This is a genomic window from Thiothrix lacustris DSM 21227, from assembly GCF_000621325.1.
GTDB lineage: Bacteria > Pseudomonadota > Gammaproteobacteria > Thiotrichales > Thiotrichaceae > Thiothrix > Thiothrix lacustris.
Window position 1 is genome coordinate 1 of record NZ_JHYQ01000012.1, and the last position, 56,855, is coordinate 56,855.

General features: G+C 50.4%; 61 protein-coding genes and 1 riboswitch (1 of these 62 running past the window's edge). Of the genes, 29 read left to right on the top strand and 32 right to left on the bottom strand.

Translation table 11 applies throughout. The annotated features are described in order from the left end of the window. From Q394_RS0105915 to rpmH, 12 genes are all read right to left on the bottom strand, one after another. The coding region (locus tag Q394_RS0105915) for a MerR family DNA-binding transcriptional regulator (protein WP_038140689.1) at nt 1–286 on the bottom strand (286 nt) is incomplete at its 3' end. 32 nt (nt 287–318) lie between these two features. Further along, nucleotides 319–1,146 (bottom strand): replication protein, encoded by an 828-nt coding sequence (locus Q394_RS0105920; RefSeq protein ID WP_028488463.1) that lies wholly within the window; start codon nt 1,144–1,146, stop codon nt 319–321. 459 nt (nt 1,147–1,605) lie between these two features. Beyond that, nucleotides 1,606–4,731: a type I restriction endonuclease subunit R gene (locus tag Q394_RS0105930; protein WP_038140691.1), complete on the bottom strand. Its 3,126-nt coding sequence runs from the start codon at nt 4,729–4,731 to the stop codon at nt 1,606–1,608. Beyond that, nucleotides 4,731–5,180, bottom strand: coding sequence for a type II toxin-antitoxin system death-on-curing family toxin (locus Q394_RS0105935; RefSeq protein ID WP_028488465.1), 450 nt, complete (start codon nt 5,178–5,180; stop codon nt 4,731–4,733). Before Q394_RS0105935 ends, Q394_RS0105930 begins: the two co-directional genes overlap by 1 nt. Nucleotide 5,181: 1 nt before the next feature. Then, nucleotides 5,182–6,195, bottom strand: coding sequence for a hypothetical protein (locus Q394_RS0105940; protein WP_028488466.1), 1,014 nt, complete (start codon nt 6,193–6,195; stop codon nt 5,182–5,184). A gap of 3 nt (nt 6,196–6,198) precedes the next feature. After that, complete coding sequence (locus Q394_RS0105945) at nt 6,199–7,542, bottom strand: restriction endonuclease subunit S (RefSeq protein WP_028488467.1); 1,344 nt, start codon at nt 7,540–7,542, stop codon at nt 6,199–6,201. Continuing rightward, nucleotides 7,542–9,758: a type I restriction-modification system subunit M gene (locus Q394_RS0105950; RefSeq protein ID WP_028488468.1), complete on the bottom strand. Its 2,217-nt coding sequence runs from the start codon at nt 9,756–9,758 to the stop codon at nt 7,542–7,544. Before Q394_RS0105950 ends, Q394_RS0105945 begins: the two co-directional genes overlap by 1 nt. A gap of 77 nt (nt 9,759–9,835) precedes the next feature. Then, nucleotides 9,836–10,372 (bottom strand): ProQ/FINO family protein, encoded by a 537-nt coding sequence (locus tag Q394_RS0105955; protein WP_028488469.1) that lies wholly within the window; start codon nt 10,370–10,372, stop codon nt 9,836–9,838. Between the two features lie 24 nt (nt 10,373–10,396). Next, nucleotides 10,397–11,737, bottom strand: coding sequence for a tRNA uridine-5-carboxymethylaminomethyl(34) synthesis GTPase MnmE (mnmE, locus tag Q394_RS0105960; protein ID WP_028488470.1), 1,341 nt, complete (start codon nt 11,735–11,737; stop codon nt 10,397–10,399). Nucleotides 11,738–11,750: 13 nt separating this feature from the next. Beyond that, nucleotides 11,751–13,415, bottom strand: coding sequence for a membrane protein insertase YidC (gene yidC / locus Q394_RS0105965; protein ID WP_028488471.1), 1,665 nt, complete (start codon nt 13,413–13,415; stop codon nt 11,751–11,753). A gap of 26 nt (nt 13,416–13,441) precedes the next feature. Next, nucleotides 13,442–13,846 (bottom strand): ribonuclease P protein component, encoded by a 405-nt coding sequence (rnpA, locus tag Q394_RS0105970; protein WP_228291405.1) that lies wholly within the window; start codon nt 13,844–13,846, stop codon nt 13,442–13,444. Nucleotides 13,847–13,853: 7 nt separating this feature from the next. Further along, entirely contained in the window at nt 13,854–13,988 is a 135-nt protein-coding gene (rpmH, locus tag Q394_RS0105975) for a 50S ribosomal protein L34 (protein WP_028488473.1), read from the bottom strand. Nucleotides 13,989–14,223: 235 nt separating this feature from the next. Between rpmH and dnaA the strand changes: the two genes are divergently transcribed. From dnaA to Q394_RS0106025, 10 genes are all read left to right on the top strand, one after another. Then, complete coding sequence (dnaA, locus tag Q394_RS0105980; RefSeq protein WP_028488474.1) at nt 14,224–15,645, top strand: chromosomal replication initiator protein DnaA; 1,422 nt, start codon at nt 14,224–14,226, stop codon at nt 15,643–15,645. A gap of 259 nt (nt 15,646–15,904) precedes the next feature. Then, nucleotides 15,905–17,014, top strand: coding sequence for a DNA polymerase III subunit beta (dnaN, locus tag Q394_RS0105985; protein WP_028488475.1), 1,110 nt, complete (start codon nt 15,905–15,907; stop codon nt 17,012–17,014). Nucleotides 17,015–17,032: 18 nt separating this feature from the next. Then, entirely contained in the window at nt 17,033–18,127 is a 1,095-nt protein-coding gene (gene recF / locus Q394_RS0105990) for a DNA replication/repair protein RecF (RefSeq protein WP_028488476.1), read from the top strand. A 30-nt stretch (nt 18,128–18,157) separates the two neighbouring features. Beyond that, nucleotides 18,158–20,590 (top strand): DNA topoisomerase (ATP-hydrolyzing) subunit B, encoded by a 2,433-nt coding sequence (gene gyrB / locus Q394_RS0105995; RefSeq protein WP_028488477.1) that lies wholly within the window; start codon nt 18,158–18,160, stop codon nt 20,588–20,590. Beyond that, nucleotides 20,587–22,638, top strand: a complete 2,052-nt coding sequence (locus Q394_RS0106000) for a M3 family metallopeptidase (protein WP_038140694.1) — start codon at nt 20,587–20,589, stop codon at nt 22,636–22,638. The genes gyrB and Q394_RS0106000 overlap by 4 nt, the downstream gene beginning before the upstream one ends. Further along, on the top strand, nt 22,635–23,402 hold the full coding sequence (xth, locus tag Q394_RS0106005) for an exodeoxyribonuclease III (protein ID WP_028488479.1): 768 nt from the start codon (nt 22,635–22,637) through the stop codon (nt 23,400–23,402). The genes Q394_RS0106000 and xth overlap by 4 nt, the downstream gene beginning before the upstream one ends. Further along, nucleotides 23,399–23,908, top strand: a complete 510-nt coding sequence (locus Q394_RS19300) for a hypothetical protein (RefSeq protein WP_051542907.1) — start codon at nt 23,399–23,401, stop codon at nt 23,906–23,908. The genes xth and Q394_RS19300 overlap by 4 nt, the downstream gene beginning before the upstream one ends. A 118-nt stretch (nt 23,909–24,026) precedes the next feature. Beyond that, nucleotides 24,027–24,875: a hypothetical protein gene (locus Q394_RS0106015; protein WP_028488480.1), complete on the top strand. Its 849-nt coding sequence runs from the start codon at nt 24,027–24,029 to the stop codon at nt 24,873–24,875. A gap of 4 nt (nt 24,876–24,879) precedes the next feature. After that, nucleotides 24,880–25,818, top strand: a complete 939-nt coding sequence (rssA, locus tag Q394_RS0106020) for a patatin-like phospholipase RssA (RefSeq protein ID WP_028488481.1) — start codon at nt 24,880–24,882, stop codon at nt 25,816–25,818. 164 nt (nt 25,819–25,982) lie between these two features. Further along, nucleotides 25,983–26,321 carry a VanZ family protein gene (locus Q394_RS0106025; protein ID WP_038140717.1) on the top strand — a complete coding sequence of 113 codons (339 nt, stop codon included), beginning with the start codon at nt 25,983–25,985 and terminating at the stop codon, nt 26,319–26,321. On the opposite strand, the gene Q394_RS21335 is transcribed toward Q394_RS0106025, so the two are convergent. The 8 genes from Q394_RS21335 to Q394_RS0106065 form a co-directional block, all read right to left on the bottom strand. Further along, a complete protein-coding gene (locus tag Q394_RS21335) occupies nt 26,318–27,085 on the bottom strand; it encodes a DUF3299 domain-containing protein (RefSeq protein WP_051542913.1) in 768 nt (255 codons plus the stop codon). The two genes, Q394_RS0106025 and Q394_RS21335, sit on opposite strands and share 4 nt — an antisense overlap. Nucleotide 27,086: 1 nt before the next feature. Then, entirely contained in the window at nt 27,087–28,346 is a 1,260-nt protein-coding gene (locus Q394_RS0106035) for an ABC transporter permease (RefSeq protein ID WP_028488483.1), read from the bottom strand. Beyond that, on the bottom strand, nt 28,343–28,627 hold the full coding sequence (locus tag Q394_RS0106040) for a VF530 family protein (RefSeq protein ID WP_028488484.1): 285 nt from the start codon (nt 28,625–28,627) through the stop codon (nt 28,343–28,345). The genes Q394_RS0106035 and Q394_RS0106040 overlap by 4 nt, the downstream gene beginning before the upstream one ends. A 24-nt stretch (nt 28,628–28,651) precedes the next feature. Next, a complete protein-coding gene (locus Q394_RS19310; protein ID WP_051542916.1) occupies nt 28,652–29,362 on the bottom strand; it encodes an ABC transporter ATP-binding protein in 711 nt (236 codons plus the stop codon). Next, entirely contained in the window at nt 29,355–30,386 is a 1,032-nt protein-coding gene (locus Q394_RS0106050) for a PDDEXK nuclease domain-containing protein (protein ID WP_028488485.1), read from the bottom strand. Before Q394_RS0106050 ends, Q394_RS19310 begins: the two co-directional genes overlap by 8 nt. A 16-nt stretch (nt 30,387–30,402) precedes the next feature. Beyond that, the gene (locus tag Q394_RS19315) at nt 30,403–30,963 is read right to left on the bottom strand and encodes a ZrgA family zinc uptake protein (RefSeq protein ID WP_051542917.1); all 561 of its coding nucleotides are present in this window, start codon (nt 30,961–30,963) and stop codon (nt 30,403–30,405) included. 17 nt (nt 30,964–30,980) lie between these two features. Continuing rightward, entirely contained in the window at nt 30,981–32,045 is a 1,065-nt protein-coding gene (locus tag Q394_RS0106060) for a CobW family GTP-binding protein (protein ID WP_028488486.1), read from the bottom strand. Nucleotides 32,046–32,134: 89 nt separating this feature from the next. Next, the gene (locus Q394_RS0106065; RefSeq protein WP_028488487.1) at nt 32,135–32,563 is read right to left on the bottom strand and encodes a Fur family transcriptional regulator; all 429 of its coding nucleotides are present in this window, start codon (nt 32,561–32,563) and stop codon (nt 32,135–32,137) included. 196 nt (nt 32,564–32,759) lie between these two features. Between Q394_RS0106065 and Q394_RS22310 the strand changes: the two genes are divergently transcribed. The 5 genes from Q394_RS22310 (at nt 32,760) to Q394_RS0106095 (ending at nt 37,470) form a co-directional block, all read left to right on the top strand. After that, the gene (locus tag Q394_RS22310) at nt 32,760–32,936 is read left to right on the top strand and encodes a hypothetical protein (RefSeq protein WP_156946750.1); all 177 of its coding nucleotides are present in this window, start codon (nt 32,760–32,762) and stop codon (nt 32,934–32,936) included. A 287-nt stretch (nt 32,937–33,223) separates the two neighbouring features. Continuing rightward, nucleotides 33,224–34,153: a hydroxymethylbilane synthase gene (gene hemC / locus Q394_RS0106080; protein WP_028488488.1), complete on the top strand. Its 930-nt coding sequence runs from the start codon at nt 33,224–33,226 to the stop codon at nt 34,151–34,153. Beyond that, the gene (locus Q394_RS0106085; RefSeq protein ID WP_028488489.1) at nt 34,146–34,922 is read left to right on the top strand and encodes a uroporphyrinogen-III synthase; all 777 of its coding nucleotides are present in this window, start codon (nt 34,146–34,148) and stop codon (nt 34,920–34,922) included. Before hemC ends, Q394_RS0106085 begins: the two co-directional genes overlap by 8 nt. Beyond that, entirely contained in the window at nt 34,922–36,196 is a 1,275-nt protein-coding gene (locus Q394_RS0106090; RefSeq protein ID WP_028488490.1) for a uroporphyrinogen-III C-methyltransferase, read from the top strand. The genes Q394_RS0106085 and Q394_RS0106090 overlap by 1 nt, the downstream gene beginning before the upstream one ends. Next, nucleotides 36,193–37,470 carry a heme biosynthesis HemY N-terminal domain-containing protein gene (locus tag Q394_RS0106095; protein WP_028488491.1) on the top strand — a complete coding sequence of 426 codons (1,278 nt, stop codon included), beginning with the start codon at nt 36,193–36,195 and terminating at the stop codon, nt 37,468–37,470. The genes Q394_RS0106090 and Q394_RS0106095 overlap by 4 nt, the downstream gene beginning before the upstream one ends. Here Q394_RS0106095 and Q394_RS0106100 read toward each other — a convergent pair. The 10 genes from Q394_RS0106100 to Q394_RS0106145 form a co-directional block, all read right to left on the bottom strand. After that, nucleotides 37,455–38,687, bottom strand: a complete 1,233-nt coding sequence (locus tag Q394_RS0106100; protein WP_028488492.1) for a malic enzyme-like NAD(P)-binding protein — start codon at nt 38,685–38,687, stop codon at nt 37,455–37,457. The two genes, Q394_RS0106095 and Q394_RS0106100, sit on opposite strands and share 16 nt — an antisense overlap. 63 nt (nt 38,688–38,750) lie before the next feature. Continuing rightward, a complete protein-coding gene (locus Q394_RS19320; protein ID WP_084260367.1) occupies nt 38,751–39,734 on the bottom strand; it encodes a M48 family metalloprotease in 984 nt (327 codons plus the stop codon). A gap of 83 nt (nt 39,735–39,817) precedes the next feature. Next, nucleotides 39,818–40,069, bottom strand: a complete 252-nt coding sequence (locus Q394_RS0106110) for a type B 50S ribosomal protein L31 (protein ID WP_028488493.1) — start codon at nt 40,067–40,069, stop codon at nt 39,818–39,820. 51 nt (nt 40,070–40,120) lie between these two features. After that, nucleotides 40,121–40,813, bottom strand: coding sequence for an SIMPL domain-containing protein (locus tag Q394_RS0106115; RefSeq protein ID WP_028488494.1), 693 nt, complete (start codon nt 40,811–40,813; stop codon nt 40,121–40,123). A 26-nt stretch (nt 40,814–40,839) separates the two neighbouring features. Further along, nucleotides 40,840–41,355: a 3-hydroxyacyl-[acyl-carrier-protein] dehydratase FabA gene (fabA, locus tag Q394_RS0106120; protein ID WP_028488495.1), complete on the bottom strand. Its 516-nt coding sequence runs from the start codon at nt 41,353–41,355 to the stop codon at nt 40,840–40,842. A gap of 50 nt (nt 41,356–41,405) precedes the next feature. Continuing rightward, on the bottom strand, nt 41,406–42,260 hold the full coding sequence (ubiA, locus tag Q394_RS0106125; protein ID WP_038140695.1) for a 4-hydroxybenzoate octaprenyltransferase: 855 nt from the start codon (nt 42,258–42,260) through the stop codon (nt 41,406–41,408). A gap of 11 nt (nt 42,261–42,271) precedes the next feature. Continuing rightward, nucleotides 42,272–42,589, bottom strand: coding sequence for a (2Fe-2S) ferredoxin domain-containing protein (locus tag Q394_RS0106130; RefSeq protein ID WP_028488497.1), 318 nt, complete (start codon nt 42,587–42,589; stop codon nt 42,272–42,274). A gap of 119 nt (nt 42,590–42,708) precedes the next feature. Then, nucleotides 42,709–42,915, bottom strand: coding sequence for a hypothetical protein (locus tag Q394_RS0106135; RefSeq protein ID WP_028488498.1), 207 nt, complete (start codon nt 42,913–42,915; stop codon nt 42,709–42,711). A gap of 213 nt (nt 42,916–43,128) precedes the next feature. After that, nucleotides 43,129–43,491 (bottom strand): bactofilin family protein, encoded by a 363-nt coding sequence (locus Q394_RS0106140; protein ID WP_028488499.1) that lies wholly within the window; start codon nt 43,489–43,491, stop codon nt 43,129–43,131. 73 nt (nt 43,492–43,564) lie between these two features. After that, nucleotides 43,565–44,047, bottom strand: a complete 483-nt coding sequence (locus Q394_RS0106145; RefSeq protein ID WP_156946751.1) for a hypothetical protein — start codon at nt 44,045–44,047, stop codon at nt 43,565–43,567. A 109-nt stretch (nt 44,048–44,156) separates the two neighbouring features. On the opposite strand from Q394_RS0106145, the gene Q394_RS0106150 reads away from it, so the two are divergent. The 10 genes from Q394_RS0106150 to Q394_RS0106195 all read left to right on the top strand — a co-directional run bounded on the left by Q394_RS0106150 (nt 44,157) and on the right by Q394_RS0106195 (nt 51,889). Beyond that, nucleotides 44,157–44,873, top strand: a complete 717-nt coding sequence (locus Q394_RS0106150) for a hypothetical protein (protein WP_028488501.1) — start codon at nt 44,157–44,159, stop codon at nt 44,871–44,873. A gap of 27 nt (nt 44,874–44,900) precedes the next feature. After that, complete coding sequence (locus tag Q394_RS0106155; RefSeq protein WP_028488502.1) at nt 44,901–46,283, top strand: hypothetical protein; 1,383 nt, start codon at nt 44,901–44,903, stop codon at nt 46,281–46,283. Nucleotides 46,284–46,287: 4 nt separating this feature from the next. Continuing rightward, the gene (locus Q394_RS0106160; RefSeq protein WP_028488503.1) at nt 46,288–46,830 is read left to right on the top strand and encodes a GTP-binding protein; all 543 of its coding nucleotides are present in this window, start codon (nt 46,288–46,290) and stop codon (nt 46,828–46,830) included. Next, on the top strand, nt 46,830–47,477 hold the full coding sequence (locus Q394_RS0106165; RefSeq protein ID WP_038140698.1) for a hypothetical protein: 648 nt from the start codon (nt 46,830–46,832) through the stop codon (nt 47,475–47,477). Before Q394_RS0106160 ends, Q394_RS0106165 begins: the two co-directional genes overlap by 1 nt. Before the next feature lie 37 nt (nt 47,478–47,514). Then, on the top strand, nt 47,515–47,877 hold the full coding sequence (locus Q394_RS0106170) for a roadblock/LC7 domain-containing protein (RefSeq protein WP_028488505.1): 363 nt from the start codon (nt 47,515–47,517) through the stop codon (nt 47,875–47,877). A 121-nt stretch (nt 47,878–47,998) separates the two neighbouring features. After that, the gene (locus Q394_RS0106175; RefSeq protein WP_038140700.1) at nt 47,999–48,484 is read left to right on the top strand and encodes a PAS domain-containing protein; all 486 of its coding nucleotides are present in this window, start codon (nt 47,999–48,001) and stop codon (nt 48,482–48,484) included. Between the two features lie 4 nt (nt 48,485–48,488). Then, a complete protein-coding gene (locus Q394_RS0106180; RefSeq protein WP_028488507.1) occupies nt 48,489–49,235 on the top strand; it encodes a phosphate/phosphite/phosphonate ABC transporter substrate-binding protein in 747 nt (248 codons plus the stop codon). 2 nt (nt 49,236–49,237) lie between these two features. Beyond that, nucleotides 49,238–50,272 carry a FimV/HubP family polar landmark protein gene (locus Q394_RS0106185; RefSeq protein WP_028488508.1) on the top strand — a complete coding sequence of 345 codons (1,035 nt, stop codon included), beginning with the start codon at nt 49,238–49,240 and terminating at the stop codon, nt 50,270–50,272. 162 nt (nt 50,273–50,434) lie between these two features. Further along, entirely contained in the window at nt 50,435–51,184 is a 750-nt protein-coding gene (locus Q394_RS0106190) for an OmpA family protein (RefSeq protein WP_028488509.1), read from the top strand. A gap of 3 nt (nt 51,185–51,187) precedes the next feature. Further along, entirely contained in the window at nt 51,188–51,889 is a 702-nt protein-coding gene (locus tag Q394_RS0106195) for a hypothetical protein (RefSeq protein WP_028488510.1), read from the top strand. Between the two features lie 5 nt (nt 51,890–51,894). Here the strand turns inward: Q394_RS0106195 and Q394_RS0106200 are convergent, their stop codons facing one another. Both Q394_RS0106200 and Q394_RS0106205 read right to left on the bottom strand, forming a co-directional pair. After that, nucleotides 51,895–52,389 (bottom strand): hypothetical protein, encoded by a 495-nt coding sequence (locus Q394_RS0106200; RefSeq protein WP_028488511.1) that lies wholly within the window; start codon nt 52,387–52,389, stop codon nt 51,895–51,897. Beyond that, complete coding sequence (locus tag Q394_RS0106205; protein WP_038140702.1) at nt 52,386–53,171, bottom strand: TatD family hydrolase; 786 nt, start codon at nt 53,169–53,171, stop codon at nt 52,386–52,388. Before Q394_RS0106205 ends, Q394_RS0106200 begins: the two co-directional genes overlap by 4 nt. 175 nt (nt 53,172–53,346) lie before the next feature. On the opposite strand from Q394_RS0106205, the gene Q394_RS0106210 reads away from it, so the two are divergent. The 4 genes from Q394_RS0106210 to Q394_RS0106225 all read left to right on the top strand — a co-directional run. Beyond that, nucleotides 53,347–54,174: a metallophosphoesterase gene (locus Q394_RS0106210; protein ID WP_028488513.1), complete on the top strand. Its 828-nt coding sequence runs from the start codon at nt 53,347–53,349 to the stop codon at nt 54,172–54,174. Nucleotides 54,175–54,194: 20 nt separating this feature from the next. After that, nucleotides 54,195–54,338, top strand: a riboswitch (cobalamin riboswitch). A gap of 58 nt (nt 54,339–54,396) precedes the next feature. Beyond that, a complete protein-coding gene (gene btuB / locus Q394_RS0106215) occupies nt 54,397–56,238 on the top strand; it encodes a TonB-dependent vitamin B12 receptor (RefSeq protein WP_051542924.1) in 1,842 nt (613 codons plus the stop codon). 25 nt (nt 56,239–56,263) lie between these two features. Next, nucleotides 56,264–56,824 (top strand): hypothetical protein, encoded by a 561-nt coding sequence (locus Q394_RS0106220; protein WP_028488515.1) that lies wholly within the window; start codon nt 56,264–56,266, stop codon nt 56,822–56,824. A 1-nt stretch (nt 56,825) separates the two neighbouring features. After that, nucleotides 56,826–56,855 carry the beginning of a cobyric acid synthase gene (locus Q394_RS0106225; RefSeq protein WP_028488516.1) on the top strand. The gene runs 1,437 nt beyond the window's last position, so the window shows 30 of its 1,467 coding nt (coding positions 1–30); the start codon lies at nt 56,826–56,828; the stop codon falls past the right edge of the window.

Here is a 56,855-nt window from a genome sequence, read left to right on the forward strand (position 1 = left end):
GCTCGAACGTCCAGCCCTGTTGGGCACAATAGAGTTCCAGCACTTGCTTTTGGCGTTCCAAATCGTCTTTTTGGTCGTGGCTGGATACGCGGGCGTAGGCAAGCGTCTTACGGCTATCTTCTGTGGCACGGAATAGCTCCGGCTTGAGTTTCAACATATCGTAACGGCGGTGGTTACCGGAGGTGTGTTCTGGGATTAACCGACCTTCCGCTTCCCAGCGGCGCAGGGTGGGAACTGACACACCAAGGAGTTTTGAGGCTTCACTGATCGGGACTAATCTATTCATATTGATTAGTATAGAGTAGATTTAATTAGATTTTAATCGAACTGTTCAAACCCCTCCTGCCGGAGCGTGTTGTATTCCGCTATCCATGCCGCTCGCTTGGCGGCGGTCATCACATCCATCGGTATACCGGCATGGGCAAACAGCGCATCGAGGCCGCGTATATCCTCCAGCAAGACGCGTAAACGGGCGTTGCGGTCGGTATCGGTACGGTGTTGGGCAGCTTGTTGGTGTGCCTGTAATGCGCTGCAATCCAGCGTACCGTTACGGGCGGCTTGTGCGAGTTGGTGCAAATAGCCCAAGGGGGATTTTACTTTGCCTGCCGCCATTGCCGTGGCAAGCAACAGCAGGCAATCCCGCGCATGGTTCGGGGTCAAACCATCGAGAATGCGGGCGGCGGATTTGCGCTCTGGCTCGTCGAAACTGGCGGGATAGGGCAAGGGCATTTCAGGCGGTGGCGTAGTAGTGGGAGTAAGGTTGGGAGGAGTAAGGTATATAGATGTATGTTCCCATTTTTCGGAAGTTTCGCCCGAAAAACGGAAAGCCTCCCCATTTTTGGGAAGGGCAGGCACAAAAAAACCATCGGGGTACGCTGCCAGAAAATCCGCCGGGATGCGGTATTCAAACTCAAACGCGGGGTGAGGTTGCGCCGCAAACAAACCTTTGTCGGTTACGCCAGCAATCGCCGGGGCAAGCCGATCTTTACGGATGGCGGTTAGGGTTGCCAAGCGCTTCAGGGTCAAGGGGTCGGCGGTTTTGCCGTAGCATAGCGTTTGGCGGAACAGGGCAAGGAAGACGCGCAATTCGTTTTGCGTCAAATCCGCTGCCAATGCTGCATCAATCAAATCACGGGCAAGGCTCATGCTTTACCCCCCAATACGCCATGTTGGGGTTGACGGGCGGCGGTTGGCACACGCGGGAAAGCTGGCAGATAGCCATGGGCAGGACGCAATGCGCCCATAGGGTTAGCGGTCATCGGCATGACTCCGTAAGTAAGTTTTCAATGATTGGGCAAAGTTGCCGGGTATTCATTTCGTCCTTACGGAAACGACGCGCTTATTTCCACCTATGGCGGTGTTGTAGTCCACGCATACCCGGCAAAACCGATGGTGCGTAGTCTACAGGCATAAAAAAACCGCCTGCGTCGCTGTGGCGGTGTTGCCGCCGTAAGTTGGGAAATGAGTCCCAGAATTTTGCTGTTGCTGCCCGTTGGTCGGGCTGCCTTTTTAGAATAGGACAGAATTCGCCGGGCTGCAATCACGGATTCGGTGAACGTTGGTTCTTGATGGGGAAGAACAAGGAAAAAAAGCCCCGCACCATTACTATGTTGCATCAGTCGGATCATCCCCATCACCTTCAGGCTTATCCAGTTGATGATAAATCCGTTCTGCCATCCAGTCGAAGGCAGTTGAGTTGAACTCTTCGTCAGCCATCATACGGGCAAACAGGGCTTCATTGTCATCCATGCGCTCGACAATTAGCCCATTCAAGGCATCCTTCAGCAGGCTTTTGAAGTCCTCGAAACTGTTGACCTTAGCGGCTTGTTGCAGGGTAGTATCTTCCACTGCCTGCTGTTGAATCTGGTTGAAGAAAAGCTCATCCGCTTGGGTAAAATCACCACCGAAACGCTCATTCAGCAAGTCAATCAGGCGCGATAGGGCAACCCGTTCATCTTTCCCCCCGCCCGTTCCCACATCGGTAGGTGCTTTCAATGGGTCAGCCTCTTTGCCATCATTCAGTTGGATACGCTGTGCTTCCTGCTTCTCAGCGCGATAAAATTCAAGGTCAACCAAATCATCAACACGCTCGGTATCAGCAAAGGGGCGGCGTGGCAATTTGGTTAGCAGAAAGCGGGCATAGACGTACAACATTTCCAGCTCTTGATCTTGAAACGGGATCACTTGTGACAGAAAAGCGTAGGTATTGCGGAAATTGACCAACTGGCTTTTGAATTGATTTTGTTGGGCTTCCTCCAACGCACCAAAACGCACGACAGCTTTGTCTAGCAAGCTATTCATTTTCGCGTGGTCTTTCGGGTTGATTTTATCTTTGAGCGGGTCAAAGCAGCGGTAAAAACTCAAGGTATCGTCCACGGTGAATAAACAGTATTCCATCACCTGATGCTGCAAGTCATAGAGCTTTTGCGCATCCAGCAAATCTTCTGCTTGGGTGACTTCGTAAAAGGGTTTGAATGCCTTGTAGATGTCGTCGGTTTTATTCCTGAAATCCAACACAAAGGTATCGGTTTTGCCCGCACAAGTCCGGTTTAAGCGTGACAGGGTTTGGACTGCCTGAATCCCTGATAGGCGCTTATCCACGTACATGGTGTGCAGATACGGCTGGTCAAAGCCCGTCTGGTATTTTTCTGCCACCAGCAATACTTGATATTCATTGCTGTCGAATTGTTCCGGTAATTCCTGTTCCTTGATGCCCTTGTTCATTTGCACTTCGGTAAAGCTGCTGCCGGGAATATCCTTATCATTGACCGTACCCGAAAAGGCAACCAAGGTACGCACATCGGTATAGCCTTTTTCCTGGATGTAAGCATCAAACGCGCGTTTGTAGCGTACCGCGTGTAAGCGTGATTCCGTCACCACCATCGCCTTGGCACGTCCTGCGATTTTAGCCCGGACGTGTTGGCGGAAATGTTCAATCATGATTTCGGTTTTTTGCTGAATGACCGTTGGGTGCAAGGATGCAAAACGCATCAATGCCTTGGTGGTCGGGGTGCGCACCACTTCCGGGTCATCTTCGCTTTTCAGTTTGAGCTGGTAAAACGTGTCGTAAGTGGTGTAATTCGCCAACACATCAAGGATGAATTTCTCGTCAATCGCCTGTTTCATGGTGTATTCGTGAAACGGTGCTTTACCACTTACCCCCGGCTCATCAAAGATATGCTTGGTTTTGTATTTGGGGGTGGCAGTAAAGCCGAAAAAGCTGATGTTTTCCTGCTTACCGCGCTTCATCATGGTACGCACGGCGGATTCCAGCGGGTCAATATCGCCTTCCACATCGCCGTATTCATCGTAATGCGCTTCTAGGTACTGCTGGGCGGCTTCCTGAATACCCTCCTGATTGAGGATACCTTTCAAATCCATCGCGTTTTCGCCAGTCTGGGAACTATGCGCCTCATCCACGATCACGGCAAAACGTTTGTCCTTGGTACTCCACTGCAACGGCTGATAAGCCCCTTTATCACCATCGACTTGTTTAGCCTTTTCTTTGTTGAGCTTGTCGATGGTTTCGACTACAAACGGGAATTTCTGCAAAGTGCTGATAATAATGGGGGTGTGGCTGGTCAGCGCATCCACCAATTGGCGGGTATCTTCGTCGATGCGCTTGATGACCCCTTCCTTGTGTTCAAACTGGTAGATGGTTTTCTGTAACTGCTGATCCAATACCCGCCGGTCTGTGACCACAATGGTGGTATCGAAGATCTTTTCATCGGCGGCATTGTGCAAACTTGCCAGATGATGCGCCAACCATGCGATGGAATTGGATTTCCCCGAACCGGCAGAATGCTGGATCAGGTAATTACGCCCCGCACCCACCGCACGGGTATGCGCAACCAGTTTACGCACCACATCCAGTTGGTGATAACGCGGGAAGATCAGCATTTCTTTCTGAATGCGGGTAATCCCTGTCGGGCTATACAGCTTTTTCTCTTCCACTTGCAGGTGCATGAATTTGCCGAGAATCGACAACAGGCTGTCACGCGCTAACACCTCACGCCACAGGTAAGCCGTGGCATAGTCATTTTCCACGGGGGGATTACCTGCCCCGTGTTTGTACCCACGATTGAACGGCAGGAAATGGGTCTGTTTACCCTTCAGTTCGGTGGTCATGTAAACCTGAGTGGTATCCACTGCAAAATGCACCAATGCCCGCCGTTTGAAGGTAAACAGCAATTCCTTGGGGTTCCGATCTTCTTTGTACTGCTTTTTCGCATCCTCCACCGTTTCGCTACCCGACATTTCATTTTTGAGTTCCAGCGTGGCGATAGGCAAGCCGTTCAGGAACAGCACCATATCCAGTGATTTGCTGTCCTGTTCGCTGAAATAAAGCTGGCGGGTAACACTGAGGTGATTTTCAGCATACAGCTTCCACGTATCCGGGTTCAGTTGGTTATTGGGGGCGAAGTAGGCAACCCGAAACGGCCTGCCCAAACACTTATAACCGTGGCGTAAGACGTGCAACATGCCCTTATTGGCAAGTTCCTTATGCAGGCTTTCTAGCAGGTGCTTACGGCTGTTGTCAGCGTGGATACGCCGGAAGGCTTGCCATTGTTTGAGTTGGGTCGCTTCGATAAAACGCAGCACGCTATCAGGCTTGAAGGCGTAAGCTTTGTCATAGGGATTGTTATCAGGGACATAACCGCCTAATTCCAGCAAATCCGCGTCAATGGCGGCTTCAAAACGGTCTTCGGTATGGGTTTTTCCGGCTGGCATCAAGCTTCCCCTCGTTGTAAACAATCCAGAATGTCTAATTTGAGGGCTTCACTGTAATCAGCTTCTAGTAGGATGGATTCGATAATACGCTCTAGCAAGTCTTTGCTAATCTTACCGTCAGCCAGCCAAACCGCTATGTTTTCCATTTCCAGCACGAATTTTTTGATGCAGTAGTCATAGCCATTCAACGCCAGAAAATAGGCTCCCAAGGCAATGCTGGAACGCTTGTTACCATCATTGAAGGCATGAAACTTGTTGATGGAAAACACTAGGTGGGTCAGTTTAGGAATCATACCGAGATAGTAGTCATCATTCTGGATATGGTTGAGAACGCTCTCCAGCGGATTCAGATCACGTATTCCTTGCAAACCACCAGACTGTTCAATAATCCAATCGTGAACCTCAATGGCATGGATAAGATCGAAGTAGAAAATGGGCAAGTCATCCATTTCAGCGATCCTTCAGACGCTTGAAAACCGCCAAGGTTTCCGGGTCACTCAAGCGCTCCTCCAGCGACTTGCTGGTTTCTCCCAGAAACCGCTCAAAATCGCCTTGGGGAACAGACTGGATGTAAGCTTCAAGACGTTGATGGAGAGCGTCCCGAAAACATAAGTCACGGCTCGCCATTTTGGTACGGGCATTGAGTATCAATGGCTTGAATAATGGGTGCGCTTCAAAGCTCTTGAACAGGGCAGCCGTTTCTTTTTGTGTCAACTTGCGCCCAAGACTTTGGGATTCACGTTCAAGCTCATGGGCGATACCGGATTCATAACTAGCGATCAGGGTCAGAACCTCAGAATACATGGTTTCTCGTGTGCCATTATGTTCCTTGAGATTCAAAATCTGGCGGTATTCAGCAGCGTTTTCACGAAAGATGCTTTGATAAATAAGATTGGTGAAACGCCCATATTTGTACTGATTACCTTCGACAAAATTATCCAGCGCATCGGTGAACTGCTTGCGGTATCCCTCTTCCTGATAAGCGGCTAGCAGATAATGTTCATCACGTTGGTTAATATAGGTCGTTTTTCCACCCACTCGCTCAGCCAACACATCCAGCACGATGTCCAGCAAGCGACTACGGATAGCCTTCGCTCGTTCGCTTTCGGTCAATAACATGGCCAAATTTAGCACAGCACGGAAGTTGAACACCCCAAGCAAGGATACTTTGCTACCCTCATTGGTGAGGGTAACATCATATATGCCTTTGAATTCTTTTAAGTTTTTACCTTTCAGCAAGGTATAGCCGTTGCTTCTCAACTCTTCGCTATGTGCCGAGATATAACGCTCTACCGTTGCGTCACTGATAGCAAATAATTCCATCACCTGTTGTTTGGTGAAAACATACTCACCTTTAAACTCAATGCCTCCCAATCCAAGATGCTCTTCAGCTTTGCTTAGGGCATAGTGATTGTTTAAGATATTTTGCCGTTCAACCCCTGAGTTTGTTAAGTCTTTAGCCATCACTCACGCCCCTTTGGTTTCCATCTTTTGCCACTTCCGTACATCAATTTTACCTGTGACCGCCGCCGTAATCAGCGCAGTCCGGTACTCCTTGAGCTTATCAATCGTCTCCCGATTCAACTCCACCATCCGATCAACCCGGTCAATTTGCTCAACGAGCTGTTCAATAATTTGGGTTTGTTCAAGCAAAGGGGGGATAGGTACATACACCTCTTTAATATCCGCTAGACCCAGTTGAACCTTTGTACCACCGTAACCCGCTCCCAATAATTGCGCTTTACCCGCATGGGAGAATAAGCAATAAGCTATCCACTTTGAGTCAAATTGCTTCGGTTCAGGACGCACCAAAGCTATGTGTTGGCTAACATAGCTGGCTTCATAGTTTTCAGGAATAACAGCGATTGAGCCTAAATCAGCCGTAATGGATACCAAAATGTCACCATCTTGCGTTTTGGTTCGCTCGCCTTCTGTTCCTTCTGGTGGATTAACCCGTCTCATATCATCTTCAAGCAAGCTGATGGATTTTCTACTGAGGTTTGTAATTCTCAAAAACTGTTCGCCTTCATCGGCGAAATACTGTGCCCAGCCTCTTGAACCACTGGTTATTTTCTCAGTGATATAACGCAGCCTTACTACGTCCCAATGCTTCGGCACTTCGCCCAGCCACTCAACGCCAGAATCCTCCAGCGTTACAGCGGGGTTCAAGCCTTTGGTCACGGCATGGGTAATCAGTGCAATCCGCTGCTCGTTGAGCTTGTCGATCAGGGTTTTTTTCTTGGCAATAAGCTGGTCGATTTGCTGGGTTTTGTGGTCAAGAAATTGAGCGATGTTTTGTTGTTCATCAATTGAAGGTAGACCAATATTTATTCCTCCAACCGTATCAGTATTCAGGTTTAGTTGTGTACCTAGCTTGCCAAGCCCTAAGTAAGGCTGCGCACTTTCAAAGATGTAATATAAGAACTCTGGTTCTTGCGTTAAACCCTGAAAATAAACAAAACCATCATGAATACAGCACTTTATTTTACTGATCACTGGTTTGCCAACAGAACCGGCAATACTTAAGAAAAGCTGTCCACTTTCCAAAGGAACACTATAGCTTTTACCTAAATCAGACAAACGCTGTGTTGTTTCTTTCAAATAGTGTTTGTTAGCTGTTACGTCCGCGATTCGCACCCAAGCATATTCACCATCATCATCAAAATACTTTTCATCATCTATTGGTCGTGGAGATGCGCCTCTTTTTATTAGTGTGAACCGCTTGATTGGCAATATTTGCCAGTGGTCGGGGATTTTGCCGAGCCATTCGATGCCGGATTTGCGGTAGACGGGATACGCGGGGTAGTCCATTAGATGACTCCTTCCAGCATCCGGGCGATTTCGGCTTCAAGGTCTTTGACTTCCTGCCCAATCACCGCCAGCGGACGCGGAGCTTGGTACTCGTAGAAATGGCGGGTAAAAGGGATTTCATAGCCGACTTTGGTCTTCTCAAAATCAATCCACGCATCCGCACGGTACGGCAACACTTCACGCTTGAGGTAATCATTGCAATGCGCCTTAATCAACGCAATCAGCGCTTTCTTGCTATCCTTTTCGTTATAACCAATCGGCAAAGGTAAGGTCACATCCGGCGGCAATGCCACCTGTTCGGTATCGCGCAAATCCGCGTCTGGCTCAAACCCGCCAAGGCTGGCAATACAAGGCTTGGCTTGCGGGTCACGTTCCCCCAACGCATTCGGCAACAGCAACGCTTTCAACAACACCGCATCGGTTTTTACTTTCGCTTTGGTAAACGCCGCTTTCAGTTGCTTGCTGAATTCGACACGATCCATCACCAACTGACCGTCAGCAAACGCCACCTTCATCCCCACCAGCACGGATAAAATGTCTGCCTGCCGTTGCTTGCCCGCTGCAATCTCTGCCAACTGCCCCTGCAAATCCTTACGCTTCTGCGACAACGCCAGCCCGCTAAAATAGCTGCCATCCTTGAACCGCTGGAGACGTTCAGCATCCACACGGAAATTCAGCCGTAACGGACGCTCCACCGTCAGTTTCAGATAAGCAAACTCCTGATTGCGGAACACCTTACTCACCTTGATCGGCTTGTCACCCACCACCAACACACGGGTATCATCGTCCTTGCAAGCGTTGTAAATGCGGGTGATTTCCGCGATATGATCGGGTTTGTTGCCCTGCCCATTGCCAATTTCATTACGCTTGTTGCCCAAACTTTTCTTCATTTTCACAAAGAATTGGGTAGCGTTAATCAGTTGCACCTTACCGCGCCGCGCGGGTGCTTTGTTATTGTTGAGAATCCAGACGTAGGTATAAATGCCGGTGTTGTAAAACAACTGGTCGGGCAATCCCACCACCGCTTCCAGCCAATCATTTTCTATGATCCAGCGGCGGATATTGCTTTCACCACTGCCCGCATCGCCGGTAAACAAGGGCGAACCATTGAACACCACCGCAATGCGTGCGCCGTTATCCTTATCTTTCACCGCCCGCATCTTGGAAATCATGTGCAGCAAGAATAACAATGCCCCATCATTGATGCGCGGCAAACCCGCCCCAAAACGCCCATTGAAGCTACCTTTTTCGTATTCGGCGGTAACGTGGTTTTTCTGGTTTTTCCACTCCACCCCAAACGGCGGATTCGCCAGTAGGTAATGGAATTTTTGGTTGGGATGCCCATCACCATCCACAAAATCACTGTCAGGCTTAGAACGCCCCGTTCCCAAGGTATCGCCATACACGATGTTTTGGGTTGGCTCGTTCTTAATCATCAGATCAGAACCGCAAATGGCGTAAGATTCGGCGTTGTATTCTTGCCCGTACAGTCGAATATTGGCTTTGCTATTCATCGCTTTGATAAATTTTTCCGCCTCGGACAACATGCCGCCTGTTCCGCAAGTCGGGTCATACACGGTAATGAGTTTCTCGTCTTCAAAAACCTTGTTTTGATCCCCGCCACTCGCAAACACCAAGCTCACCATCAGGTTGATGACTTCGCGGGGGGTGAAGTGATCCCCCGCCTCTTCGTTCGCTTGTTCGTTGAAACGCCTGACCAAATCCTCGAAGATATAACCCATTTCCAGATTACTCAGCCGATCAGGGTGCAAATCCATATCGGCAAATGCCTTGACCACCTCAAAAAGGCGGTTGGCATCCTCCATCTTGGTGATTTCCTTGTCGAACTCAAACTTTTCCAGAATCCGCCGCGCCGTCACCGAAAAACTGCTGATGAATTTGTTGAGGTTGGTTTCCAGCTTGTCCGCATCATCCAGCAATTTCTTGAAGCTGAAGTCACTGCGGTTGTGGAAGGGAATCCCCAGCTTTCTCTTAATCGTCTCTTCAATCTGGATGGGAGGCATGGACTGGTAAACGGGCTTGGCAAGTTCAGCCTTCACCTGTTCCCGCGTCGCTTCCAGCACACAATCCAGACGGCGCAACACGATCATGGGGATCATTACCCGGCGGTATTGCGGTGGGCGATAAGTACCACGGAGTATTTCGGCAATTTTCCAGACAAGATCACTGTGGTTGTTCAGGGTGTTTTCGGACATGGGGAATAAGTCAAAAATGAAGGAGGTTTATATATACGCGATTGCAGACGAAAATGCAGCAACAGCTAAGAAGCAGCCTACAACAGGGAAGAGCTTGCCAGCATCTGCCCTGCATAATCACGTTCTGCCGCCGTAATCGCTTCAGCTTCCTGCCCATCCAGCCCGTAACGCATCCCGCCCGCTGCCACCGCTTGCAAATAGTCACGTCGGTGCGTATGCGTATACAGCAAGCGTTGCACCACCCGTTTGGACGCACTCAAGTGATGCTCGGCAATGTAGCGAAAGACCTGCTTTTCGATCCCCAACGCCAACGGTTGACGCTGAAGCCACACCGCAAACCCATTCAGCGAATCATTCAATTCACGCGCCCGCACCACCGAAGGCGGAGTAACCAACTTTCTAACTGGCTTGCGCGGTGGCTTTTTGGCTTTGCTGGGTTTCGGCTTGGATGGCTTAGGTTTCGCGGGTGCAGCTTGGGGCAATTGGTCACGGGTAATGATGCGTTTTCCCGTGCGTTTGATGCCCGTAGGCGCTTTGCCATCCTGTTCTACCGCCGTAGAGCTGACAGGTTTGCGCGTAATAGACAGCGTTTTACGGGGCTTTTCGTCGGTCATGGTTGATTCTCGCCATCCGCTGGATTACTTGCCAATGCAAAACGAACTGAATATCTCGCCTAACAAATCATCTGGCGTGAACCTGCCGGTAATCTGCCCCAGCGTATCCTGCGCCTGACGCAATTCTTCCGCCATCAGTTCCCCCGCGTTGAATTCGCGTAGCTGGTATTCAGCCCGTTCCACAGCCGCTTGGGTTTCTGCCAATGCCTGCAAATGGCGGCGGCGGGCGATGAAGGTATCTTCCGCTTCGCCCTGATAGCCCATGCGGGTTTTGAGTTCTGCCCGCAGCTCCTCAATACCTAAAGATTGTTTAGCAGAAATGTAAAGGTGTTCGCCTTGCTTGCCGGGTTGCTTGCCACTCAAATCCACCTTGTTATGCACAGTAATACGCGGCAGGTGAGGCGGTAAACGCGCCAGAATCGCCGCATTCTCCGGTTCATCATGGCTAGTGTCATCGACCAGCAGCAGGATCAAATCGGCCTTGGCAATTTCAGCCCAAGCACGTTCGATGCCGATCTTTTCCACCGGGTCGTCGCTGTCGCGCAAACCGGCAGTATCAACAATGTGCAACGGCATTCCGTCGAGGTTAATGCGTTCGCGCAGCACATCACGGGTGGTTCCGGCGATTTCGGTAACAATCGCGGTTTCTTGCCCCGCCAGTGCGTTCAACAGGCTGGACTTGCCTGCATTCGGCCTGCCCACGATCACCAGATGCATCCCGTCACGCAGCAAGCTGCCTTGGCGGGCTTTCAGGAAAATCGTGTGTAATTGCTGTTTGATCGTTTCCAGACGATTGGTGACAGCCGCATCGGCCAGAAAGTCGATTTCCTCATCGGGAAAATCCAGCGCCGCTTCCACGTACACCCGCAGCTCAATCAGGCCAGTCAGCAGGGTATTCACCGCCGTGGAAAACTCGCCTTGCAGGGAACGCAGCGCCGAGCGTGCCGCCTGTTCCGACCCCGAATCAATCAGGTCAGCAATGGCTTCCGCCTGTGCCAAATCCAGCTTGTCGTTGAGGAAGGCGCGTTCGGAAAATTCGCCGGGTCGTGCCAGCCTTACCCCTAGTTCCAGACAGCGCTTGAGCAACATATCGAGCACGACCGTACCGCCGTGGCCTTGCAGTTCCAGCACGTCTTCGCCAGTAAAGGAATGGGGGGCGGGGAAATACAGCGCGATACCATCATCCAGCGGCGTACCATCGGCAGCCTTGAACAAACGGTGCACCGCCTGACGCGGGGCAGGGAGAGCACCTAGCATCGCAGTGGCAAGCGCCGGAACGAGCTGGCCGGAGATGCGGATAATCCCAACCCCACCGCGCCCCGGCGGCGTGGCTACGGCAGCGATGGTGTCAGGATTATTCCACATGCAACCTTACCTCTTAAGCATGTCCCACGATTTTCTTGTTGATGTACCATTGCTGAGCCATCGACAGAATATTGTTCACTACCCAGTACAGTACCAGACCAGCCGGGAAGAACAGGAACATCACCGTGAAAATAATCGGCATGAACTGGAAGATTTTCTGCTGCATCGGGTCAACCTGTGGCGGGTTGAGCTTCTGTTGCAAATACATGGATGCGCCCATGATCAGTGGCAGCACGTACCACGGATCCATGATCGACAAATCCTTGTACCACAATAACCACGGTGCCTGACGCAATTCCACGCTTTCCAGCAGCACCCAATACAAACCCATGAATACTGGAATCTGGATAATCATCGGCAAACAACCACCCAATGGGTTAATCTTTTCCTTGCGATAAATCTCCATCATCGCCTTCTGTTTGCCTTGCGGATCATCAGCGTAACGCTCATTGAGTTCCTTGAGCTTCGGTGACACCGCCTTCATTTTTGCCATCGACTTGTAGCTCATCGCCGAGGGGTAGAAGAACGCCAGTTTGATGAGGACAGTGAGGAAAATGATCGTCCAACCCCAGTTGCCCACCACGTTGTGGATCTGCTGCATCAGCCAGAAAATCGGTTTGGAGATAAAGGCAAAAATGCCGTAATCCACCGTTAAATCCAGACCAGCAGCAATGCCTGCCAGCGTATCCTGATCTTTCGGCCCTACATAGAAACCTGACTTGAACACACCGCTAGCACCCGGAGCAATCTGCTGAACAGCACTGCGCATCCCCAACACATAGCCTTTCACACCTTGGCTGGGAACGACCATGCTGTAGTATTGGGTTTCCTGATCCTGCTGAGGAATCCAGGCACTGATGAAATAGTGTTCCTGCATAGCCACCCAGCCGCCATTGACCGTTTCATTAACCTGCTTTTCATCCAGATCTGAAAACGACAACTTGGTGTATTTACCTTCGTGGAAATAAGCACCGCCTACATACGCCTGTACCCCACCCAGCAGGCTACCACCCGCTGAGGTATAGCCGTGCTTGAGCTGACGGTATTCTGTACCACTCCAAATATTCGTGGACTGGTTGTTAACCTCATGTTCCACGTTTACTAGGAAACTGCCGCGCTTGAACACAAACCGCTTGGTAATGGTAATGCCATTCGCACCTTGCCATGTCAACGGCACGACCAACTCATCCTGACCATTCGCCAAGGTATAATCAGTTTGTGCAGCGGTATAAGTCGCCAAATGGTCAGGAGCCAACGCCTTAGCATCCAGCCCTTCAATGACTTGATGCTGTAAACCGGATTGAGCCACGTAGTTACGCCCGTTCAGATCAAGGATTTTGACTGGCTTGTCAGGGGTATCGAGGCTTATCGGGTAGGTCGGCAAATCGGTTTCCAGAATTTCGCCACCACGGGTGTTGATTTTCAGCACCAGCGTATCGGTACGCACAGTCACCGTTTGACCAACAATGCCATTAGCAGCCAGTGGAGCAGCTTGTCCAGGCAGCGCAGTAGGCATACCTTGTGCTGGAACCTCTTGCCCAGCGCTATTGACCATCGCTGGAGTACTACTGGCAGCAGATACAGGGGGTTTGGGGGCATGATCCTGTTGCCACGTTGTCCAAATCAAGAACAGCATGAATAACAGGGTGAGATACAAGAAAGGACGTTGCGAATCCATGGGTAATGCAATCCGGTTATTGACGGTTAGGGTAGGGCAGTCTCATTGGGTTTGCCCAGATCGGCAGAGTATAGCTTGTGCAGGCGTAACCATAAACCTTCCAGTTGCTGGAAAAGTTCAGCGTTACTCATCGTCAGGACATCAGAGCGGCACATCAGTACCAAATCCACCGCCGGTAGGGTCGCTTGATGGTGACGGAAACTTTCCCGCACCAACCGCCGAATACGATTACGTTCGTGGGCACGCCGTAAAGCTTTTTTAGCAATCGCCATCCCCAAACGCGGAAAGCCGACCGTGTTGGCGGCGGCTCTAGCATTCAGACCATTGGCGTGCAGACGTTTACCTTGCTGAAAAACCCGCTGGAATTCAACCCCACGGGTCAGGCGAACACAGCGCGGGAAACTTTCAGCAATTGGTGAACCTGCATCCAAAATAATCTTAAGGAATCAGGCGTGCGCGGCCTTTGGCACGACGAGCACTCAGGATCTTACGACCATCTGCGGTAGCCATACGGGCGCGGAAACCGTGGGTACGGGCGCGGTGGATTTTGCTCGGTTGAAAGGTTCTTTTCATGACAAGTCACCAGTTAATACATGTAAGTTAAGTACTGACCGTTCCTCAAAAATTTTACAGGTTTACGGACAGCCAAAAAGGTGAGGCACATTAAGGGATTACCTCGGTTTTGTCAACACTGTAATCAAGCAATGCTTAGAGCTTGTGCTTGTGGATAACTCTGCAGCGCGTCTATAATTGCCTGTTCCAATACCACGCCTTCAAACCGTTTCAACCACTTTGGAACCGTCTTTCTATGCTCTGGCAACAATGTTTACAGCAACTCGAACAGGAAGTACCTGACAGCGAGATCAATACGTGGCTGCGAGCCTTGCACGCGGTTGAGAAGCGCCAAGCGCTTTACCTGCTAGCCCCCAATACCATCGTTTTACAACAAGTCCATGAGCAATATTTGCCACGCATCCTGTTCCATTCACGCATCATCACCGGCGACAATGAATTTGATGTGATGTTGCAAATTGGTTCATCAGCCCCGACGGCTCCACCCTCGCTGTTCCCTCCAGCGATGCAACAAGTCACGTACATAAAACCTGATTATGTAGCACCGCCTAGTCCGCCAGCAAACCATCAATGGGCATCACCACTGCCGTCTCAAGCCGCTAATGCCGTTTCAGCACCGGTCAGTGAACGTTTTACCAATGCACTCAATCCACGCATGACGTTTAACAACTTCGTCGAAGGTAAATCCAATCAATTAGCTTGTGCAACCTCACAACAAGTGGGAAATCAACCTGATACAAGCTATAACCCGCTATTCATTTACGGTGGCGTTGGTTTGGGTAAGACACACTTGATGCACGCTATCGGCAACCGTATTTTGGAATGTGAGCCGGGTGCTCGCGTTATCTATGTGTATGCAGAACGCTTTGTGAATGACATGATTTCCGCCATACGTAACTCACGCATGGATGAATTCAAGCAACACTACCGTAATTTAGATGCGTTATTAATTGATGATATTCAATTTTTTGCGGGTAAAGACCGTTCCATGGAAGAATTTTTCCATACCTTCAATGCACTGCTAGAAGGACACAAACGCATCATTTTAGCCAGTGATAAATACCCTCGTGACCTTGAAGGTATTGAAGACCGCCTCAAAACCCGCTTCAACTGGGGATTAACCGTACAAATCGAATCTCCAGATCTAGAAACGCGTGTCGCAATCCTACGAAAAAAAGCAGAGGACGCAGGATTACGTTTACCCAACGATGTCAGTTTTTTTATTGGTAAACGCTTCCATTCCAATATTCGTGATCTAGAAGGCGCATTACAGCGAGTCATCGCCAGTATGCGTTTGAAATGTGTTAGCAACATCACCATGGATTTCGTACAAAATGCTCTACGAGATCAACTGGCTAGCCAAGACAAAATGATTTCTATGAGCAACATCAAGAAGGTAGTCTCCCAATACTACAACCTACGGGTCACCGACATGGATTCCAAAAGTCGAGCGCGTTCACTCGCTCGACCACGCCAAATAGCGATGGCTCTCTCCAAAGAGCTAACCAACCATAGCTTACCCGAAGTAGGTGAAGAGTTTGGAGGCCGCGATCACACCACCGTACTACACGCCTGCCGAAAAGTCGTCGAGTTGCGAGAGTCTGATCCCAAGATAGAAGAAGAGTACCGCATCCTGTTTAGAACCCTAACCAGTTGAGCGAAAATACCACAATCATCCTGTGAATAAGCTGTGCATAAGTACCCGGATAACCCTGTGAATAAGCTGTGGATAACTTTATCCAAAAACTTATCCACAAGATATGCACAGGTTTTACATAGGGTTGTTAACAAGTTATCACCACTAAAAAACAGTCATTTTGTGATTTAAAATCAAGGGAATACGGAAGTTATCCACAGAAACCTCTTTCCCTTACTATTATGACTATTCTTTTAAATACTTTAAGATATATTAAGTAATGAGACTGATCCAAACACGCGAACACTTACTCGAATCCCTACAGGCAACACTGGGCGCTATCGAGAAACGACACACAGCACCTATTCTGGAAAATGTACTGCTACGCATTCAAGGTAATCAATCATTCTGGCGTGGTACGGATTTGGAATTGGAAATTGCCACCAACAACCCCATCATCGATGGTACAGACGGTGAAATAACCCTTCCAGCTCGCAAATTGGCTGATATTTGCAAATCCCTACCAGCAGAAAGTATTGTCAATATCGAGGTACAAAACGATAAACGTGCCCGTGTCACCTCAGGACGTAGTCGTTTTGAGTTAGCAACCCTTCCTGCTACAGAATTTCCAGAATTGGAAGACATTGGTGATGTACACACGTTGTCATTACCAGAAAACTTGTTAAAGCATTTACTGGAAAGCGTCGCTTATGCGATGGCTAATCAGGATGTACGCTATTACCTCAATGGCTTATTGCTCGAAGTAAATCCTGATGGCATTCGTACTGTAGCAACGGATGGGCATCGTTTATCCCTGTGTTTCCATACCATGGCTATGCCTGGCGTTGAACAGAGTCGACAATTGATCATTCCTCGCAAAGGTGTCTTAGAACTCTCTCGCTTGTTACGCAATGATTGCCAAGTACCCCTACAGCTACAAAGCAGCCAAAATCACTTACGCGTACAACTGGATAACTTACGCTTTACCACAAAACTCGTAGATGGTCGTTACCCTGATTATCGTGCGGCTGTACCCGGTGGTGGACAAATTCAAGTGGATCTTGATCGTAAAACCTTTAAAGATACCCTTAGCAGGGTCGCTATTCTCTCCAATGAGAAATTCCGGGGAGTGCGCCTCTCCTTAAGTGAAAATCGCTTAAAAATCGAAGCCAATAATCCTGAGCAAGAAGTTGCTACCGATGAATTGGATGTGCATTACACAGGTAAAGATTTCAGCATTGGTTTCAATGTTACCTATTTGCTGGATGCCGTGAACCACTTAAGTGGTGAAACCCTACGCCTACATTGCAACTCACCCGAAAGCAGTGTGTTACTCACAGACCCTGATGATGAGACAGTGCGTAATGTTATTATGCCCATCCGTTTATAAACTACGAGAGCCATTAGGGTGTGGATAAGTCGTCTTAACGTCCAACATTGTCGAGTTATCCACAGTGCAGAGTTGGCGTTAACCGAACACGTGAATGTTCTGTATGGGGATAACGCTTCTGGTAAGTCCAGTTTACTAGAGGCGCTCGCCGTATTATCACGCGGACGTTCGTTCCGCACGCCACGGATAGCCGAGGTGATTACTCGTGGAAAAAACGAACTAACGGTTGCTGCCAGTGTTGAACAGGGCGTTATCCTGCAAAGTTATCCACTGGGGATAACTAAAAGTGCTGAAAATACACGCATTCGTATCAACCACGCCGATGTACAACAGCAAGCAGAATTAAGCGCACACGTACCATTGACCCTGATTCATCCAGGTTCCGTTGAATTACTCACCGGTAGCCCAACGACACGCCGGGCATTTTTGGATTGGATAGCCTTTTATCGCTTTACTGAATTCAACATGGCGTGGCGTAACTACCAACGGGTCTTAAAGCAACGCAATGCTTGCCTACGCGACGCTAAACAACGTCAAGCCCTACCTCAGTGGACTCGGCAGTTGATCGCCTTACAGCCGATTCTGTGGCGTTACAGACAAGATGCTCTAACCGCGCTCAATGCCGCATTACAGGGTTGTGCAGAGTTACTCACAGCCCTTGTGCCGCAGCTTGTACTCAGCAGTGGTTTTCCCGCCGGGATTTATCCACAGGATGAGCAGCAGTTAGCTCAATTTTTCAGCGAAAAAACCGAACAAGAATTGAAGCAAGGTTTCACCCTGTACGGCGCACACCGTGCCGATCTACATATTCTGCTAGAAGGTATTCCCGCGTTACGGGTCGCTTCACGTGGACAACTCAAAATCCTCGCGGTTGGTTTATTATTGGCTCAAAGTCATGCCATTGCCGATGACACCACAAAACGCGGTATAATCGTGATTGACGATCTGGCCTCAGAATTGGATGAGCAAAACCAACAAGCGTTGTACAATACTTTGCAGACAGCACAGCAACAATTAATCATAACCAGTACCCATCACCAACCCATGAAGAACTGGGTGAATGCCGCTAAAGTGTTTCAGGTGAAACACGGGCAAGTGTTTGCAGAAAGCTAACCACCCCATGACAGCAACAATGGAAAAGACATGACTGAACCAACCATCCCACCAACCTACGATTCCTCGAATATTAAAGTACTCAAAGGCTTGGAAGCGGTACGCAAACGCCCCGGCATGTACATCGGCGACACCGATGACGGTACCGGTTTGCACCACATGGTATTCGAGGTTGTGGATAACTCCATCGACGAAGCGCTGGCTGGTTACTGCAAGGAAGTCAAAGTCGAATTGTTCAGTGATGGCTCGGTCAGGGTTTCGGATGACGGACGGGGCATTCCAGTCGACATGCATGAAGAGGAAGGCCGTTCCGCCGCCGAAGTCATCATGACGGTATTGCACGCAGGCGGTAAGTTTGACGATAATTCCTACAAAGTCTCCGGTGGTTTGCACGGTGTGGGCATTTCCGTGGTCAATGCGCTGTCTGCCAATCTGGAACTGACCATCCGCCGCAACGGCAAGTTGCACCAGCAAATGTATAAGCTCGGTGATCCGGTAGCGCCGTTGGCGATCATTGGTGATACCGAAGGCACGGGTACATCGGTACGGTTTTGGCCGAGTGCCGAGATTTTTGCGCTGACCGAATTCCATTACGACATCCTTGCTAAGCGTTTGCGCGAACTGTCGTTCCTCAATTCCGGGGTGCGCATTCATTTGCTCGACCGCAGAGGTGAAGGCCGTGAGGATATCTTTGAGTACGAAGGTGGCATTAAAGCTTTCGTTGCCCACCTTAATCGCAACAAATCACCGATTCATAACAACATCATTTACTTCACCACTGAACGCGACGACGTGGGCGTGGAAGTGGCGCTGCAATGGAATGATTCGTATCAGGAAAACATTTTCTGCTACACCAATAACATCCCACAGCGTGATGGCGGTTCGCATTTATCCGGTTTCCGCGCTGCCCTCACCCGCACCCTCAATAGCTACATTGAAAGTGCTGGATTAGCGAAAAAAGAAAAGATCAGCCCGACCGGTGATGATGCTCGTGAAGGTTTGACCGCCGTATTGTCGGTTAAGGTGCCTGACCCCAAGTTCTCCTCCCAGACCAAAGACAAGCTGGTGTCTTCAGAGGTCAAAGGCATTGTCGAAGCGGCCATGAACGAACGCCTCGGCGAGTTCCTGCTAGAAAGCCCCGGCGAAGCCAAGCTGATTGCAGGCAAGATGATCGAAGCCGCCCGCGCCCGTGAAGCAGCGCGTAAAGCCCGTGAAATGACGCGTCGTAAAGGGGCGCTGGATATTGCGGGCTTACCCGGCAAACTCGCGGACTGCCAGGAAAAAGACCCGGCACTGTCCGAACTGTTCCTAGTGGAAGGGGACTCAGCGGGCGGTTCCGCCAAGCAAGGCCGCGACCGTCGTACCCAAGCTATCCTGCCGCTTAAGGGTAAAATTCTCAACGTAGAACGGGCGCGTTTCGACAAGATGATCAGCTCACAAGAAGTGGGTACGCTGATTATTGCCTTGGGCTGCGGGATCGGGCGCGAAGAATACAATATCGACAAATTGCGTTATCACCGCATCATTATCATGACGGATGCGGACGTGGATGGTTCACACATCCGCACCTTGCTGCTGACGTTCTTCTATCGGCAATTGCCGGAACTGGTGGAGCGTGGTTACATTTATATTGCGCAACCGCCCTTGTACAAAGCCAAGCGCGGCAAGCAAGAGCAATACATCAAGGACGACAACGAGATGGAGCGTTACTTGCTGCAATTGGCGCTGGATGGTTCCAACTTGCATCTAAATGCGCATTCCCCCGCGATCAGTGGTGAAGCGCTTGAAACATTGATGCGTCAATACAATGCTGCTAAACAAGTGATTGCCCGCTTATCCCGTCGTTATGATCGTAATCTGTTGGAAGCTTTATTGTTTGAGAATCTGCCATCCTCAGAGGACATCAGCAGCGTTAGTGCGGAATCTTTTGCTGAGTGGGTAGGTAATGCAGTTGCTACCATGAATGCAGCCGACAATGGTGCTCGCACTTACACCTCGCACTTAAATAAAATTGACGACAGTGCTTGGGCACTGGAGGTGAATCGTCGTCAGCATGGCCTTGACCACCGCATTATGCTCGACCGCGATTTCTTCCTGATGCCGGAAACCAAGTTGCTGATCAAAACCAACCGCGAAATGGATGGTTTGTTGGGTGAAGGTGCGGTAGTCGTGCGCGGTGAACGCAAATACGAAGCCCAGCGTTTCGACGCAATAGTGGAATGGTTGATGAAGGAAGCCAATCGTGGTTTGCAGATCAGCCGCTACAAAGGTTTGGGTGAAATGAATCCTGAGCAATTATGGGATACCACGCTGAACCCCGAAACCCGGCGTTTAATGCAGGTGCGTGTTGAGGATGCGATTGCCGCCGATGAAGTGTTTACCATGCTGATGGGCGACGAGGTGGAACCACGCCGTGATTTCATCGAAAAAAATGCGTTGTCTGTTTCCAATCTGGATGTATGAGGTTTCACGTGAAACAAGAAAACCCCTTGCTGGATATCAGCAAACTGCCACTGTTCTCGCAAATCAAGCCGGAACATATCACCCCTGCATTAGATGTGGTGTTGCAGGATAACCGAGCGTGGCTGGCGAAAGCGCTAGATGGCGCGACAGGTTTCACGTGGAACACACTGGTTGCACCACTGAATGAAACCAGTAACCGTCTGGAGCGGATGTGGTCGCCTGTCAGCCATCTGAATGCTGTGGCAAACACCGATGAGTTGCGTAAGGAATACAATGCCAACCTGTCACGCTTGAGTGATTACCACACCGAGTTAGGGCAGAATGCAGGGTTGTATCAGGCGATCCAAACCATCCGCAGTGACGAAGCCGGGCTGGATGCTGCCCAACAAAAAAGTCTGGATGACAGCTTGCTGGGGTTTAAACTCTCCGGGGTGGCTTTGCCTGCTGAACAGAAAGAACGGTTCCGGGTGATTAGTCAGGAGCTGTCACAACTGACCTCACGCTTTTCGGATAATGTGCTGGATGCCACCAATGCGTGGACCAAGCAAATTCTGGATGTGAACGCGCTGGCAGGTTTGCCCGACTCCGCGCTGGAGATGGCTGCGCAAACTGCGAAACAGCGTGACATGGAAGGCTGGGTCATTACCCTGCAATTCCCGTCCTACTTCCCCATCATGACCTATGCCGATAATCGCGAGTTACGCGCCGAAGTTTACCGTGCGTACACGACCCGTGCCTCTGAACTGGGCACGAATGCGGATTGGGATAATACCCAGGTGATGCGCGACATTCTGCGTTTGCGTCAGGAAGAAGCTGCCCTGCTCGGCTATGCCAATTTCGCCGAATTGTCACTGGCCACCAAGATGGCGGAAAGTCCTCAGCAAGTGCTCGATTTCATTGATGACCTTGCCCGCAAAGCCAAGCCGTTTGCTGAAACCGAATTTGCCGAAGTGGAAGCCTTTGCCCGCGAACAACTAGGGCTGGCGGATGTGCAGGCGTGGGATGTGGGTTACGTCAGCGAGAAGATGAAACAGGCACGTTTCGATTTCAGCGAAGAAGACCTCAAGCCCTACTTCCCGGCTGACCGGGTGATCAGCGGTTTGTTTGCACTGGTGCAAAAACTCTTCGGAGTACGCATTGAGCAACAGACCGGGCACATTGATTTGTGGCATCGGGATGCACGTTTCTATCTGGTGTATGACCGTACCGATACAGTGCAAGCGTGTTTCTACCTTGACCTGTATGCACGTCAGCACAAACGCGGCGGGGCGTGGATGAGCGATTTCTGTGGGCGCTTCTTGCGGGCGGATGGCTTGCAGATTCCGGTAGCCTTCATGACTTGCAATAGCAGTGCCCCAGTGGGTGATAAGCCTGCGCTGTTTACCCATGACGAAGTGGTGACGCTGTTCCACGAATTCGGGCACGGCTTGCATCACATGTTGACTCAAGTAGATTACCCGGATGTTGCGGGGATCAACGGGGTGGAATGGGATGCGGTTGAGCTACCCAGCCAGTTCATGGAAAACTGGTGCTGGGAACGCAGCGTGCTGGACATGATTGCCGCCCATTGGCAAACCGGCGAAGCCTTGCCGGAAGCCTTGTTCCAAAAGATGCAGGCATCGCGGCACTTCCAAACGGCAATGGCAACCGTGCGCCAATTGGAGTTTTCACTGTTTGACATGCGCTTACACCTTGACCCGCAGGCAGCAGAACCCGGTCGGTTGGAAGTCATCCGTCAGGAAGTGCTGGAACAGGTGGCGGTCATCAAGCCCCCTGCTTTCAACCGGATGCCCAACAGCTTCAGCCACGTGTTTGCGGGTGGGTATGCCGCAGGCTACTACAGCTACAAATGGGCGGAAGTGCTGTCGGCTGATGCCTTTGCCCGCTTCGAGGAAGAAGGCTTGTTCGACGCTGGTGTCGGTGCAGCCTTCTTGCAGGAAGTGTTGCAGGTGGGTGGTTCACGTAAGGCGATGGAATCGTTCGTGGCCTTCCGGGGACGTAAGCCTGAAGTGGATGCTTTACTGCGCCATAGTGGGCTGACGGCATGAAAATCGCGACCTGGAATGTGAATTCGCTACGGGTGCGCCTGCCGCATGTACTGCAATGGTTGGCTGCCGCGCAACCTGATGTGTTGGCGATTCAGGAAACCAAAACGGTGGATGAGCAGTTCCCCGTGGCGGAACTGGAAGCGGCAGGTTACAGCGCAGTATTTGCCGGGCAGAAAACCTATAACGGTGTAGCCATCCTCAGCAAGTCACCTGCCACAGAAGTGGTGACTGATATTCCCGGTCTGGATGACCCGCAACGCCGCATTCTCGCCGCCACCCTTGACGGGGTGCGGGTGGTGAATTTGTACGTGGTGAACGGTGCTGAAGTCGGTTCCGACAAATACGCCTACAAGCTCGACTGGCTGGCGAAAGTCACCGCATGGTTGCAACAACAAGCGGCGGCTTACCCCAAGTTGGTGGTGTTGGGCGATTTCAATATTGCCCCGCAAGACCGCGACGTGCATGACCCGGCGGCGTGGGGTGAAGGTATTCTCTGCTCTCCCTCGGAGCGTGCCGCGTTACAGGCGATTCAGGCGCTGGGTTTGCAGGATACCTTTAGGTTGTTTGAGCAAGCGGAGAAAAGCTTTAGCTGGTGGGATTACCGTGCGGGTGGTTTCCGACGCAACCACGGCTTGCGGATCGACTTGATTCTCGCTAGCCAAGCATTGGTGGCTGTGTGCCAGTCGTGCGTGATTGAGCGTGAACCGCGTACCTGGGAGAAACCTTCCGACCATACGCCAGTAGTAGCGGTGTTTGCGGCGTGAAGGTTTACTTGCTGGTTGCGGTGTTGGTGTTTGGCCTGACAGTAGCGGGTAAGCTGCTGCTGGATGGGCGTTCACCTTCCACAGGCAATTTGCCAACCATCGAATTGGCCTTGCAATCGCCCTGTGATTTGCGTCAGGGGGCGTGTACGGCGGCTGATGCCAATGGGCGTAGCATTCGTTTCAGCATTAACCCCGCCAGCATTCCACTGATGGAAGAACTGAGGGTACAGGCAGAAACCACGGGGCTGCCCAAGGTGAGTAGCATCCGTCTGACGGTGGAGGGCGTGAATATGTTCATGGGCTACCAGTACGCTGATTTGCAAGCAGCATCAACGGGGCAGTTTAGTGGCAAGCTGATATTGCCAGTGTGTACCCTCGAAAAGATGCAATGGTTGGCAACGCTGGAGGCACTGACACCGGATGCCAAAGTGCAGGCGAAGATTCCTTTTGAAACATTCAGCAGCACACCCGTAAAACCTTTCAATCAACAGTTGCTCGAAAAATAATCCAACGCTTGTCCCTGCTCCGTCAGGCGTAAAAACCCTCTTGCCCATCTGCTGATCGTTGTCATTCAGCCCGTAATCGCTTTTCATGGTGAATCTGTCAGAACGCGGTATGGATTCAATGTTAACGAATAAAAATAATAAGCAAACAGCTTGGGTAACCATGGGTGCTGCGTGGTCACGCAACATGGTTGTGGGTGCATTATTGCTCTTGGGAAATGGCGCGGGTATCGCCGGGGAAAGTACACTACTTCCTCACAACTTGTCCTTGTCTGTCTCGCTACCAACGGCATTGGGTGTTAATGTCAGGGATATTAGCTGGCAAGTTCAGGCGCAAGGTGCAGAGGCTCGACATCTGACAGGTTTATCCCCGGTTGTCTCGCTGCCTGCTGGCAAGTATGAAGTCAGTTTGGTGATCGGTGCTTATGAGGAACACAAGGTTGTCGACGTTGCTGATGCTAACATAACCGTTGTGCCGTTTACCCCCAATATCGGGCGTTTGCGTGTCAATAGTGATGCTAAGGATACTGACTGGAGTCTCTCGGCAGTGTCAGCAGATACTAAGGTTACCAAAATGTTGATACAGCGTGAGGATAGCCAGCAGATGGATTCCATTGTGCCAGTTGGTGACTATGAGGTGCTGGCAAGCCGTGGCGATGGTATCAGCCACACACAACGGCTGAGCATTACTTCCGGTGATGTTAACCGGGCGAGTATTCAAATGCCGGGTGGCAAGGTCAGCCTGATTGCTACCCTGAATAATGGTCCTGCTCTGCGTCCTATGAACTGGACGGTTTATCGACTGGATGGTGGCAGACAAGCCATCGCAGCACCTAAACGCCATTCAGCAAACTTACTGGTATCACCGGGTCACTATGAAGCCGTGGCGATGCTGGATGGGCAAGAACGTCACCGGGCTTTTACTGTGTTGACGGATACCAGCAACCGTATTGTGGTCGCAATGGATTAAGACAATGACACATCCCCGTATCGGTATCGCCCTCGGCAGTGGTTCTTCGCGTGGCTGGGCACACATTGGCGTGCTGCGAGCGCTGGCAGAACGCGGTATTCACCCTGACATCATTTGTGGATGTTCGGTGGGGTCGATTGTGGGAGCAGCTTATGCAGCGGGGAATCTGGATAAGTTGGAAAGCTGGGTACTTTCGCTGAACCGTATGGAATTGGTGCGTTTTTTCGAGCTGAACCCTTCCTTGAACGGCTTTGTCAAACGCGACAAGTTACAGCAGTTTTTCCACACGCACGTTTGTGATGCAAGCACCCAGATCAGCGAGTTGTCACGTAAGTTTGCCAGTGTTGCCACTGACTTGGAAAACGGACGCGAGATCTGGTTTAACGAGGGCGCGGTGCTGGATGCTGTAGCGGCTTCCATTTCTCTACCCGGTTTGTTCACCCCTTACCAGCATGGCAAGCGCTGGTTAGTCGATGGGGGGCTGGTGAATCCCGTGCCGGTTTCGCTGTGTCGCGCCTTGGGGGCTGACATCATTATTGCGGTGAACCTCAACGGTAATGTAGCCCGCCGTTATGCTCACCATACCCAACACTCCAAGGTAGAACCCAAAGCTAGCAAGAACGGTAATGGCTCGAAAACAGATACTCTAGTGGAGTCGCTGACCGCTTCCTTACGCGAGTATTCGTCGACACTGTTACCGGATAGCAATAAGGACAAGGACAGTGCCCCGGGTTTGTTGGATGCGCTGGCCGCTTCGATCAATATCATGCAGGATAAAATTACTCGCAGCCGCATGGCAGGCGACCCGCCAGAAATCTTATTGACCCCACGCCTAGAAAATATTGGTTTACTGGAGTTTCACCGGGCTGCTGAAGCTATTGCTGAAGGCCGTGAAACCGTGGAGCGCATGCAGACCGAGATTAATTCTCTATTAAATCTTTGATGGCTGTATAATTCCAGTAAATAGACTTGTCTCAAGACAAGCATGTGGACGTTCACTCACAACCGTTCAACCATATAACGACAATGATTAATTAGGAATTAAGTATATCCATGCAAGCCATTTTTTCACAACTCGGACTAAGTCAGCCTCAAAATCGCTTTATAATGAAGTTTTTATTTGTGGGCTTAGCGCTCTTGGGAATTGGTGCTGCGTTGTTGCCAAGTGTTGGGAGCAGCAGCTTTCCTCATGCTGACAAGTTGATGCATGCAGGGGCATTATTTGGGTTTGCGGTGTTACTGGATTGGGCAACACCGCGCAGCTTTTGGGGTTGGAAAGTACCCGTACTATTAGGGTACGGTGCTTTTATTGAGTTGCTGCAAGCTTTGACAACTTGGCGCTCCGCATCGCTGGCAGACTTTGCGGCAGATGCTGCGGGTGTTCTGCTGTACTGGTTGCTGTGGCGCGTGGTATTGCAGCGTTTCGTGATGCAGCAGGAGCATTAATCCTGTCGCTGTTGGGCATCATCTTCTTCATAGATGGTGACAACGGCATCCTTGATCTGGTAGCCCGCTTCCGCAAGGTCAGTGTGAACTTGCTCGGTGACAATGGTGCCAGATACCCATACGGGTTCATACATGCGTTCCATACCGATACTTTTTCCTTCTGCCGGTTTGACCAAAAGGGTTTGATTGAGTGGCGGGGGCGGTACGTGGATACAGGCTCCGAAATACGGTACTAACAAGAATTCTTTCACAACGCCTTTGGTTTCATCGACTTCCAGTGGCGAGATAAAACCGGGAATTTTAATCTTTTTACCATTGAGTGCTGCGTTGACTGGAGCGGCATTCAATTCGGCTTGCATCTTTTCTGTAACAGCATCTTCAGCAGGATCACCTTCAGGGATGGAATCAATTTGCGGCTGGTATTTTTTCATGATGTCAGCCAAACCTTGCCCCGGTAATTCGAGGTTTTCCCATTCGATTTCGGTGTATTCACCATCCTGTTTGGGTTGGTCAGTGGTTTTTGGGGTAATCGTTTGAATGGGTGTGCCAATAGCAGGCGCATCTACCGGCAATTCGGCTTGAGCCTCTATCAAGTCATCAGCTTGTGTGTCAGGTTGTTTTTCAGTGGTGCTGTCAGACGTCGGTGGTGTAGTTATTTGACCACTCTCGGCGGCTTTGTCAGGGGCTTTATCAGCCGGTCTTTCTTCACCACAAGCTACTAATAACAGGCTGGCAAGTAATACAGGTAAAATCCTTGTGTTCATCTCAAACCCTTACGGTCAAACCATCTTGGAGGGAGCGGCGATACGCAATAGCCCCCGGAATCAGGCTGAACAGTAGCGCAAGCACCGCCACTACTGCAAGCATCAGCCCATCATTGAGGTCGGGAATCCAAGTGCGCAGGTAAAAGCCGTATTCCGCCACCACCCACGGGCGGGCAGCAAACAGCCCGACGTACACCAGCCCTGCCCCCAGCAAGCAACCCAGCACCGCCAATACCCCGCCTTCCAGCACAAACAGCAGGAAAACATGGTACGGGTGTGCGCCGACGGCTCGCAGAATCGCCATTTCACGGCGTCGCTCATTCAGGGTCGACAGCAGCGTGGTTAGCATACCCAGCAAGCCTGCGACGACCACAAAGCCGGTGATAATGCGCAGCACGGTTTCAAACATGCCAAGCGCCTGCCACAGTTCCGCCAAGGCCACACCGGGGACGGTCGCCAGCAAGGGTTCGCGTTTGTAATCATTGATCTCACGTTGCACCCGGAAAGCCGCTGCCCGATTTTTTAGCCCGACCATGAAGGCGGTGATGAGCTTGGGTTGCAGGTTCTTGTGCAAGGCTTCGTCGGCACTGATCTGGTAGCCGGGGACCTTGGTGCCGTTCACCCAGTCGACGTGGATGGCTTCGATACCTTCGAGCGTCACATGCACGGTGCGGTCGATGGGCGTGCCGGTCGGTTTGAGGATGCCGACCACGTGGAATGGCTTGTCGTCGTGCAGGGTAAAGCGGGTGGCAGCCGCGCCATGTGCCACCACGATTTTGTCATTGAGTTTGTAACCCAGTTTGCTGGCAACTTCTGCACCCAAGACCGTATCAAATACGCCCTCGAACGGTTTACCCGCTGCGAATGCCAGCAAGTGCTTGTCGCCGTAGCGGTAATGGCGGAAATAATCCTGATTCGTGCCGAGCACCCGATAGCCCTTGTGCGAATCGCCGAGGCTGATGGGAATCGTCCAGTCCACCAGCGGCTGGCTGGCGATGTCCTGATACGACTGCCAACTGATATTGTTGGTGGCGTTGCCAATGCGGAACACGCTGTAGAGCAGCAATTGCACCGGACCACTGCGTGCGCCCACCACTAAATCTGTGCCGGAGATGGTGCTTAAAAAACTGCTTTTAGCTTCCTTGCGGATGTATTCCACGCCCAATAGCAGTGAGACGCTGATGGCGATGGAAAACAGCGTGAGCAGCAAGCTGGCGCGGCGATTCCACAGGCTGCGTAGGGTGAGGTTGAGGAGGATCATGATTCGCGCCGTTTCTCACGTAACATAAAGCCATATAACCCTTCGACTTTTTCCCGCGCCCACGGGGTTTTGCGCAAGAATTTCAGGCTGGAGGCGATGCTGGGGTCACTGGCAAAACAGCGTACCGGGATGCGCTCCGCCAAACCTTCCCAGCCAAAATACTCCACCAGTTCGGTGAGGATAGCTTGCAAGGTTAGGCCGTGCAGTGGGTTTCTGGGCTGCTTTTGAGCGGTTGCGAGGTGTAGGGGCTGTGGAGGTGTTTTGTCAGTGGGTGATGTCATGGGTTTTTACTCTGGTGCCGGTGATTAGGGGGAAGTATACAAGGCAACGGTTTGGGGTGGCGGTCGATTCACTTCCGCCAAGTCCACCACTCGTGGAAAGTGGCTGGCAATGTGCGGGTCGTGGCTCACGAACACAATCGTACTGCCCTGCGCGGCTGCTTCCTTGAATAACAGGTCGAGGAAGCCGTCACGGGTATCGGTATCCAGCGCCGACGTCGGTTCATCCGCAATGAGCAATTCAGGGCTGCCGATCAGGGCACGAGCGACGGCGACGCGCTGTTGTTGCCCCACGCTCAAATCGGTGACGGGGCGTTCCCACAGTTTGCTATCTAAACCTAAATGTTCCAACAGGCGGTTGGTGGTGGCTTGCATATCCCCTGCCTGTTGCTTGCGTCGCGTGGAAAAATGGCAAGGTAACTGCACATTTTCACGCACCGATAAATACGGTAACAGGTTGAACTGTTGGAAGATCACGCCCATGTGATCCGCCCGGAAACGGTCACGGGCGGAATGGTTCATGCTGTGCAAAGCGTGTCCCAGAATATTCAAGCTGCCGCTGGCAGGGTGCAGGATTCCCGCCAGCAAGTTGAGAAAAGTGGTTTTGCCGCTGCCGCTTGCGCCGCGAATGAACAGGTGTTCACCCGCTGCGACGTGCAGTTCGGCAATCGCCAGCGTGTCGTGGGTTTGCCCTTTCCAGCGGTAATGCAGGTTGTGGAGTTCGATGACGTTAGGCACTGTTTTTTCCTAGTTCTGCTTCAATATCCTCGATACTGGGCAAAGAAGATTGTAAGTCGGCGGGCAAGTGTTTGGTGATGGTGTATTCACTCACCCCGATGGGTTTATGAACATCTCGCAGCGCGTATTCCACCACCGTATCGTTTTTGGATTTGCAGATTAGGATGCCAATAGTAGGGTTATCCTCAGCCGTTTTTAGCAAGCTATCCACGGCTGAAATGTAGAAATTCAGTTTTCCGACAAATTCGGGTTTGAACTTGACGGTTTTGAGTTCTATCACCACGTAGCAATGCAGCCGCACGTGGTAAAACAATAAGTCCATGAAGAACTCATCCCCCGCTACTTCCAGTCGGTATTGCCGCCCCATGTAGGAAAAACCTGCGCCCAATTCCAGCAAAAAACGGGTGATGTGTTCAATCAGCGCATTTTCAAGTTCGCGTTCATCGTGTTTTTCACGCAGCATCAGAAAATCGAAACAGTAAGGGTCTTTCAGGGTTTGGTGGGCAAGGTCGGAATGTGGCGCGGGTAAGGTTGCTTGAAAATTGTTGATGGCTTTGCCATTGCGTTGGTAGAAGCCAGATTCGATTTGATGGATGAGGACAGCGCGTGACCAATGATTTTCGATGGTTTTCTGGACGTAAAACAAGGCTTCGTCAAGATGCTTGATTTTGCTGATGATGACTAAGTTGTGTCCCCACGGTAATTGCGAAACAAGCTGTTGCGTAATTGCGGGGGTGCTTGACCAGAAACGATACCATTGACGCATCAGCTCCAAGTTACGCTTGGAAAATCCTCGCATACCGGGAAATTCTGCCTGCAAGTCGCGGCTCATCTGCTGCAAAAAGCCATCACCCCATGATGCAGCCTGTTGTTTGGCAACAATCTGTTCCGCCAAGTCCCAATACAAGTGCAATAGTTCTTGGTTGACGGCTAGCGCCGCCTTGATTTGGGCAGTTTGGATACGCTGCTTGATGTTTTGTAAGAACACCTTGTAATCATTGCTTGTGCTGAGGTTTTGGCTCATGGGGTATACCTTGCGATCAGTTTAGTTTGATGGTGTCATCTTTTTCCAATGCCACTGCTGACGCGCTTTTATCTGTTACCCACTCAACCTTGAGGTGCTCAAAACCGTCAGGGAAGGCGGCGAACAGTTTGGTGGTAACTTCCGTCAGCGCTGCCGGGGCGGTGCAGGTGAACGCCCATGCCACATCCATATCGCTGTGATCGTCATGTTTTTCGGTGTTTGTGTTACCCAACAGGGCGGAAACCACTTCGGCACTGTTGAGGGTACAGCCTGCTTCGGTATTAAAGGCGAACAGGTCAGCGCCCGCTTCCAGCTTTTTCTGCGCATCTGCCAGCATTTGCTTGTCTTCATCGGTGGTGGCCGCGTGTTCAAAACCCACGATATTGGCGGCGGGGGATTCGAGCATGATGTCGACCCCCGCTTCCCCGACGGCCAGCGACAAGGTAGCCGCGCCATGTTCGTGTACGCCGTGCTCTTCATGTTCTTTGTGCATGGCGTGTTCGTCGGCGTGGAGTGGGCTGCTGGATAGTGCTAACAGCAGGCTGAGGGTACTGATGAGGGTGCTAGGGAATTTCATGGTGTTCTCCAGTTTATTCAAGGCTTGCTAACGGTTTGGGTAAACGATGCCAGCAAATTGCTTACAAAGTCTTCGTCAAGATCAGAGGTGATAAACACAAAGCGGCTACGCTGATCGTCGTCAGGCCATGCGGGTAATTCCACCGAGGGGTAAAACAAGTGTTGTACGGCGTGGAGTACGATGGGGCGACCGGGGTATTCCTGCACATTGACGATGGCTTTCATGCGTAACAGGCGGGCGCTGCAAAATTCCACCAGCGTATCGAGGGCTTCGGAAACGCCTGCCCACGGCAAGGCTTCGTCAAACGTCAGGGAAAAGCTGCGGATGCGCTGATCCGTGCCGCCGTGTGTGGGTACGCTAGGGTTGAGGATGCTGGGCTGTTTCAGCGGCAAATTCGCACTAACCAGCCGGAAATGCTCGGCTGCCAGCCATTGCTTGGCTTTTGCCGGTTCGGATTGGTGGTAAGCCCGCAGTTTGAAAAGACTGTCCGGGTCAACGTTGCCGTGCTGGACATGGCTAATGGTAGCGGCAGGGTTGAGCTGGGCAAGGCGGCTTTCGAGTTGCTGGATGCTGGCCACATCGGCCAGGTCTGTTTTGGTCAGCAGCAAACGGTCTGCACCCGCGACTTGGCGCAGCGCTTCAAAATGCTGGTCGAGCTGTTGGTTGCCGAACACCGCATCCACCGTGGTGACGACGCCATCCAGATAATGGCGTTTGGCTACCCAGTCGGAACGTAGCAAGGTTTCCATGATCGGGGTGGGGTCGGCAATGCCGGTAGTTTCGATAATGATGCGTTCATAGGCGGGGATTTTGCCGTCGCGCCGCCCCATCCACAGGTTTTTCAGGGTGGGAACCAGTGAACCTTGAATTTCGCAGCACACGCAACCACCAGAAAGCAGCGCCATTGTGCCTTGAATATTATCAACCAGTTGGTGATCGAGGCCGATGCTGCCGAATTCATTCATGATCACCGCCGTCAGTGGCGGTGCACGTAACAGGCTATTGAGCACGGTGGTTTTACCGCTGCCAAGGAAGCCAGTCAGCAGGGTGATGGGGATGCGAGCGTCCACCGTGTCAGTCATGAAGGATCCTGTTTGGGTTATTTTGCAACATAGTTGCAGAGAATTTTAGTGCGGATGCGGGGCGCTGGCAAGTTACCATCTTGTTAGGTTTACGGCTGACAGGCGGGGCAAGTGCCTTGCAGGTTCACTTCTACTTGCTCAAGCTGGTAGCCCGGCGGTAAGGAAAGCATGAAAGCGGGTTGCAAATTTTCCAGACAAAACACTTGCTGGCAATGGTTGCAGTGGAAGTGCGCGTGCTGGTGCGCTGTGCCGGTTTGCGCGTTGTAACGCCAAGTGCGGTCTGCGCCGCTGATCTTGTGCGCCATGCCCTGTTCTACCAGCCAGTCGAGGGCGCGGTACAGGGTTACGCGGTCGAAAGACAAGCCCTGTTGGGTGGCGAGTTGTTCGATTTCCTGATGGCTCAGGGCGGCTTTGGCTTCCAGCAAAATACCCAGCACGCCAATGCGGGCAGGCGTAATTCTACCACTGGATTGCTGGAGCAATTCGCGGGCGGCCTGTTCGTCGTGGGGTGTATTCATGGGGCTGCTCGTGTTTTGGATCAATAGCTTGCAACTTTATGGCATTATGTTGGTGAATGCACGCGCGATTGCTGTTCGGAAAGGCGTGCATATACCTTGTTTAAGTGATTACCGTATGGCTAAGTATCCGCCACAATAGCCTACGCCTCTTCATTCATGATGTACTGTTGATGAAAAACAAGATTGAGGGTAAATCATGATGGACGACTTAATTGGCTCTGCTTTGCGCACGATTGCTGGGTTATTTCAGGTGCAATGGCTTACCACCAAAACGAAGAGCGAAGGCACGAATAAAATTTTGCGCTATCTGCTTGTGGTGATAGTCGTCATTCTTGCTATCGTTGCGCTGGTGGCTGTGATGGCTAATAAGTAATCAAGGATGTGCCGGATCCGGGCTAAAGATCCGGCACGTTGCAAGTGAGACATTATGGGGGCTGATCATCTCACCCGTCCTTGAACAACCACGTTAAGAGGAAGAGATAAGGATAACTTCCATGTTATTTTTACATTCCGTTGGTCGTAACCTTAATGTAGCCTGAATCCAGAAAAATACAAGGAATATGTGCAAAGTTTCTTCGTAAATATTTCTCAAGGATGGAAGTTGCCCCGCGTTTGCCGTAAAGTGCCAAGGTATTACTGAAGCAGACACCCGCAGGAATCATGGCCGAGATTATCCGTATCGCAACCCGCACCAGTCCCCTCGCTATGTGGCAAGCTGAACACGTTGCCCGCCGCTTACAGGAACTTCACCCCGGCCTCCAGATTGAAATGGTGGGTATGGTTACGCGAGGTGACAAAATTCTCGATAGCCCGCTCTCCAAAATCGGTGGCAAGGGTTTATTCGTCAAGGAACTGGAAGTCGGGATGCTGGAAGGCACAGCCGACATTGCGGTGCATTCCATGAAAGATGTGCCGATGGAATTCCCCGAAGGTTTGCACCTGCCGATTATTCTGGAGCGCGAAGACCCCCGCGATGCGTTTGTTTCCAACCGTTACTCAACGCTCGATGCATTGCCGGAAGGTGCGATTGTGGGTACATCCAGCTTGCGTCGCCAGACTCAAATCCGAGCGCGTTACCCGCATTTGCAGATCAGGGACTTGCGCGGCAACGTCAACACGCGTTTGTCGAAGCTGGATAACGGTGAATACGATGCCATTATCCTCGCCGCTGCGGGTTTGATCCGCCTCGAATTCCAGCCGCGCATTACCGCTTACCTGTCGACCGAACAGAGCTTGCCTGCGATTGGGCAAGGCGCGGTCGGCATTGAATGTCGTCGTAACGACCCACGGGTGGAAAACCTGCTCGCGCCTTTGCGTCATGCCGAAACCACGGTACGGGTACGCGCCGAGCGTGCCATGAACCAGCGCCTCAATGGCGGTTGCCAAGTGCCGGTGGCCGGTTTTGCCGAGCTGGAAGGTGGCGGATTACGCTTGCGCGGTCTGATCGGTTTCCCGGATGGTTCCGCCGTGTACACGTGTGAACAGCGCGGCTGCTTGGTTGACCCGGAAGCGCTGGGTATCGCCGTAGCCGAAGACTTGCTGGCGCAGGGTGGCGACAAGGTATTAGCGTCACTGGGTATTCATGCCTGAAACCTTACACGGTTTGACGGTTTTGGTGACACGCCCGGCACATCAGGCCAGCGGTTTCCAGCATTTATTGACCGAGGCGGGGGCGCAGGCGCTGTTGCTCCCGGTGGTGGAGGTGTGTCAACCCGACGATTTGCGCGTTGCCAGCGCCCAGTTTGCTGACTTATCCTGCTACGACACCGCATTGTTTATCAGTGCTAACGCGGTGGCGTTCGGTTTGAAGTTGTTGGATGCGCCTCAACAACAGCATTTAAAGGGCATGACGTTGGGGGCGATTGGTAAAAAGACCGCCAGCGCCTTGCAGCAGCGCGGTTTTACGGTGCAATGGGTTCCGGCAACGGGGTTTACCAGCGAAGATTTTCTGGCGCTGCCGCAAACCCAAGCATTGGCGGGTAGGCGTATTCTGATCTTTCGAGGGAGTGAAGGTCGGGAATTGCTCGCGGATACCTTGCGCGAACGCGGTGCAAGCGTGGATCAGGTGGCCGTTTACCAACGGATTTGCCCGAAAGTTGAGGCCAGTCACCTGAAACAACACCATGAACAGCGCCAGCTTGATATAATTGCCGTCACTAGCAGCGAGGGGATATTGAACCTGCTCGTTATGCTGGATAATCCTGACTGGATAAAAACGGTTCCCCTGCTGCTTGGCAGCCAGCGTATGCTGGAGACGGCACGGCAAGCCGGGTTCAGCGGAACCCTCGTCATGGCAGATAACCCCAGCGATGAGGCCATGTTTCAAGCACTCACGCATTGGGTACAGGAACGACAATAATGATTGATAAACCAGCGACACACCAAGCTGACAATACAACCTTCGACGCCACAGTTGATGCAGTCGATAATCTCAGTGCCGAGGCTGCTAAAGCGGATTCTCCGCGTAGCGCTAGTGCGCGTTTTGCCTTATTTATTGCGATTTTATCCCTACTGTTTACCGTTATCGGTATTGCCGCAGGTTACAAACATTGGCAGCGTATGAATGACCGGGCGCGTGCCAATGCGAGTGAAATTGCGACATTACGTGAGCAATTACAGTCTGTACCGGCTAGTGATGCACTCGATACCTTGCGCAAGGATCTGGAAGCGAAAACCTCGAAAACCTTGACGGCTAACGATCAAATGATTCAGGAAATGTCTCGCATCCAGAACCAGACTCGCCAGTTTGCTGATACGGTGGCCTCACAGGTGGAGCAGGTCACGTTTTTGCAAGCCAAGATGCAACAAAGTGCGGCACCTGCCAGTGCTAGTGAATGGCAAATCGCCGAAGTCGAATTCCTGTTGCAATTGGCAAACCGTCAAGTGCATTTGGCGCAGAATGTACGTACCGCCATCACTGCCTTAAAAGAAGCAGATGCTTTGTTGGCAAAGGCTGGAGCCGTGAATTATCTGCCGGTGCGTCAACAGATTGCGCAGGATATTTCCACGTTGGAGGCTGCTCCTACACCTGATATCGCTGGCATCTCGCAACGTATTACGGCGCTGACACTGAGTTTGAAACCGTTGCCTGCGTTGAATACCTCGTCCGCTAAGGCTGAGCCGTTGGCTTTAGGCGAAGACAATATCGCAGCAGAGGGTAATTCCTTGTGGGCTGATTACAAGCGCAAAGTGGCGAATGCGCTTGATGAGGCGATTATCATTCGTCAGCATGATAAGCCCATTCAGATTCAACTGGATGCCGATACGCGTTTGAACTTATTCCATCTGTTGCAGGTGCGAATGGAAACCCTGCGGTTGTTGGTATTAGAGCGTGATAATGCTGGCTTTCATACTCAGCTTGGGCTGATTCGTGATGTGATTAGCACGTACTATCCTGATGATCAGGCTAAGTCTTTATTGTCTGAATTAGAGGGCTTCGATAAATTGGAGTTGCAACCGGCTATTCCAGATATTTCTGCCAGCCTCAAACAATTGGAAAGTGCACGCCAGGCTGAAGTTGTGCAACAAAACGCCGTTGCAGAGGATCAAGCTAAACCCGCAGAAGAACTCACCGATGAGCCTATAGAACCCTCTACTGAAAATGCGAAAAAAGAAGGGGGTAAGCAGGAATGATCTTTTATCTGATCGTGTTGCTGATCGTGGTGGCGACGGTATTCTGGTTAGGGCAATGGGTATTAGCGAATCCGGGTATCACCACCATTACGTGGGGGGTGTGGAGTTTGGAAATGAAGACGGCCACCCTCGCAGTCCTCATTTTGTTAGCGTGTGTAACTTTTTACATATTTGTTGCTTTCCTACGTCATGGCTTTGGTATGCGTCGCACCTTCAGCCGTTTCCGTGCTGCCCGTTTAGGCAGTAAGGCGAGTCGTGCCTTGACCCAGGGTTTGATCCAGTTAACCGAAGGCCATTGGGATAAGGCTGAAAAGCTACTGGTTGATCATGCCCCTTACAGTGATACCCCGCTGCTAAATTATTTGGCGGCGGCTCGTGCGGCGCACATGCGCGAAGCCTACGAACGCCGTGACGAACTCCTCAAGCAGGCCATTGAAAGCGACAGTAAAGCCAATGTTGCCGTGGGTGTGTCGCAAGCAGAAATGCAATTTGGCAGCGAGCAATTTGAGCAAGCTCATGCCACTTTGGTGCGGTTGCGGGAACTGTCACCTAAGCACCCTTATGTACTGAAGTTGCTCGCGAAAGTGTTGTATCGGCAGGAAAGTTGGGAGGCGCTACTCGGCTTATTACCGGATTTGGTGAAACAGAGCCTGCTGAAAAATGATGAGATGAGTAAGGTGCAAGGCGCAACCTTACAAGCCATGTTCCAGCACTATGCCAAAGAAGGGCATACCGACAAACTCCAAGCGATGTGGAAAAAACTTCCCACTCCGATTCGCGAAAACCACGATGCGATTTTGTTGTATGCCAAAGCCTTGCACACTGCTGGTGATGATTTGGCCTGCAATGGCCTGATCAGCAATATCCTCAATAAGCGTTGGGATGATGGCTTGGCGGATTTATTCGGGCGTATCCAGCACCACAGTTTGGGGAACACCATTCAGCAAGCGGAGAAATGGCAACTCAGCCAAGCCGATAATAACCCTGCTTTGCTGCTGCTGTTGGCGCGTCTCTACAACCAGCAAAAGCTGTGGGGCATGGCGAAAAGCTATTACGAGTCCAGCCTTAACCAGACCCCGAATGCCGAAGGCTATCTGGAACTGGCAGAATTGCTGGAAACCATGAAAGAGCCGGAAAATGCCCAGCGTTGTTACCGTTTAGGCTTGCGTTACTGCATTCGTCATGACGGTGAAAAGCTAAGCCTGACGCCGACACAGCGCCCGCAGCTTAACCCGCAGGCGCCGCCAGCGTTAACCCCTTACAACGGGTTATAAGGCAAACGGGCTACCCCGGATGCCACTGCCGCTTTGGATACGGCAGCCGGTACACGTTCACGCAAACGCGGGTCGAACGGGGTCGGGATAATGTAGTGCTTGCCGAATGACAAACTGTCGAGGCTATAAGCTGTCAACACTTCAGCGGGGACAGGTTCCCGTGCCAATTCCGCCAAGGCATACACCGCCGCTTTCAGCATCTCGTTATTGATGCAGCGGGCGCGTACATCCAGTGCGCCACGGAACAGGAACGGGAAACCCAGCACGTTATTGATCTGGTTGGGGTAATCACTGCGTCCGGTAGCCATCAGCAGGTCATCACGTGCCGCCAGTGCCACGGCTGGCGCAATTTCCGGGTCAGGGTTAGACAGGGCAAACACAATCGGATTAGCAGCCATGCTGTTGAGCATGTCGACGCTCATGACATTGGGACCCGATAGGCCAATGAACACATCCGCACCCCGGCAAGCATCTGCCAAGGTGTGTTTGTCCGTTTCCACCGCATAATCACGTTTGAATGCATTCATGTCAGTACGCCCGGTGTGCAATACGCCTTTGCTATCCACCATCAGCAGCTTTTGCTTGTTCGCACCCAAAGCCGTCAGCAGGTTCATGGAGGCTACTCCGGCAGCACCTGCACCGACGCAGACAATATTCACGTCTTCCAGCTTTTTGCCCTGAATTTCCAGGGCATTCATCAGCCCGGCAGAAATAATCGTGGCCGTGCCATGCTGGTCATCGTGGAATACTGGAATATCGAGCATTTCCTGCAAGCGCTTTTCGATCTCGAAACAGCGTGGTGCGGAAATGTCTTCCAGATTAATGCCACCGAAGGTTCCTGCGATGTTCTTGACGACGGTGATGAATTCTTCCACATCTTGCGTGGCCACTTCGATGTCAAACACGTCGATGTCAGCAAAGCGTTTGAACAGGACGCCCTTACCTTCCATAACGGGTTTGCCCGCGAGTGCGCCGACATTACCCAAACCCAGCACCGCTGAACCGTCGGAAATCACCGCGACCAGATTGCCCTTGCCGGTGTACAGGTAAGCGGCTTCCGGGTCTTTGTGGATTTCGCGTACCGGTTCGGCGACGCCCGGCGTGTAAGCCAATGACAGGTCACGCTGAGTAACAGTGGGTTTAGTAATGGCTGTAGCAATTTTGCCGGGACGTGGTTCTGCGTGATATTTCAACGCATCTTCTTTCAAGTTTGACATGGCTCCTCCGCCTTGCTGAGATCCGGTGTAATAAAGTGCGTGCTAACTGGGTGCGTACTGATCTTATTGTATGGTTTTGAGTAATTGGCCGGGGCTAGGTTCGCCGTTCGGGTATAGGCCGTTCAGTACCCGCAAATGTGCGGCGGCGTTGTTACTCAGGCGGCTGGATTGCGCCAACGTGGTAAAATTATCGCCGGGGCTTGCTGTGATCAGCCGTACCTGTACGGTTTGCCCGTTACCCAGTGGCAGGCGCAAGCCTTCCAGTTGGCGCAAGTAGGTTTCACGACCGGGGTCACGCCCACCGCCGCCGTATTGGCGTGCTTGACTGATCAGTTGTTGCAGGCGCACGTCATTGTTAGGGTGGGTTGAGAACAGGTCACGGTAGGGGTCGGATGTGCCGCCTTTGAACTGGTCGTAGGCTTGCAGGGTGGCAATCACATTCACCATATTGGCAGGGTCATAACCAGCACGGGCGAGGAATTGTGCCCCCAGCCCGTCGGCATCAAGTTCTTGATTACGGCTGTAACTGTTCAGACCAAGTTCGCCGATGGTGTTAAATAATTCTTTGTTGCCCAGTTGTTCACCTGCCATCGTGGTGAGAATGCCACCCACCGTACTCCATGAGGCTTGGCTGACATTGTGACGTGCTGAGACGTGACCGATTTCATGCCCCAATACCCCGGCAAGTTCAGCCTCGGAATTCAAGTAGGCCATTAAACCAGTGGTGATATAGACATAGCCACCGGGTAAGGCAAAAGCATTGAGTGCTACGTCATCCAGTACGGTAAAGGTAAAACGTATATTCTGGCGGGGGCTTTGTGCCGCCATGAGTTGCCCAACCCGGCTGACGTAGGCTTGAAGTGCTGCGTTCTGGTAGGGAGGGCTTTTCGCAAGCATTTCCTGATGAGCTTGTTGACCGGTCTGAATTTCTTCTGCCTCTGACATGAGGGCAAGTTCGTTTTTTCCAGATACCGGGTTGGCGGAGCATCCACCTAATACAGCTGCGCTGCTGAGGAGGATGCTAGTAAATAGAGTGGTTAGCCGCATTATTGATTCTCCATCACAAACAAAAAAGGCGCTCTTGCGAGCGCCTTTTAATAATGCATCATTCTCGAACAGTCTGCTAGGGCTTACTTGCCGCCACGAGCATAACGGTTCTTGAACTTTTCCACGCGACCAGCAGTTGTATTAACAGCTTGCTTGCCGGTGTAGAACGGGTGAGATTGGCTAGAAATTTCCACTTTGACCAGTGGGTATTCTTTGCCGTCTTCCCAAGCAATGTTTTCACGGGTGTTGACCGTGGAGCGGGTCAGGAACGCGAAGCCGCTAGTCAGGTCTTGAAAGACGACTTCTCTGTAGTTTGGATGAATGCCGGGCTTCATGTTGAAATCCTCAAGTTATTCGGTATATACGAAAAGCGCAACATACTAACGCTATTGCAGTGAAAGTTCAATCTCGGCTTGCACATTGACTTGCAAGTTCTGTTTGCCACCTTCTAACGAGGGGGCAGCGGGGGCGGCATCTGCTGACATCGCTGCCATGCGGTACATCGGCATAGGAGGGGATTCGCCGCCAACGGCTTGCACATCCAGGCGTACTACGCGGTATTCTGCCCGCCCCATCCCTGCCTTGAGTTGTTCGGCGCGGTCTTTGAAATTTTTCAGCGCTTGGTCGATCAGGGCTTTTTCGGTTTCAGCTTTAACTTCGGGGGAAACGCTGTAGTTGATGCCTTCAATACGCAGTTTTTCCTGCAATTTGCCGAGCAAGCCGCTGAGGGCTTTGCTGTCCTTGCTTTTTAGCTGGATGCTTTGGCGGACTTGCCAGCCGGTGACGCGCCCGTCGGTGTACACCGGGTTGGTGGTGTAATTCAGGGTGCGGCTTTCCACGGCGGTTTCCGGTTTGGCCAGTTCCAGTGCCCAAGTGATGGATTGATTGACGGCATCTGCCATCGCGACGGTATCTTGCCCTTGCTGCTCGGCGTATAACACCGCCGCCAGCATATCGTTGGTTACTTCTTTTTCTGCCGTAACGGCAAAAGCAATCCGGTCGTAAACGGGCTTGTCTTCAGCATGGGCGGTGCTTAAGGCAGCTAGCCCCAGTAGTACCGCAGCGAGTGGCTTTTTCATCAGGAATACTCCGTAGAAGCGTTCTGTTAGAAGTTGTCCGTTGAGGTGAACAGGCCGACGCGCAGGTCTTTGGCGGTGTAAATTTCACGACCGTCTACTTCCATGCTGGCATCGCCAATACCCATCACCAGTTTGCGGGTAATGACCCGTGTCAAATCAACTTTGTAAGTCACTTTTTTGGCTTTTGGCAGCACTTGCCCAAAGAATTTCACTTCGCCCACACCCAAGGCACGTCCGTGACCGGGGTTGCCCAGCCAAGCGAGGTAGAATCCGATGATTTGCCACATGGCATCCAGCCCCAGACAGCCAGGCATGACTGGGTCGCCGGGGAAATGGCAGTCAAAGAACCACAGGTCAGGGGTTACATCCAGTTCCGCGAGAATGTGGCCTTTGCCGTGTTTGCCGCCGTCAGCGCTGATTTCGACAACACGATCCATCATCAGCATATTCGGGGTGGGCAATTGGGCATTGCCGGGGCCGAACATTTCGCCACGGCCACATTGCAGGAGTTCTTCACGGGTAAAACTGGATTGTCTGGACATAATGCAAGCTCAAAAGTGTCTTTAAAGCCAAGATTGTAACGGAATCTGTCTCAGAAAGCATAATCAACTGCAAGCCCGATAAACACGGCCATCCCCAGCCAGTGGTTATTCAGGAAGGCTTGCAAGCTAGGCAAAGGTTCACGGTGACGGATCAGCCATTGTTGGTAAACTGATAGTCCTGCCGCCACCAGCAAGCCTAACCAATACCAGCCACCCAAGCTGCTGAGGATACCTACCCACGCTAGTAGTAACAGGGTTAACACTTGCAGTATGCCAATCAGGAGGCGGTCATGTTGCCCGAACAGGATGGCGGTGGATTTCACTCCGATTTTCAGGTCATCTTCGCGGTCACACATGGCGTACATGGTGTCATAGGCTGTCGTCCACAACACCGCTGCCAGAAATAACAACCATGCCACCAAGGGCGGCATTTCCCCGGTGACAGCCGTGAAGGCCATCGGGATGGCCCATGCAAATGCTGCCCCGAGATGTACCTGCGGCAAATGGTGAAAGCGTTTCATGAAGGGGTAAGTGGCAGCCAGCAGTACAGCCACCAGTGACAGGGCAATGGTCAGGCCATTCAGTAGTAGTGCCAGCAAAAATGAGAGGATTCCCAGTACAGCAAATACGCCCAGGGCTTCTGTGGGGGTAATCAGCCCGGCGGCGAGCGGGCGGGTTTTAGTACGGGCAACGTGTGGGTCAACCTTGCGGTCAGCGTAATCATTGATGGCGCAACCGGCGGAACGCATCAGTACCACGCCTGCAACGAAAACCAGCAAGATAGTCAGATCCGGTACACCTTCGGCAGCGATCCACAAAGCCCAGAGGGTCGGCCACAACAGCAGGTAGATGCCGATAGGCCGGTCAAGCCGTACCAAACGGGCGTAATGGTGCAATTTTTCCATGACAGCCACCCTTATTGGGGGTCAAGCATGAGGCGTTCGACGGGTTTACCGTGTTGCAAGTGACTTTCGATGATTTCGTCAATGTCTGTTTGATCGACGTAGGTATACCAGATGGCTTCGGGGTACACGACGATGACGGGGCCTTCGGCGCAACGGTTGAGGCAACCGGCGGAGTTGATGCGGGATTGGCCGTCTTTGTGCAGACCCAGTGCCTTGGTGCGTTGCTTGGCATAGTCACGCATGGCTTGGGCATCGAACGTAGCACAACAGGCATCACCGTTTTCACGCTGATTGGTGCAGAAAAAGACGTGGTGTTGGTAATAACTCATGGGGTGTGGCCTGCCTGAAGGATAATGGTTTGATTATGCCAGAGGGAAGGATACCCACAAAATAAAACAGGGCGGAAAAATCCACCCTGTTTCGTATTCATCAGCCTAACGGCTAGTGATCACTTTGGTGCAGCAGCAGGTGCAGCTTGGTCAGCAGCAGGTGCTGCTTGAGCTGGCATAGCTTGGTCAGCAGCAGGTGCAGCAGCAGGTGCAGCAGCTTCAGCTTTAGGTGCTTCAGCTTTAGGTGCTTCAGCAGCTTTTTCGCCACAAGCAGTCAGAGCGAAAGCAGCCAGCAGCGCAGCGATCAGCAGACGATATTGAGTCATTGTTTTATCTCCACAAAAGTTGACTTTAGAAAAAATTTTAGGCTATAGCAGCATTTGATACACAGCTATAACCCGATAATCTTCATGATTCCTTGAAAATTACCTGTCTATATGAGCAATCCTTGCTTCCCTGTGATTGGGATTCCTACAATGCTAATCGTAGCACTGTTTTTGAATTTGTGTATAAGTTTTTAATTAAATATTAATAAAGATTTATTGGGTATTAGGTGTATTGTTCATGCTGACTAGTACGCCATTTACCTCTGCTCCTTCATCCATCTGTATTTCCATATAGTGAATGTTACCGTTTACCTGAGCAGTGGATTTAAGCGAAATACGGCGAGAGACAAATACATCGCCTGATATTTTACCTGAAACGACTACCAATGGCGCTCGTATCTCTCCTGTAACCTCGCTATCTCCTTGAATATATAAGGATGCCCGAGAATCTACAGGAGCAATAATGTTGCCATTAACTTTGCCATGGACATATAAATTATTTTGGAAGGATATGTTGCCAACAATTTCCAGGTCTTTTTCAAGCAACGATGCCGAAGAGGTGTTTCTGGTGGTCATGGGTTTATCTTGTTTATGAGGTCGGTAAAGTTAGGGTAATGGGAGAAGATAGTAGCAGGTGTTATGTGAAACATCATGCTTTATTATTATCAGCATCTCCATCTCGGATTTTTTCTAGTTCATGTTCCAATACAGCAATAGTGTCATCACGCATTTGTAGGTCATCCATCAACACTTGTACGCGTATTTCATACATTTCTAAGCGTTCCAGCACGTCGTCATCTTGATGAGAGCTATTTTCTAGGCGAGTTTGGAATTTTTCGATACGCTCTTCTGCTTCTTTCAGGTCGCGTCGTAAAGTCGCATTGTCACGATGACATTGTTCTAATCTGAAGCGGGCATCAAAAGGATTTTCAGTGGGATCTGGTAGTTGGGTACGTTGGTTTTGTGTATTTTTGTTACACATCCACCAGCCTACCATTAGGCCGACAACACTGGAAATAGTTAAAAGAACAGCAATTTGTATGGTTAGATAAAACATCAACTCCCTCGGATTTTCATCATTCGCCAGTCTTATTGTAGCAGTATCATTCCAATAGAGAACTTCGCCTTTCATCAGAAAAATATTTTTCCATAACATTTATAGACTATGATTAAAAAGTCTTCTAGTATCTGAATACAATATACTATAAGCCACTTGTTGAGTGTTGAGTGTGACTTTAAATATGCTAGAAAAATTATTACGTAGTGGCAGTGTGCAGCCATCACCGGAATTGCCGTTAGCCTTTAGTCTTTCGTCTGACCATCAACTGCGTCTCCAGCATTACCCAGATCCATTTGGAGCTTGGCGCTTTCTGTCACATCATGTTCGGCGTTATCCGCATGATTTGCGTGCTCATACCCAACGGATTTTATTGGCACAACAAGAAGCTTTGCGTAGCCGTTTAGTGGGTAGTTTGCAGGACTTGTTTCTTGCCTTAGGTGATGCCGGGCATTTGTTACGTGATCATTTGTTCCACTTGGTGAGAGATGATTTGACGCAAGCTGATGAGTTGTTCTTCCAGCAGTGGTTGCAGACAGGTGCAAATGCTGAGTCATCTCAGCAATGGCATGAGGGTTCTGTACTGGCTACAGGGCAAGAAACGGCCTCGATGAAGCTGCTAGTGCTTGAGCGTAGTCAGGAGATAGCGGAGTATTCCAGTGTAATGGAAGAAGTCTTTGCTTGTTTGGAGTATGGTCAAGTGGATACAGCTCAGGTATTGCTAGAAGCAGAGGTAACGGCAGGCAGGGCTGACGAGGCTATGGAACAAGAGCTTGTGAACATTTATCAGTACACGCGCAGCAAGGATGGGCTGGCAAACATGATTAAACACATACAGGAAACAGGACGCGAGGTTTCGACGCTGTGGCTTAAAAAGCAGCAGGAATCAGAGCAGTGGTAAAAAAATAACGATACGCAGGCTGGATTTATGTTGAAACATTCCAAATCAGGCCCCTTGAAAGTGGCACTTCTGGCAATTAGCCCGCATAACAGGGCAATTCTTGAGTTCTTTTTCTCAGGTGCTGGTCGTAACCTCTTCAAGGTGGTGATAGATACCGAGGCTGATGCTTTTATTCTGGATTATGACCATCCAGATGCTAAAGAGGATTGGCACAAGCAAGAGGCTCTACAGAAACCTGGCATTATTCTATCTGTGCACCAAATAGATTTGCCATTGTGCATCTGGATTCCCAAGCCTTTGACGTCGCGAGCGCTGACGGAGGCGGTAGAGAAAGTTCAGGAGTTAATGGTAACCCAACCTGCTCTCGCTGGTTCCTTGTCTCATCCTGTTGGTAAGCTAGAAAGAGGGGATACTCAAGCGAAGGAAATTGTTCGTGAGTCGCAGCACTTTCGTGACCTTCCCAAGCCTTTCGGTATACCTGAGCGTGCTGATAGGGTGGATAAAAAATTACGCTCTTTGATGATCAGTTTACCTGACGATGCTGATGATGAAGAGGTGGTTTTGCCTCTTGTGTCAGTGGAACCCACAGCGCCAACTTCAGCTCCTGTCACTGTTTTTGATCCGGCAGAAACGAATATTCCCTTGGAAGAGATTGATCGTCCAATCGAATCGACTGCTTCACAGGCAGAGGCTGAGCTTCGCTGGAAAACGTTATGTGGTGAGCAGGATGATGTACAGGCATCTTCCGATATTGCCTTGTTTACGCCAGAAAATTATTTATTAGCAAGTGTGTTAGATGCGTTGCGGCAAGCGCAAGAAGTTCAGCAGACCCTTCACCTTAAGCTTTCTGCACAGCATTATGCTTTATTGATGCCGAAACAAGGGTTAGCTTTCTGTACTCTGGACACTCGGTCTGAAGAATTCCGCACTTTGTGCAATAATCCAGTACAAACCGGACAATTTGCACTACATATACCTGATGCTAAGGAACTTGAGCAAATGGAACCGCCAACTCAGGGTGACCCCAATGCCCTGCTGTTGGATCTTGAGGCGTTTGTATGGGTCAGTAGTCTGTTGACAGCAAGGGGTCGTTTAGGACGCGGTGTTGATATTGAACAAAAAATTGTTCTGAAATACTGGCCTAACTTGACTCGTCTGGAGCAGTTCCCCCACATCATGCGTATAGCTGCCCTGTGGAATCAACGTCCAGCCAATGTGTTGGAGATCGCGAAGGCGCTGAATATCCCGCAGCGGTATGTATTTGCATTCCATACTGCTGCCACTGCGCTTAACCTGTTTGAAATGGATCAGAACAAACTCAACATCCGTGAAAAAGAGAAACCAAAGCAAGAAAACCGTGGTTTCTTCTCGCGCTTTTTGAAGCGTTTGTTGGGAGGGGGGACGAACTAGCCTTATGAGTATGATCAACCGTAAAATCATTTTTACCGGCCCCGTGGGTGCAGGCAAAACGACTGCTATTGCTTCCATCAGTGATATCAAACCGATTGCTACCGATGAGTATGCGTCGGACATGACCAAAAGTCGTAAGCCGCAAACGACTGTTGCAATGGATTATGGTCTGATACGTTTGAGTGAAAACGAGAGGGTGCATTTGTATGGCACACCTGGTCAAGAGCGCTTCGATTTTATGTGGGATATTCTCACTAAAGGTGGAATCGGTTTAATTCTGCTGCTTGACAACACTCGCCATGATCCCTTTCAGGATATTCGCTTCTACACTAATGCGTTTCGTGATTTTATCGAAAAGCAACAGATGGTCGTAGGCGTCACTCGGATGGACTTGCAACGTAAACCGAGTTTACCTGAGTACCGGCATTATCTGGAGTCGTTGTCGTTACAGGCTCCCGTATTTGAGGTGGATGCCCGTAGCAACAAAGATATCACTATGTTACTTCAGGCGCTGCTGTTCTCGCTGGATCCAGGAGTAATCAGCTGATGAGTGAATATATACTCACTGAAAACTTGTACTTGGGTATTACTCCAGCTGGTACTTATTATGCAGTGCAGGATAATGCGGAAGAGTCCGGCCGGTTGTTTTTACACCGTTTATTGCAAGAAGCTGTGACGCCACTATTTACGGTGGATGTGGCTTGTGAATTAAGTGGTTATAAAAAAAAGCGGGCATTAGAGTTCGTACACTGGATGCAAGAAGCAGGGTTGATCGTAGGGCAAGAGAGCAGTGAAACAGCCCCAACAGAAACCTTGGAACGCTTGCTGCCCAAGTTGCTGCGTACCCTGTCAGATGAGGGTAAAGCTATTCTGGCAGAAAGCAGAGGATTGTATTTGGGAAGTGCTGGGTTTACTCACGAGGCGGCTGAAGAGTTGGCAGCGTTAAGTGCTAACCTGACAACAGTGTATACGCGCCACAAGGAGTTGCTGCATGGTAATCTTGGCTATCGTCAACGTGCTTGGGGATTGGTGGATGCCAGCGGTAACAGTGAAGTGGGATTTTGGCCCTTATACATCGGACAAAACCGTTTCACGTTGATTATAGGTGGTATCCCACAATTCAATCAGCCCGATTTCAAACGTTTGGTGTGGGCGCTGGAAATGCGCTACGGCAATACTGAAATACCTGTCTAACTATAAGTTTATATTGATAATTAAGGAGATAAAATCCATGCGCTCTGAAATGCTGAATTCCATCCTGAGTGACTTGAATGGTTCTTCTGCGGACATTGAAGCTTCTGCTGTTTTGTCTACAGATGGCCTAATGATGGCTTCCATGCTTCCCGGTGGGATGGATGAAGACCGTGTGGGTGCGATGAGTGCCGCCATGTTGTCATTAGGGGATCGCACTGCTGAAGAACTGGCTCGTGGTGCACTCGAACAAGTGCTGATCAAGGGCGCCAGGGGCTATATCCTGATGACGCACGCTGGGAATGAGGCAGTGGTGACAGTATTAGCAAAGCCTAATGCTCGTCTTGGCCTGATATTTTTGGATGTTAAACGTGCAGCAGAAAATATCGGTAAAATTATATAAATAGTGCCGAGTGCCTGATTATTGTAAATAATAATAAGAAAGTTGCTCAGTCAATGCAGTCTTAACGTGTGCGGAATGAGTGTGCCGCACAGATTGCATGGGGTCAACACGGAGAGATGCGATGGAAGACATGACAACACGCGATGTACAGGAACCCTACAGAGAACACCTGTTGCATTACTATGATGGAACTTCACGGCGTGTGCTGGTGAAAGATGAAGAAATTCCTTTCCCAGAAGGCAAACTGATTGTTTCTCGGACTAATCTGCAAGGAGTCATTACCCATTGTAATCAGGCATTTGTCGAGATGTCGGGTTATACTGAAATGGAGTTGATTGGTCAGCCTCATTATATTCTACGGCATCCAGATATGCCTAAGTCCATATTCAAAGAGGCTTGGGATACGGTGACACAAGGCCAAAAATGGCATGGTTATGTTAAAAACTTGTGTAAAGATGGGCGTTACTACTGGGTCTATGCAACCATTATCCTGAATGTGCGCAACGGTGAAGCTGTGAGTTGCACTTCGGTGCGGCGCAAACCTTCTCGTACCCAAGTGGAGGCGTGTATTGCACGTTATTCCCAATTAAAACAGGCGGAGGTGTAAGGTTATGCGTTATGTGATGACGGTTAGCCCTGATTTCCCCCCAGCGCAGATTGCTGGCTGGTATATTTTTAATACTTGGCTGCAACGTCAGTTAGGGGTGCAGATCCATGTGGAACTGTATCAAAACTTTTCCAGCCAACGAATCGCTATCCAAAATGATGGCATTGATTTGATTTACGCAAACCCTTTTGATGCTGCTATGTTGGTGCGTGAGAAAGGTTTTACAGCGATTGCTACTCCGATGCACAAATCGGATGAGGCGATTATTGCCGTTGCCGTGGACTCAGCGGTGCAGTGTATCGAAGACCTGAAGCCGGGCATTCGGATTGCAACTACTGATGATCCAGATGTGAATTTGATTTCCATGATTATGCTGGAACCAGCAGATTTGTCAGCCCATAATGTTGAAACACAAACGGTTGACAGTTACGTATTGGTTGCTAAGCAATTGCTACAAGGGCAAGCAGATGTGGGATTTTTCCTGCGAGATGCCTTTGAAACACTTTCAGGTGTGATTCAGCGCCAAGTACGGGAGCTGATTCGCAGTGAAATACATGTCATTCGTCACGTATTGTTGTTAAGTCCCCGGATGCAAGCACTGCATGGGGAATTACAGCAAATGCTACTCATGATGAACGATGATATTAAAGGTAAAAGTGTGTTGCAGAGCCTTGGTTTGTTAGGCTGGGAAGCACAGGAACAAGAAGATACAGAATTTATGATTGACCTGATGGATACACTGGTTAGCTAACCATGAAAAAATTGACCCAATTCAGTCAGCCATTACACGCAAGTTTACCGCGTGTGTTAACGCTGGCAGCGCTCATCGGGACGTGCCTATCCGACGTTGTTTTGGCTGAAGATAAAGTCTGGGAAGTCCAGTCCGGTAATGTCTTGAGTAAAATTGTGGCGGAGCATTATCCCGATTATGCTGACCGCCAAGCCATTATGGATGAGATTCTTAAGCGTAATCCTAAGGCTTTTAGCAATAAGAGTATCAATAGCCTGATTGTTGGCAAAACATTGATACTGCCAGACGCAAAAGATCTTCCTAATTTACAGCCATCACCTCCACCTCCAGCTCAACCAGCGAAACTAGGTGCTGATTCGGCCGCGTTAGCCGAACTGAAGGATACGGTGGCATTGCTGCAAGAAGAAAATGCAGCTTTACAGGAGATGGTTAAAGGGTATGTGGAAGCGCCTGCTACGAATACCAACGTGGTGGATGATTTAAAAAAACAATTGGATGCAGCGAAACAGTCACTTAAAGAAAGCGAAACAATCAAGCAGCAGTTGGAGGAGCAGGTCGCCACTGCAAAGCATGATAACGAAACGTTGCAGAATGACTTGCAGCAGATTCGCGCTGCTGCTGCTATGGCTGAGAATAATGCTGTCAGTGCAGGAAACTTGCCGTGGATATTATTAGGGCTTTTAGCATTATTGACGTTGCCTCTCATTTGGTTATTACGTCGTAAGCGTGAGCCAACTCCACTGGTTTCGAGTGCTGTTTCCACCAGTACTGTTGCAACAACACCCACCGCTGCTGTCAATACATCTTCACTACCTTCTGAGGTTACTCAGGATTCTCCGAAGATGCAGGCTGCCACGACTGCTGCGGTGGTCGTGGTGGACAGCAATCCTGATGCTGCTCTTAAGTTAGATATTGCGCGTGCTTATTTAGATTTGCGGGATTCCGCCGCCGCTGCGGATATGTTGCAGGAAGTGTTAAAAGAAGGTGGAGAGCAGCAACGTCAAGAAGCTCGTGAAATTCTATCTTTTATTACCTGATATTGACCACTTATTCTTAAAAATAAGCAGGTTATCCTGCTAATCCACACATCCTTTCCCTTTATCTAGCTACTGCTGGTTGAGAGTGATCAAACTTCTTAATCTCCATGTTCAGCCATTGAACTATATTCAATGGCTTGAATTACGATTTTGGAGTGTTAAATGGCTTTTCCTGCTCTCGCTGTAGGCAAACAGCAATTACTTCCTTTAGCTGCATTACTCTTACTGGTGAGTGTCACGGTGTTGACTGGGATTAGTCTGCTAATACAGCAACCCGCCATTGAAACGGATTTATTGCAGCGTACTCGTCAAGCTCTAGCAAAGGCAGGTTTGCCTACCAATATTGTTCACTTTAGTGGCCGAGATGGCGTTTTGTCTGGAACGATCGCGAGTGATGCTGATGTGGCACAGTTGCAGTCGGTGGTAAGTAGTGTTTATGGTGTGCGTGACGTTGAGGTTCGTTTAGTTCCGGTTAAGACTGAAGCCGCGCAACCCATGACTGAAGTTTCAGCCACATTACCCTCAACTCCCAACGATAAGTTGTATTCCCCTTCTAAAAAATACCCTATTGAGCAAATCGATCTGAATGTTCTTCAGTTTGAGTATGCACGTGCCGAGCTAGATGCTGATGGCATCAGTGTATTGCATAAAGTCATTGAGATACTGCGTCAACACCCTAGCATGGTGATTGAGGTATCTGCTCACACGGATAACGATGGCACAGCCCTAGGTAATCTAACGGTCAGTCAAGCGCGTGCTGAAGAAGTGCGTAACTATTTATTGTCTCAAGGTGTGGCGACTCAGCAAGTGGTGGCTCAAGGGTATGGTTCTACACGCCCCGTTGCTGATCGCAATCATATTGAAGAGTCTGCTAAAAATCGGCGTATCGATATTACAGTATTGAAGGAGTAGTCTATGGAATATCTTGCCGTGCAAATGTCAGTATTTTGGGGGGGAGCTATCGTCGGTGGAGTATTGTTGGGTTGGTGGTTTACCCAGTTTTTCTATCGGCAAGCGGCTAATGCATGTCATGTTGAATTGCTCGGATTACGGCGTAACTATGAAGACTCCACTAAGGAAAACAGTCAGTTACGCTATAAGCTACAGCAGTTAGATGGTATGTTACGTAAGATCTCAACTCTTCCTTCTGATGCAGAGTATGGGCAATTCTTACAAGTCAGGAAAAAACTGGAGAAAACCCGGCTGCAATACCAAAGTTTATTGGATAAGTATCATCATCAGCAAAAGATGTTGGCACGTTTGACGACTGAACTACAAGATAGCAAACAGGAACTGATGAGTTTGCAGGTGGCTTTCAGCCAACAACACAGTGGTTTGGTGACTAAGCCACCAGTGGTTTCAGTTGCTCTGCAAGAGAATAATCCGCTTACTGATAAACGTGATGATTTAACCCTTATTCAGGGTATTAACCAGCACATTGCGAGCAAATTACAAGCGCTTGGTATTGTCACTTATCGTCAGATTGCTGAATGTACCGTGGATGATATACATTCCATTCAACGCACATTAGGCCTTGAATTGATGCCACCGCCTGAAGGGTGGGTACAACATGCCTATTCGCTATTTCAGCAGAAATACCCACCATTACTTGCCTGATCTTTTTAGAACTTGGCTGGTTTTTGCTGTGTTCGGATAATGATAAAGCCTGTTTTTAGTTCGGCGTGATAAATCAGACCCAGAATCCGATTTTCATCGGTTCCAATGAAGCAGGTTTGGCGTTCTAGTGAGGCTGGTTGCCACCAAGACACCGGTGAGTTTTGTGCCATGAATAAGCCGTTAAGGTTTTCTGGCGTTAGATCCTGTTGTTTGAGTTGATTCTGAATAATAAAGTTTTTTACAGGTGTTTCATCAGACTTGAAGGTGAACCAGGATGTATCACTTTGTGCAGAAGTTTGTTTGAGCGCTTGAACCTCTGCCAGGTTGGTAATGGGTGTATTAAACCAATCAGCAAGTGCTTGTTTAGCTTCTGCTGGAGGTGCGACTCGCAGGGTGGTTTTTGATGCTGGAAAAATATATTCACCAATGAATGGAGTGATGATCAGGCTAATGCCAGAAAGGATGACTAGCGCCATCATGAGTGGGTAAACGTATTTCATAAAAACTCATTCTGTAATTTGAACAATTGTATCGCATTTGCAGTGGTTATTTCCGCAATCTGGGTGAGGCTTTCCCCGCGCAGCTCAGCTAATGTTTCAGCAATAATGGGGAGGCGAGTGGGGTCGTTCCGTTTGCCACGCCAAGCACTATCCGGTTGATCAGGCGAATCTGTTTCCAGAAGCAAAGCCTCCAACGGCACGTTAGCCAGAATAGTACGCAAGCGTTGTGCCCTTGGATAGGTCGATGTACCTCCTACCCCAAGATAAAAACCTTGTTTGATCAATTGATCAGCTTGTTGTTGGCTTCCTGCAAAACTATGGATCACTCCCCTTAAATTATTTTTACCAGAAAAGCGCCGAATGTGTTTGAGAACACAGTCAAGCGAGTGTCTTGCATGGATAATCAATGGCAGGTCGAACTCATAGGCAAGTTTTATGTGTGCTATGAAAAGATCTTCCTGCTTCTGGACGTCCAGATGTGGCAGAAAAAAATCCAACCCACATTCGCCAACGGCTACGGGTTGTTCGTACTCCAACCAATGGCGTAATGCCACAATATCGTGAGGGGTATGTTCTGCTAAGAACACCGGATGCAGGCCATAAGTGGCATGAAAATGTGGTGATGTTGAGCAAATATTCCGTAACCGTGGCCAATGTTCGGCACTCACGGCTGGAAAAATAAGTTCGCTAACACCTAGTTCATGCATTTTGTCGACCAATAATGACCTGTCATCAGTAAATGCAGGGTCGTCAAAGTGGCAATGTGTGTCTATCAGTTTCATTTGAACTAAAATACAAGATTAGTAATGTAATGAACAGGATGGGCTGTTTTTTAATGTGGGTATTGTTTGGTCTCCTTTACTGAATGAAGAAGCTAGCCAAACAAATGAAAATAACTATAAAATATAATTATTGAGTGTACTGTATAAATAATGAACTCGTGAGGGGTCCATGACGATGAACAAAAGAGCGGATATCGTGCGTCTATTTCAGGTGACTGATAGTCATTGCTATGAAAGTGACGATGCACGTTTGACATGGACAGATATGCCGATTTATCCCAATCTTTCCTTAAAGGCAATGTTAGCTCATTTGACCGGAAGGGTTGAGAACTATAGTGCCTTGATGCTCACCGGGGATTTAGCGCAGGAAGAGACGCCTGCTACTTACCAGCGTGTGAATACATTACTCAATGCATTTCCCCTACCTGTTTATGCGTTGCCGGGGAATCATGATATTCCGCAAATGATGAAGGAAAATCTGAGTGGTAATGTACAAATGCCAGAGCAGGTAACGTTGGGCAGTTGGCATTTACTGCTGTTGGACACGCACGCGAATGACAAGCCCGATGGATATTTGACAGATGAGCAGTTCGAGCAATTTGAAAAACGGCTGGTCAGTATTCCTGAAGATGATTTCGTTGCCGTTTTCATGCACCACCATCCTGTTCCCATCAATAGTGAGTGGATGGATGTGATGGGCTTACAGCAAAAGACCTATTTCTGGCAATTGATTGAACACTTTCCGCAAGTGAAGGTGGTTTTCAATGGGCATATCCACCAAGAATTCAACGGCCAGCATCAGTACCTTGATGGGCGCACGGTGGCGGTACATGGTACGCCAGCAACGTGTATCCAAATGAAGCCAGTCCGTAAAAATATTGAATTCGACCACACCTGCCCAGCTTGGCGTGATATTGCGCTGTTGCCGGATGGTAGCGTGCAAACACAAGTGCATTATCTGCCTTTTGTGGTGCGTGAAGAAGCGATCAAATCCTCGATTTGACAGCCTAACCCTAATCCCGTACCGTGCAGCCCTGTTCAGGTGCGCTTCATCTTTAATAGGGAAGCGTTAAACGGGAAGTTGGTGCAAGACCAACACTGCCCTCGCAACGGTAAGCAGCTTAAACAAGCTGTAAGTCCGATACCGGCCTGACGAGGCGCGACTTTACCCCGGTCGCTTTGTACACGTGCGCGACGGGCGCATCGCTACGGAAATCCATATCCCATGAAATCATTCCCTCTCGCCGCAGTGTTTGGCACTGCTGCTGTTTGCCTGTTGGCATCCCCGCTGGTGTTGGCAGAAGACGCCACGCCTACCTCCCTTGATGACATCGTTGTTACTGCTGGCCGCAAAGCACAGACGGTAGATGCGACCCTTGCCCCTGTCAGTATTATTACCCGCACCGATATTGAACAATATCAGGCGAGCAGCCTGCCTGATGTCTTGCGGCGTTTACCGGGTGTTACTCTCAGTAATAGCGGTGGGGTTGGTAAAACGACTTCGGTATTTATCCGTGGCACTCATTCCAGTCATGTATTGGTCTTGGTTGATGGTATTAAAGTCGGTTCCGCCACCACCGGCAGCGTAGCGTTTGAAGATTTGCCATTGGATCAAGTGGAACGCATCGAAGTCGTGCGTGGTCCACGTTCCAGCCTGTACGGCTCGGAAGCGATTGGCGGCGTGATCCAGATTTTCACTCGCAAAGGCGGCAAAGGTTTTCAGCCAGAAGTCAGTGTAGGCATTGGTAGCCACAATACCCAACAAGCCCATGCAAACCTTGCGGGCGGTGATGGCACAACCTGGTACAACCTGAATGCAGGCAAGGACAAAACCGACGGCATCAATGTTACTGCGAATAACAGCGAACCGGATCGGGATGGTTATAAACGTGACAGCGTTACCTTGCGTGCCGGACACCGTTTTGCTGATGGTACGATGCTGGAAGCGTCTGCCTTGCACGCCAAGGGTGAAAACCATTTCGATGGCAGCTTCAATAATGAGTCACGTTTTACCCAGCAGGTGCTGAATGCCAAGTTACAGCATTCCCTGAATGACAAGGTGCTACTGACTGCGCAATTGGGGCAGGCACGGGACGATTCCGACAATTACCTCAACGGTGTTCCGCTGACGGCTTACCGCACCTACAATACCCAGCGTAATACAGGCACACTTCAGGCCGATATGGCTGTGGGGGCGAAGGGAACGGCAACACTGGGGCTTGATCAGCAACAGGATAAGGTGATCAGTGACAGTACTTATGATCGCACTTCCCGCGACAATACCGGCGTGTTTGCCAATTACCAGACGGATATTGGTGCAACGCGGCTGGATGTTTCTGCCCGTCACGACAAGAACGAACAGTTTGGCAGCAACAATACCGGGAACATTGCGGTCGGGCGGGATCTCAATAATGGGATGCGGGTAACGGCTGCGTATGGCACGGCATTTAAAGCCCCGACATTCAACAATCTGTATTACCCGTTTAGCGGCGACCCGAATTTGCAGCCGGAAACCTCCCAAAGTGTGGAACTGGGTGTTTCTGGGAAACTAGCAGGTGACAAGGTACAGTGGTCAGCCAATGCCTTTAGTAATGAGATTGACCATCTGATCAGTTACCCACCACCGGATTACGCCGTTAGTCAGACCGACAAGGCGCGGATTCGCGGGCTGGAATTGAGTGCTACTACGCAAGTGGCAGGCTGGGACATTAACGCCAATGCTACCGTGCAGCAGCCGGAAAACCGCAGCGGCACGAATACTGGTAAGACCCTGATTTACCGCCCCAAGCAGTTTGCCAATGTGGATGTTGACCGTGAAATGGGCAAATTCCGTGTGGGCGGCAGCGTCCATGCTGAAAGCCAGCGTTACACCGACGATGCCAATACCGAGAGCAAAAAACTGGCGGGTTATGGCACGCTGGACTTACGCGCTGATTATCGGGTGTCGAAAGACTGGACAGTGGGCGCAAAAGTCGGCAACGTACTGAACAAGGATTACCAAACCAGCAACGGCTATAATCAAGACGGTGTTAATGGCTTAGTGACAGTTAAGTACGCGCCGAAGTAATTTACCCACCTAACAGGAGATATTTATGTTCACACTTTCAACCAAAAACCAATGGCTGGTGGGCGGCGTATTGCTGGCTGCCATGCTCGTTACCCGTGCGCATGTGAGCGATCATTTGCTGGATGCGTCGTGGGCGGTGTTCTTGCTGGCAGGTTTCTATCTGCGCAAGGTGCTGGCGTTTGGCGTATTCATGGCGACTGCTGTGGCGATTGATTACATGGCCATCAATCAGTTTGGTGTCAGCAGTTTCTGTGTGTCGCAGGCGTATGTGGCGTTGGTTCCGGCTTACGGTGCGTTGTTTATGGCTGGGCGTTGGTTCGCGGGTCAATATCAGGGCGAAACGCTGGCATCGCTGGGCAAACTGATGCTGGCGGTTGTGATTGGTTTCGCGGTGTCGGAATTGATTTCCAGCGGCAGTTTTTATGCGCTCTCCGGGACAGTGACTGATGTCAGTCTGGCGGGTTTCATGGAATCTTTGCTGAAGTATGCTCCGCACGGTTTGTACATCATGAGCCTGTACGTGACGATTGCGGCTTTGCTGCATGTTGCGGTGCGTCAGGTAACGCGGTCTGACGTAACCGTCTGATATGCCAACCCTGATGGTGCAGGGGTGCACC

Bases quoted from the DNA above. Each gene is read 5' to 3' on its own strand.
- Q394_RS0106160 (WP_028488503.1), top strand. From the start codon at position 46,288: ATGAGTATGATCAACCGTAAAATCATTTTTACCGGCCCCGTGGGTGCA.
- Q394_RS0105935 (WP_028488465.1), bottom strand. From the start codon at position 5,180: ATGGATGACTTGCCCATTTTCTACTTCGATCTTATCCATGCCATTGAG.
- Q394_RS0106150 (WP_028488501.1), top strand. From the start codon at position 44,157: ATGCTAGAAAAATTATTACGTAGTGGCAGTGTGCAGCCATCACCGGAA.
- Q394_RS0106205 (WP_038140702.1), bottom strand. From the start codon at position 53,171: ATGAAACTGATAGACACACATTGCCACTTTGACGACCCTGCATTTACT.
- Q394_RS0106220 (WP_028488515.1), top strand. From the start codon at position 56,264: ATGTTCACACTTTCAACCAAAAACCAATGGCTGGTGGGCGGCGTATTG.
- Q394_RS0106170 (WP_028488505.1), top strand. From the start codon at position 47,515: ATGCGCTCTGAAATGCTGAATTCCATCCTGAGTGACTTGAATGGTTCT.
- Q394_RS0106195 (WP_028488510.1), top strand. From the start codon at position 51,188: ATGGAATATCTTGCCGTGCAAATGTCAGTATTTTGGGGGGGAGCTATC.
- Q394_RS0106040 (WP_028488484.1), bottom strand. From the start codon at position 28,627: ATGACATCACCCACTGACAAAACACCTCCACAGCCCCTACACCTCGCA.
- Q394_RS0105955 (WP_028488469.1), bottom strand. From the start codon at position 10,372: ATGACCGACGAAAAGCCCCGTAAAACGCTGTCTATTACGCGCAAACCT.
- Q394_RS0106050 (WP_028488485.1), bottom strand. From the start codon at position 30,386: ATGAGCCAAAACCTCAGCACAAGCAATGATTACAAGGTGTTCTTACAA.
- Q394_RS0106140 (WP_028488499.1), bottom strand. From the start codon at position 43,491: ATGACCACCAGAAACACCTCTTCGGCATCGTTGCTTGAAAAAGACCTG.
- gyrB (WP_028488477.1), top strand. From the start codon at position 18,158: ATGACTGAACCAACCATCCCACCAACCTACGATTCCTCGAATATTAAA.
- dnaN (WP_028488475.1), top strand. From the start codon at position 15,905: ATGAGACTGATCCAAACACGCGAACACTTACTCGAATCCCTACAGGCA.
- Q394_RS0106065 (WP_028488487.1), bottom strand. From the start codon at position 32,563: ATGAATACACCCCACGACGAACAGGCCGCCCGCGAATTGCTCCAGCAA.
- ubiA (WP_038140695.1), bottom strand. From the start codon at position 42,260: ATGGAAAAATTGCACCATTACGCCCGTTTGGTACGGCTTGACCGGCCT.
- Q394_RS0106100 (WP_028488492.1), bottom strand. From the start codon at position 38,687: ATGTCAAACTTGAAAGAAGATGCGTTGAAATATCACGCAGAACCACGT.
- xth (WP_028488479.1), top strand. From the start codon at position 22,635: ATGAAAATCGCGACCTGGAATGTGAATTCGCTACGGGTGCGCCTGCCG.
- Q394_RS0106210 (WP_028488513.1), top strand. From the start codon at position 53,347: ATGAACAAAAGAGCGGATATCGTGCGTCTATTTCAGGTGACTGATAGT.
- Q394_RS0106200 (WP_028488511.1), bottom strand. From the start codon at position 52,389: ATGAAATACGTTTACCCACTCATGATGGCGCTAGTCATCCTTTCTGGC.
- Q394_RS0106175 (WP_038140700.1), top strand. From the start codon at position 47,999: ATGGAAGACATGACAACACGCGATGTACAGGAACCCTACAGAGAACAC.
- hemC (WP_028488488.1), top strand. From the start codon at position 33,224: ATGGCCGAGATTATCCGTATCGCAACCCGCACCAGTCCCCTCGCTATG.
- Q394_RS0106025 (WP_038140717.1), top strand. From the start codon at position 25,983: ATGAAGTTTTTATTTGTGGGCTTAGCGCTCTTGGGAATTGGTGCTGCG.
- Q394_RS19315 (WP_051542917.1), bottom strand. From the start codon at position 30,963: ATGAAATTCCCTAGCACCCTCATCAGTACCCTCAGCCTGCTGTTAGCA.
- Q394_RS0106190 (WP_028488509.1), top strand. From the start codon at position 50,435: ATGGCTTTTCCTGCTCTCGCTGTAGGCAAACAGCAATTACTTCCTTTA.
- Q394_RS0106090 (WP_028488490.1), top strand. From the start codon at position 34,922: ATGATTGATAAACCAGCGACACACCAAGCTGACAATACAACCTTCGAC.
- Q394_RS0106015 (WP_028488480.1), top strand. From the start codon at position 24,027: ATGTTAACGAATAAAAATAATAAGCAAACAGCTTGGGTAACCATGGGT.
- mnmE (WP_028488470.1), bottom strand. From the start codon at position 11,737: ATGTGGAATAATCCTGACACCATCGCTGCCGTAGCCACGCCGCCGGGG.
- Q394_RS0106185 (WP_028488508.1), top strand. From the start codon at position 49,238: ATGAAAAAATTGACCCAATTCAGTCAGCCATTACACGCAAGTTTACCG.
- Q394_RS0106110 (WP_028488493.1), bottom strand. From the start codon at position 40,069: ATGAAGCCCGGCATTCATCCAAACTACAGAGAAGTCGTCTTTCAAGAC.
- Q394_RS0106095 (WP_028488491.1), top strand. From the start codon at position 36,193: ATGATCTTTTATCTGATCGTGTTGCTGATCGTGGTGGCGACGGTATTC.
- Q394_RS21335 (WP_051542913.1), bottom strand. From the start codon at position 27,085: ATGAACACAAGGATTTTACCTGTATTACTTGCCAGCCTGTTATTAGTA.
- Q394_RS0106035 (WP_028488483.1), bottom strand. From the start codon at position 28,346: ATGATCCTCCTCAACCTCACCCTACGCAGCCTGTGGAATCGCCGCGCC.
- Q394_RS0105930 (WP_038140691.1), bottom strand. From the start codon at position 4,731: ATGCCAGCCGGAAAAACCCATACCGAAGACCGTTTTGAAGCCGCCATT.
- Q394_RS0106130 (WP_028488497.1), bottom strand. From the start codon at position 42,589: ATGAGTTATTACCAACACCACGTCTTTTTCTGCACCAATCAGCGTGAA.
- Q394_RS0106165 (WP_038140698.1), top strand. From the start codon at position 46,830: ATGAGTGAATATATACTCACTGAAAACTTGTACTTGGGTATTACTCCA.
- Q394_RS22310 (WP_156946750.1), top strand. From the start codon at position 32,760: ATGATGGACGACTTAATTGGCTCTGCTTTGCGCACGATTGCTGGGTTA.
- yidC (WP_028488471.1), bottom strand. From the start codon at position 13,415: ATGGATTCGCAACGTCCTTTCTTGTATCTCACCCTGTTATTCATGCTG.
- Q394_RS0106085 (WP_028488489.1), top strand. From the start codon at position 34,146: ATGCCTGAAACCTTACACGGTTTGACGGTTTTGGTGACACGCCCGGCA.
- Q394_RS0106000 (WP_038140694.1), top strand. From the start codon at position 20,587: ATGAGGTTTCACGTGAAACAAGAAAACCCCTTGCTGGATATCAGCAAA.
- Q394_RS0106180 (WP_028488507.1), top strand. From the start codon at position 48,489: ATGCGTTATGTGATGACGGTTAGCCCTGATTTCCCCCCAGCGCAGATT.
- Q394_RS0106145 (WP_156946751.1), bottom strand. From the start codon at position 44,047: ATGAAAGGCGAAGTTCTCTATTGGAATGATACTGCTACAATAAGACTG.
- Q394_RS0106135 (WP_028488498.1), bottom strand. From the start codon at position 42,915: ATGACTCAATATCGTCTGCTGATCGCTGCGCTGCTGGCTGCTTTCGCT.
- dnaA (WP_028488474.1), top strand. From the start codon at position 14,224: ATGCTCTGGCAACAATGTTTACAGCAACTCGAACAGGAAGTACCTGAC.
- fabA (WP_028488495.1), bottom strand. From the start codon at position 41,355: ATGTCCAGACAATCCAGTTTTACCCGTGAAGAACTCCTGCAATGTGGC.
- Q394_RS0105940 (WP_028488466.1), bottom strand. From the start codon at position 6,195: ATGGCTAAAGACTTAACAAACTCAGGGGTTGAACGGCAAAATATCTTA.
- btuB (WP_051542924.1), top strand. From the start codon at position 54,397: ATGAAATCATTCCCTCTCGCCGCAGTGTTTGGCACTGCTGCTGTTTGC.
- Q394_RS0106155 (WP_028488502.1), top strand. From the start codon at position 44,901: ATGTTGAAACATTCCAAATCAGGCCCCTTGAAAGTGGCACTTCTGGCA.
- Q394_RS0105945 (WP_028488467.1), bottom strand. From the start codon at position 7,542: ATGGACTACCCCGCGTATCCCGTCTACCGCAAATCCGGCATCGAATGG.
- Q394_RS0106115 (WP_028488494.1), bottom strand. From the start codon at position 40,813: ATGAAAAAGCCACTCGCTGCGGTACTACTGGGGCTAGCTGCCTTAAGC.
- Q394_RS0105950 (WP_028488468.1), bottom strand. From the start codon at position 9,758: ATGTCCGAAAACACCCTGAACAACCACAGTGATCTTGTCTGGAAAATT.
- Q394_RS19320 (WP_084260367.1), bottom strand. From the start codon at position 39,734: ATGCGGCTAACCACTCTATTTACTAGCATCCTCCTCAGCAGCGCAGCT.
- Q394_RS0106060 (WP_028488486.1), bottom strand. From the start codon at position 32,045: ATGACTGACACGGTGGACGCTCGCATCCCCATCACCCTGCTGACTGGC.
- rssA (WP_028488481.1), top strand. From the start codon at position 24,880: ATGACACATCCCCGTATCGGTATCGCCCTCGGCAGTGGTTCTTCGCGT.
- Q394_RS0105920 (WP_028488463.1), bottom strand. From the start codon at position 1,146: ATGAGCCTTGCCCGTGATTTGATTGATGCAGCATTGGCAGCGGATTTG.
- rpmH (WP_028488473.1), bottom strand. From the start codon at position 13,988: ATGAAAAGAACCTTTCAACCGAGCAAAATCCACCGCGCCCGTACCCAC.